The sequence below is a fragment of the Sphingomonas hankookensis genome (assembly GCF_022664465.1).
In the GTDB taxonomy this organism is placed as follows: Bacteria; Pseudomonadota; Alphaproteobacteria; order Sphingomonadales; family Sphingomonadaceae; genus Sphingomonas; species Sphingomonas hankookensis.
Genome location: NZ_JAKREV010000007.1, coordinates 56,158 through 111,325, shown reverse-complemented (window position 1 = coordinate 111,325; position 55,168 = coordinate 56,158). Strand labels below are relative to the sequence as shown.

57 protein-coding genes and 2 tRNA genes (1 of these 59 cut by a window edge) are annotated in these 55,168 nt (G+C 67.9%); 29 read left to right on the top strand and 30 right to left on the bottom strand.

The genetic code is table 11. The features are described 5' to 3' along the window. Positions 1 to 185: 185 nt before the first annotated feature. Complete coding sequence (locus tag MF610_RS16765; protein ID WP_242201368.1) at positions 186 to 380, bottom strand: hypothetical protein; 195 nt, start codon at positions 378 to 380, stop codon at positions 186 to 188. A gap of 23 nt (positions 381 to 403) precedes the next feature. Then, the gene (gene tgt / locus MF610_RS16760; RefSeq protein ID WP_380870588.1) at positions 404 to 1,537 is read right to left on the bottom strand and encodes a tRNA guanosine(34) transglycosylase Tgt; all 1,134 of its coding nucleotides are present in this window, start codon (positions 1,535 to 1,537) and stop codon (positions 404 to 406) included. 72 nt (positions 1,538 to 1,609) lie between these two features. Here tgt and MF610_RS16755 point away from each other — a divergent pair, with 72 nt between their 5' ends. Next, a complete protein-coding gene (locus MF610_RS16755; RefSeq protein WP_242201366.1) occupies positions 1,610 to 1,771 on the top strand; it encodes a hypothetical protein in 162 nt (53 codons plus the stop codon). Between the two features lie 141 nt (positions 1,772 to 1,912). Here MF610_RS16755 and MF610_RS16750 read toward each other — a convergent pair whose 3' ends face one another. The 5 genes from MF610_RS16750 to lgt all read right to left on the bottom strand — a co-directional run bounded on the left by MF610_RS16750 (position 1,913) and on the right by lgt (position 6,784). Further along, positions 1,913 to 3,220 (bottom strand): cystathionine gamma-synthase family protein, encoded by a 1,308-nt coding sequence (locus MF610_RS16750; RefSeq protein WP_242201365.1) that lies wholly within the window; start codon positions 3,218 to 3,220, stop codon positions 1,913 to 1,915. A 166-nt stretch (positions 3,221 to 3,386) separates the two neighbouring features. Then, on the bottom strand, positions 3,387 to 4,151 hold the full coding sequence (pgeF, locus tag MF610_RS16745) for a peptidoglycan editing factor PgeF (protein WP_242201364.1): 765 nt from the start codon (positions 4,149 to 4,151) through the stop codon (positions 3,387 to 3,389). Further along, a complete protein-coding gene (locus MF610_RS16740; protein WP_242201363.1) occupies positions 4,148 to 4,657 on the bottom strand; it encodes a GNAT family N-acetyltransferase in 510 nt (169 codons plus the stop codon). The genes pgeF and MF610_RS16740 overlap by 4 nt, the downstream gene beginning before the upstream one ends. After that, positions 4,654 to 5,724, bottom strand: a complete 1,071-nt coding sequence (locus tag MF610_RS16735) for a class I SAM-dependent methyltransferase (protein ID WP_242201362.1) — start codon at positions 5,722 to 5,724, stop codon at positions 4,654 to 4,656. The genes MF610_RS16740 and MF610_RS16735 overlap by 4 nt, the downstream gene beginning before the upstream one ends. 160 nt (positions 5,725 to 5,884) lie before the next feature. Next, positions 5,885 to 6,784 carry a prolipoprotein diacylglyceryl transferase gene (gene lgt, locus MF610_RS16730; protein ID WP_380870581.1) on the bottom strand — a complete coding sequence of 300 codons (900 nt, stop codon included), beginning with the start codon at positions 6,782 to 6,784 and terminating at the stop codon, positions 5,885 to 5,887. Positions 6,785 to 7,062: 278 nt separating this feature from the next. On the opposite strand from lgt, the gene MF610_RS16725 reads away from it, so the two are divergent. From MF610_RS16725 to MF610_RS16710, 4 genes are all read left to right on the top strand, one after another. Further along, positions 7,063 to 9,294 carry a xanthine dehydrogenase family protein molybdopterin-binding subunit gene (locus MF610_RS16725; RefSeq protein ID WP_242201361.1) on the top strand — a complete coding sequence of 744 codons (2,232 nt, stop codon included), beginning with the start codon at positions 7,063 to 7,065 and terminating at the stop codon, positions 9,292 to 9,294. 287 nt (positions 9,295 to 9,581) lie between these two features. Continuing rightward, positions 9,582 to 10,589, top strand: a complete 1,008-nt coding sequence (hemH, locus tag MF610_RS16720; RefSeq protein ID WP_242201360.1) for a ferrochelatase — start codon at positions 9,582 to 9,584, stop codon at positions 10,587 to 10,589. Positions 10,590 to 10,619: 30 nt separating this feature from the next. Continuing rightward, positions 10,620 to 11,342 (top strand): acetoacetyl-CoA reductase, encoded by a 723-nt coding sequence (gene phbB, locus MF610_RS16715; RefSeq protein WP_242201359.1) that lies wholly within the window; start codon positions 10,620 to 10,622, stop codon positions 11,340 to 11,342. A 239-nt stretch (positions 11,343 to 11,581) separates the two neighbouring features. Then, entirely contained in the window at positions 11,582 to 13,165 is a 1,584-nt protein-coding gene (locus tag MF610_RS16710; RefSeq protein ID WP_242201358.1) for a Na+/H+ antiporter, read from the top strand. Between the two features lie 78 nt (positions 13,166 to 13,243). Here the strand turns inward: MF610_RS16710 and MF610_RS16705 are convergent. Continuing rightward, positions 13,244 to 13,318 (bottom strand) — tRNA-Gly (locus MF610_RS16705). Between the two features lie 146 nt (positions 13,319 to 13,464). Here MF610_RS16705 and trxA point away from each other — a divergent pair. Genes trxA through MF610_RS16680 form a run of 5 tightly spaced genes read left to right on the top strand, consistent with a single transcriptional unit; the run spans position 13,465 to position 16,061 of the window. Then, positions 13,465 to 14,373: a thioredoxin gene (trxA, locus tag MF610_RS16700; RefSeq protein WP_380870582.1), complete on the top strand. Its 909-nt coding sequence runs from the start codon at positions 13,465 to 13,467 to the stop codon at positions 14,371 to 14,373. After that, complete coding sequence (locus MF610_RS16695; RefSeq protein ID WP_242201357.1) at positions 14,370 to 14,987, top strand: LON peptidase substrate-binding domain-containing protein; 618 nt, start codon at positions 14,370 to 14,372, stop codon at positions 14,985 to 14,987. The genes trxA and MF610_RS16695 overlap by 4 nt, the downstream gene beginning before the upstream one ends. Further along, positions 14,984 to 15,178, top strand: coding sequence for a Trm112 family protein (locus MF610_RS16690; RefSeq protein ID WP_242201356.1), 195 nt, complete (start codon positions 14,984 to 14,986; stop codon positions 15,176 to 15,178). The genes MF610_RS16695 and MF610_RS16690 overlap by 4 nt, the downstream gene beginning before the upstream one ends. Beyond that, positions 15,175 to 15,588 (top strand): hypothetical protein, encoded by a 414-nt coding sequence (locus MF610_RS16685; protein WP_242201355.1) that lies wholly within the window; start codon positions 15,175 to 15,177, stop codon positions 15,586 to 15,588. Before MF610_RS16690 ends, MF610_RS16685 begins: the two co-directional genes overlap by 4 nt. 8 nt (positions 15,589 to 15,596) lie before the next feature. Beyond that, positions 15,597 to 16,061, top strand: a complete 465-nt coding sequence (locus MF610_RS16680; protein ID WP_242201354.1) for an NUDIX domain-containing protein — start codon at positions 15,597 to 15,599, stop codon at positions 16,059 to 16,061. Positions 16,062 to 16,064: 3 nt separating this feature from the next. On the opposite strand, the gene MF610_RS16675 is transcribed toward MF610_RS16680, so the two are convergent. Together MF610_RS16675 and MF610_RS16670 are read right to left on the bottom strand one after the other, a co-directional pair. Further along, positions 16,065 to 16,568, bottom strand: a complete 504-nt coding sequence (locus tag MF610_RS16675) for an MAPEG family protein (RefSeq protein ID WP_242201353.1) — start codon at positions 16,566 to 16,568, stop codon at positions 16,065 to 16,067. Continuing rightward, positions 16,565 to 17,782: a UbiH/UbiF/VisC/COQ6 family ubiquinone biosynthesis hydroxylase gene (locus MF610_RS16670; protein ID WP_242201352.1), complete on the bottom strand. Its 1,218-nt coding sequence runs from the start codon at positions 17,780 to 17,782 to the stop codon at positions 16,565 to 16,567. Before MF610_RS16670 ends, MF610_RS16675 begins: the two co-directional genes overlap by 4 nt. A gap of 129 nt (positions 17,783 to 17,911) precedes the next feature. Here MF610_RS16670 and MF610_RS16665 point away from each other — a divergent pair, with 129 nt between their 5' ends. The 3 genes from MF610_RS16665 to hrpB all read left to right on the top strand — a co-directional run bounded on the left by MF610_RS16665 (position 17,912) and on the right by hrpB (position 24,020). Then, positions 17,912 to 20,266, top strand: a complete 2,355-nt coding sequence (locus MF610_RS16665; protein WP_242201340.1) for a DNA translocase FtsK — start codon at positions 17,912 to 17,914, stop codon at positions 20,264 to 20,266. Positions 20,267 to 20,644: 378 nt separating this feature from the next. Continuing rightward, positions 20,645 to 21,439 carry an aldo/keto reductase gene (locus MF610_RS16660; protein WP_242201325.1) on the top strand — a complete coding sequence of 265 codons (795 nt, stop codon included), beginning with the start codon at positions 20,645 to 20,647 and terminating at the stop codon, positions 21,437 to 21,439. A gap of 157 nt (positions 21,440 to 21,596) precedes the next feature. Beyond that, positions 21,597 to 24,020 carry an ATP-dependent helicase HrpB gene (hrpB, locus tag MF610_RS16655; RefSeq protein ID WP_242201307.1) on the top strand — a complete coding sequence of 808 codons (2,424 nt, stop codon included), beginning with the start codon at positions 21,597 to 21,599 and terminating at the stop codon, positions 24,018 to 24,020. 234 nt (positions 24,021 to 24,254) lie between these two features. Here hrpB and zapE read toward each other — a convergent pair whose 3' ends face one another. The 5 genes from zapE to MF610_RS16630 form a co-directional block, all read right to left on the bottom strand. Beyond that, entirely contained in the window at positions 24,255 to 25,358 is a 1,104-nt protein-coding gene (gene zapE, locus MF610_RS16650) for a cell division protein ZapE (protein WP_242201302.1), read from the bottom strand. Between the two features lie 190 nt (positions 25,359 to 25,548). Continuing rightward, the gene (locus MF610_RS16645; RefSeq protein ID WP_242201287.1) at positions 25,549 to 26,328 is read right to left on the bottom strand and encodes a succinate dehydrogenase iron-sulfur subunit; all 780 of its coding nucleotides are present in this window, start codon (positions 26,326 to 26,328) and stop codon (positions 25,549 to 25,551) included. Between the two features lie 248 nt (positions 26,329 to 26,576). Next, positions 26,577 to 28,796 (bottom strand): xanthine dehydrogenase family protein molybdopterin-binding subunit, encoded by a 2,220-nt coding sequence (locus MF610_RS16640; RefSeq protein ID WP_242201284.1) that lies wholly within the window; start codon positions 28,794 to 28,796, stop codon positions 26,577 to 26,579. Further along, positions 28,793 to 29,770, bottom strand: coding sequence for an FAD binding domain-containing protein (locus MF610_RS16635; protein WP_242201281.1), 978 nt, complete (start codon positions 29,768 to 29,770; stop codon positions 28,793 to 28,795). The genes MF610_RS16640 and MF610_RS16635 overlap by 4 nt, the downstream gene beginning before the upstream one ends. Continuing rightward, on the bottom strand, positions 29,767 to 30,288 hold the full coding sequence (locus MF610_RS16630; protein ID WP_242201260.1) for a 2Fe-2S iron-sulfur cluster-binding protein: 522 nt from the start codon (positions 30,286 to 30,288) through the stop codon (positions 29,767 to 29,769). The genes MF610_RS16635 and MF610_RS16630 overlap by 4 nt, the downstream gene beginning before the upstream one ends. Positions 30,289 to 30,361: 73 nt before the next feature. Here MF610_RS16630 and MF610_RS16625 point away from each other — a divergent pair, with 73 nt between their 5' ends. Together MF610_RS16625 and MF610_RS16620 are read left to right on the top strand one after the other, a co-directional pair. Then, positions 30,362 to 31,387, top strand: coding sequence for a glycerophosphodiester phosphodiesterase (locus tag MF610_RS16625; protein ID WP_380870583.1), 1,026 nt, complete (start codon positions 30,362 to 30,364; stop codon positions 31,385 to 31,387). A 10-nt stretch (positions 31,388 to 31,397) separates the two neighbouring features. Then, positions 31,398 to 31,637 carry a hypothetical protein gene (locus MF610_RS16620; protein WP_242201258.1) on the top strand — a complete coding sequence of 80 codons (240 nt, stop codon included), beginning with the start codon at positions 31,398 to 31,400 and terminating at the stop codon, positions 31,635 to 31,637. Positions 31,638 to 31,832: 195 nt separating this feature from the next. On the opposite strand, the gene MF610_RS16615 is transcribed toward MF610_RS16620, so the two are convergent. Continuing rightward, positions 31,833 to 32,549: an alpha/beta hydrolase-fold protein gene (locus MF610_RS16615; RefSeq protein WP_242201255.1), complete on the bottom strand. Its 717-nt coding sequence runs from the start codon at positions 32,547 to 32,549 to the stop codon at positions 31,833 to 31,835. After that, a complete protein-coding gene (locus MF610_RS16610) occupies positions 32,540 to 33,193 on the bottom strand; it encodes a TIGR02117 family protein (RefSeq protein WP_242201236.1) in 654 nt (217 codons plus the stop codon). Before MF610_RS16610 ends, MF610_RS16615 begins: the two co-directional genes overlap by 10 nt. A gap of 24 nt (positions 33,194 to 33,217) precedes the next feature. On the opposite strand from MF610_RS16610, the gene phhA reads away from it, so the two are divergent. Continuing rightward, entirely contained in the window at positions 33,218 to 34,084 is an 867-nt protein-coding gene (gene phhA / locus MF610_RS16605; RefSeq protein ID WP_242201233.1) for a phenylalanine 4-monooxygenase, read from the top strand. A gap of 138 nt (positions 34,085 to 34,222) precedes the next feature. Here phhA and MF610_RS16600 read toward each other — a convergent pair whose 3' ends face one another. The 3 genes from MF610_RS16600 to MF610_RS19235 form a co-directional block, all read right to left on the bottom strand. Beyond that, positions 34,223 to 35,152 carry a 50S ribosomal protein L11 methyltransferase gene (locus MF610_RS16600; RefSeq protein WP_242201215.1) on the bottom strand — a complete coding sequence of 310 codons (930 nt, stop codon included), beginning with the start codon at positions 35,150 to 35,152 and terminating at the stop codon, positions 34,223 to 34,225. Continuing rightward, on the bottom strand, positions 35,149 to 35,832 hold the full coding sequence (locus tag MF610_RS16595; RefSeq protein ID WP_242201212.1) for an SDR family NAD(P)-dependent oxidoreductase: 684 nt from the start codon (positions 35,830 to 35,832) through the stop codon (positions 35,149 to 35,151). The genes MF610_RS16600 and MF610_RS16595 overlap by 4 nt, the downstream gene beginning before the upstream one ends. A gap of 371 nt (positions 35,833 to 36,203) precedes the next feature. Continuing rightward, entirely contained in the window at positions 36,204 to 37,556 is a 1,353-nt protein-coding gene (locus tag MF610_RS19235; protein WP_380870584.1) for a methyl-accepting chemotaxis protein, read from the bottom strand. Between the two features lie 238 nt (positions 37,557 to 37,794). Here MF610_RS19235 and sdhC point away from each other — a divergent pair, with 238 nt between their 5' ends. From sdhC to MF610_RS16560, 6 genes are all read left to right on the top strand, one after another. Beyond that, positions 37,795 to 38,199 (top strand): succinate dehydrogenase, cytochrome b556 subunit, encoded by a 405-nt coding sequence (gene sdhC / locus MF610_RS16585; protein ID WP_242201443.1) that lies wholly within the window; start codon positions 37,795 to 37,797, stop codon positions 38,197 to 38,199. Continuing rightward, on the top strand, positions 38,199 to 38,585 hold the full coding sequence (sdhD, locus tag MF610_RS16580; protein WP_242201209.1) for a succinate dehydrogenase, hydrophobic membrane anchor protein: 387 nt from the start codon (positions 38,199 to 38,201) through the stop codon (positions 38,583 to 38,585). The genes sdhC and sdhD overlap by 1 nt, the downstream gene beginning before the upstream one ends. After that, on the top strand, positions 38,585 to 40,402 hold the full coding sequence (gene sdhA / locus MF610_RS16575) for a succinate dehydrogenase flavoprotein subunit (RefSeq protein ID WP_242201193.1): 1,818 nt from the start codon (positions 38,585 to 38,587) through the stop codon (positions 40,400 to 40,402). Before sdhD ends, sdhA begins: the two co-directional genes overlap by 1 nt. Before the next feature lie 517 nt (positions 40,403 to 40,919). Next, entirely contained in the window at positions 40,920 to 41,489 is a 570-nt protein-coding gene (locus MF610_RS16570) for an ATP-dependent Clp protease proteolytic subunit (RefSeq protein ID WP_242201167.1), read from the top strand. A 199-nt stretch (positions 41,490 to 41,688) separates the two neighbouring features. Further along, on the top strand, positions 41,689 to 42,594 hold the full coding sequence (locus tag MF610_RS16565) for an XdhC family protein (RefSeq protein ID WP_242201164.1): 906 nt from the start codon (positions 41,689 to 41,691) through the stop codon (positions 42,592 to 42,594). Continuing rightward, positions 42,584 to 43,228 carry a nucleotidyltransferase family protein gene (locus MF610_RS16560; RefSeq protein ID WP_242201161.1) on the top strand — a complete coding sequence of 215 codons (645 nt, stop codon included), beginning with the start codon at positions 42,584 to 42,586 and terminating at the stop codon, positions 43,226 to 43,228. The genes MF610_RS16565 and MF610_RS16560 overlap by 11 nt, the downstream gene beginning before the upstream one ends. Before the next feature lie 448 nt (positions 43,229 to 43,676). Here the strand turns inward: MF610_RS16560 and MF610_RS16555 are convergent, their stop codons facing one another. The 4 genes from MF610_RS16555 to MF610_RS16540 all read right to left on the bottom strand — a co-directional run bounded on the left by MF610_RS16555 (position 43,677) and on the right by MF610_RS16540 (position 47,382). After that, on the bottom strand, positions 43,677 to 45,056 hold the full coding sequence (locus MF610_RS16555; RefSeq protein ID WP_242201158.1) for a UdgX family uracil-DNA binding protein: 1,380 nt from the start codon (positions 45,054 to 45,056) through the stop codon (positions 43,677 to 43,679). Then, positions 45,056 to 45,532 carry a hemerythrin domain-containing protein gene (locus MF610_RS16550; protein ID WP_242201140.1) on the bottom strand — a complete coding sequence of 159 codons (477 nt, stop codon included), beginning with the start codon at positions 45,530 to 45,532 and terminating at the stop codon, positions 45,056 to 45,058. The genes MF610_RS16555 and MF610_RS16550 overlap by 1 nt, the downstream gene beginning before the upstream one ends. Before the next feature lie 119 nt (positions 45,533 to 45,651). After that, complete coding sequence (locus MF610_RS16545) at positions 45,652 to 46,899, bottom strand: putative DNA modification/repair radical SAM protein (protein WP_242201093.1); 1,248 nt, start codon at positions 46,897 to 46,899, stop codon at positions 45,652 to 45,654. 42 nt (positions 46,900 to 46,941) lie between these two features. Beyond that, the gene (locus MF610_RS16540) at positions 46,942 to 47,382 is read right to left on the bottom strand and encodes a MarR family winged helix-turn-helix transcriptional regulator (protein ID WP_242201090.1); all 441 of its coding nucleotides are present in this window, start codon (positions 47,380 to 47,382) and stop codon (positions 46,942 to 46,944) included. A 99-nt stretch (positions 47,383 to 47,481) separates the two neighbouring features. Here MF610_RS16540 and MF610_RS16535 point away from each other — a divergent pair, with 99 nt between their 5' ends. After that, entirely contained in the window at positions 47,482 to 47,907 is a 426-nt protein-coding gene (locus tag MF610_RS16535; RefSeq protein ID WP_242201077.1) for an organic hydroperoxide resistance protein, read from the top strand. Between the two features lie 201 nt (positions 47,908 to 48,108). Beyond that, positions 48,109 to 49,113 (top strand): LacI family DNA-binding transcriptional regulator, encoded by a 1,005-nt coding sequence (locus tag MF610_RS16530; RefSeq protein WP_242201060.1) that lies wholly within the window; start codon positions 48,109 to 48,111, stop codon positions 49,111 to 49,113. Here MF610_RS16530 and MF610_RS16525 read toward each other — a convergent pair. From MF610_RS16525 to MF610_RS16500, 6 genes are read right to left on the bottom strand one after another with little or no spacing between them, the layout of a single operon-like run. After that, positions 49,100 to 49,783: an ATP12 family chaperone protein gene (locus MF610_RS16525; RefSeq protein ID WP_242201057.1), complete on the bottom strand. Its 684-nt coding sequence runs from the start codon at positions 49,781 to 49,783 to the stop codon at positions 49,100 to 49,102. The genes MF610_RS16530 and MF610_RS16525 overlap by 14 nt on opposite strands. Beyond that, complete coding sequence (locus tag MF610_RS16520) at positions 49,780 to 49,989, bottom strand: hypothetical protein (RefSeq protein WP_242201053.1); 210 nt, start codon at positions 49,987 to 49,989, stop codon at positions 49,780 to 49,782. Before MF610_RS16520 ends, MF610_RS16525 begins: the two co-directional genes overlap by 4 nt. After that, entirely contained in the window at positions 49,986 to 50,645 is a 660-nt protein-coding gene (locus MF610_RS16515; RefSeq protein WP_242201050.1) for an HAD-IA family hydrolase, read from the bottom strand. The genes MF610_RS16520 and MF610_RS16515 overlap by 4 nt, the downstream gene beginning before the upstream one ends. After that, complete coding sequence (locus MF610_RS16510) at positions 50,642 to 51,217, bottom strand: FMN-binding negative transcriptional regulator (RefSeq protein WP_242201048.1); 576 nt, start codon at positions 51,215 to 51,217, stop codon at positions 50,642 to 50,644. Before MF610_RS16510 ends, MF610_RS16515 begins: the two co-directional genes overlap by 4 nt. Then, the gene (locus MF610_RS16505; RefSeq protein ID WP_242201045.1) at positions 51,217 to 52,311 is read right to left on the bottom strand and encodes an RluA family pseudouridine synthase; all 1,095 of its coding nucleotides are present in this window, start codon (positions 52,309 to 52,311) and stop codon (positions 51,217 to 51,219) included. The genes MF610_RS16510 and MF610_RS16505 overlap by 1 nt, the downstream gene beginning before the upstream one ends. After that, positions 52,308 to 52,682: a fluoride efflux transporter FluC gene (locus MF610_RS16500; protein ID WP_242201043.1), complete on the bottom strand. Its 375-nt coding sequence runs from the start codon at positions 52,680 to 52,682 to the stop codon at positions 52,308 to 52,310. The genes MF610_RS16505 and MF610_RS16500 overlap by 4 nt, the downstream gene beginning before the upstream one ends. A gap of 179 nt (positions 52,683 to 52,861) precedes the next feature. Here MF610_RS16500 and MF610_RS16495 point away from each other — a divergent pair, with 179 nt between their 5' ends. From MF610_RS16495 to MF610_RS16475, 5 genes are all read left to right on the top strand, one after another. Beyond that, positions 52,862 to 53,221, top strand: a complete 360-nt coding sequence (locus tag MF610_RS16495) for a hypothetical protein (RefSeq protein WP_242201003.1) — start codon at positions 52,862 to 52,864, stop codon at positions 53,219 to 53,221. A gap of 111 nt (positions 53,222 to 53,332) precedes the next feature. Beyond that, complete coding sequence (gene dapB, locus MF610_RS16490) at positions 53,333 to 54,061, top strand: 4-hydroxy-tetrahydrodipicolinate reductase (RefSeq protein ID WP_242200993.1); 729 nt, start codon at positions 53,333 to 53,335, stop codon at positions 54,059 to 54,061. Beyond that, positions 54,058 to 54,720: an endonuclease III gene (nth, locus tag MF610_RS16485; RefSeq protein ID WP_242200985.1), complete on the top strand. Its 663-nt coding sequence runs from the start codon at positions 54,058 to 54,060 to the stop codon at positions 54,718 to 54,720. Before dapB ends, nth begins: the two co-directional genes overlap by 4 nt. 52 nt (positions 54,721 to 54,772) lie before the next feature. Continuing rightward, positions 54,773 to 54,849 (top strand) — tRNA-Arg (locus MF610_RS16480). Between the two features lie 146 nt (positions 54,850 to 54,995). Beyond that, positions 54,996 to 55,168, top strand: partial view of a TOBE domain-containing protein gene (locus MF610_RS16475; RefSeq protein WP_242200981.1) — the 5' portion only. It continues 34 nt past the right edge of the window; the window shows 173 of its 207 coding nt (coding positions 1-173); its start codon is at positions 54,996 to 54,998; its stop codon lies off the right edge, out of view.

Below are 55,168 nucleotides of genomic sequence, written 5' to 3'. Positions count from 1 at the left end.
GATGGAATGCCGGGAGGTGTGGGCCGCATCGCCCCGAAGTGTCAACGTATCGTCGGTTACGAAGGGGCGATTGACGCTTCGTCACTCCCGCGCAGGCGGGAGCCCATGGACGCTGGCGTCGCTATTCTTGTCGAGCCGTCGGCGGCTATGGATTCCCGCCTGCGCGGGAATGACGAGTAAGGGGGTCAGCCCTTCTTGCGCCCCGAATTGGCGTAGAGCAGCGCGGCGGCCAGCGCGGCCGATCCGATGCCGATGCCGATCGGGACCAGCGGCCACGGCTGGCCCTTCGACGGCTGCTTGGTGTCGGCGGCGGCGTCGGCGACGCGCTTGGCCTCCTTGGCGGCGGCGGCGACTTCGTTCAGTTCGGTCTTGTCGGTCATGATCCTCTCCCTCTTGTCGGGGTTCAATGCTTGGGGGTGGTGTAGCGTGCCCGGAAATCGTCGGCAAAGATCGTAAGCGTATCGTTCGCGATCGCGGCGCGCAGGTCGGCCATCAGCGCCTGATAGAAATACAAATTATGCTCGGTCATCAGCATCGCCCCCAAAATCTCACCGGCGCGGACGAGGTGGTGCAGATAGGCGCGGCTGTGCCCGTGGCAGATCGGGCAGGCGCAGTCGGGATCGACCGGGCCGAGGTCTTCCGCGAACTTGGCGTTGCGGATGTTGATCGGGCCTGAACGGGTGAACGCCTGTCCGGTGCGGCCCGAGCGGGTGGGCAGCACGCAGTCGAACATGTCGATCCCGCGCTCGACCGCGCCGACAATGTCGTCGGGCTTGCCCACGCCCATCAGGTAGCGGGGCTTGTCCACCGGCAATTGCTGCGGCGCATAGTCGAGCACACCGAACATCGCCTCCTGCCCCTCACCGACCGCGAGGCCGCCGACCGCATAGCCGTCGAAGCCGATATCGATCAGTGCGTCGGCCGAACTTTTCCGCAACTGTTCGTCAAGCGCGCCCTGCTGAATGCCGAACAGCGCGGCGCGCGATGCATGGTCCTCGCCCGCATCGAAGCCGGCGCGGCTGCGGCGCGCCCAGCGCATCGAGCGTTCCATCGCCTTGCCCTGCACCTCGCGGGTTGAGGTTGTCGGCACCAGTTCGTCGAACGCCATGACGATATCGGACCCGAGCAGGCGCTGAATTTCCATCGAGCGTTCGGGGCTCATCAGATGACGGGTGCCGTCCAAGTGGCTCTTGAACTCGACCCCGTCCTCCGACCGCTTGGTCAGCTCGGACAGGCTCATCACCTGATAGCCGCCGCTGTCGGTCAGGATCGGGCGGTCCCAGCCCATGAATTTGTGCAGTCCGCCCAGTCGCGCGACGCGCTCGGCACTGGGGCGCAGCATCAGGTGATAGGTGTTGCCGAGCAGGATATCGGCGCCGCTGGCGCGCACGTCCTGCGGCTTCATCGCCTTCACGGTGGCGGCGGTGCCGACCGGCATGAAGGCGGGGGTACGGATTTCCCCGCGCTGCATGGCGATGGTGCCGGTGCGGGCGCGGCCGGAGGTGGCGGTGACGGTGAAGGCGAAACGGGGCGGCATAAGGCGTGGGGTCATGCCGGACCTTGTGCGCGCTGTCGACCGTTGTTGCGGCCTGTGCATGGGAGAGACGACATGGCCGAACCACTCAACCCCGGCGACGACGCGGCGCCCGGCACGCCGGGGACGGGCGAGGATGTGTGCCCGCGTTGTGGCGGGACCGGCACGATCCGGGATGGCGAGTGCGCGAATTGTGGCGGCACGGGCAAGGTGATCGAAGGGATCGGCGGGGCGTAAATCCTCCCCGGCACGGGGAGGGGGACCGTCCGGCGTAGCCGGATGGTGGAGGGGCAAGGCCGCGAACGCAGCGCTTGCGGCCTTGCCCCTCCACCATGCTTCGCATGGTCCCCCTCCCCACGACGTGGGGAGGAGCTTGGTTCAGATTGCTTCCAGCGCCTGTTCGAAATCGGCGATCAGGTCGTCGGCGTCCTCAACGCCGATCGAGATGCGCACCAGATTGTCGGTGATCCCCAGCGCCGCCTTGCGCGCATCGGGGACCGACAGGTGCGTCATCCCCGCCGGATGGCTGGCCAGCGTCTCGGTTCCGCCGAGGCTGACCGCCAGCTTGGCGATGACCAGTGCGTCGAGGAACGCGAACGCTTCGCGCTCGCCGCCCTTGAGGTACAGCGAGAAGGTCGACCCGCCGCCGGTGCAGTGGCGGCGATAGATGTCGGCTTGGCGATCATCCTTCAGGAAGCCGAGATAGCCGACGCGCTCGACCTTCGGATGGTCGCGCAGGAACGCGCAGACCTTCGCCGCATTCTCGCCCGCCCGGCTCATGCGCAGTTCTAGCGTCTCCAGCGAGCGCAGCAGCATCCATGCCGTGTTCGGGTCGCAGATCGTGCCGATGGTGTTGCGCATGGAGCGGATGGTGTTGATGTGCGCCTTCGAGCCAAGCACGCCGCCAGCGACCAAGTCGCTGTGACCGCCGGCATATTTGGTCAGCGAATAGACGACGAGGTCGGCGCCGTGCTGCAGCGGTTGCTGCCAAAGCGGACCCAGAAACGTGTTGTCGATCGCGATCGGCGGCTTTTCTTGCGCATCGCCGAACACCGCGTCGCGGGCAGCGGCGACGGCTTCGATATCGACCAGCGCGTTGGTCGGGTTCGCCGGACTTTCGAGGTAGATCAGCGGCACGCGGCCCTCGGCACAGCGCAGCACCGCTTCGATCTCGTCCTGCGTGGCACCGGCCGGGAAGTCGAGATAGTTGACCCCGAAGCGGCCGAGCACCCGGCCGATCAGCGTTTCGGTCGCGGCATAGAGCGGCCCCGAATGGATGATCGTGTCGCCCGGCTGCACCATCGACAGGAACAGCGTCGCGATCGCCGACATACCGCTGGAAAAGACCAGCGCGTCCTCCGCCGCTTCCCAGACGCCGAGGCGGTCTTCGAGGATTTCCTGGTTCGGGCCGTTGAAGCGCGAATAGACGAGGCCCTCGGCCCCACCGGGACGCTTGCCGGTTACGCCCTCGAAATGACGCTTGCCCGCCGCGGCGTTGGGAAAGACGTAGGTCGAGGTCGCGAAGATCGGGGGCTTGAGCGATCCTTCGGACAGCACCGGGTCATAGCCATGCCCCATCATTAGCGTGGCAGGGCTGAGCCGCCGCCCGCCGACGGTGTCGACCGAGGGCTTGGGACGGCGCCGCAGCGGCACGCCGGTCAGGTCGGCTTCGGTTTCGTCAGTCACGCGAGTCTCTCCTTTTTCGGAGAGGGTAGCGATAGTTACGGGAGAAACCAAATTGCGATGTCAGCACCTCGTGCCCCCGCGTAGGCGGGGGCCCAGGGTCGAGCAGAACAACGGTTGCGCTCGGCGCCCTGGACCCCCGCCTGCGCGGGGGTACGGCAGTGGGATGTTACCCTGCAATCCCGATCACCGACAGCTGCCGCCCGTAATCGGCCTCGCCGCGATGCGTCGCGCGGCGGTAGCTGAAGAAGCGGTCGTCCTGTGCATAGGTGTCCTGCCCCAGCGCCTCGATCCGTCGCACGCCCGCCGCCGCCAGTCGGGCGGCGACATAGGCTTCGAGGTCGAAGCGGGCGTGGCCGGGGCGGTTTTCGGCGAAGAAGCGCTCGTTGGCCGGATCGGTCGCGCAGAAGCGTTCGACCAGCCCCAAATCGACCTCGTAGCTGGCCCGCGCGATGCACGGGCCGATCGCGGCGACGATGCGGTCGGCACGGGCGCCGAGCTTCTCCATCTGCGCGATGGTGGCGTCGGTCACGCCCGCCAGCGCGCCCTTCCATCCGGCGTGCGCCGCACCGACGACGCCGGCCTGTACGTCTGCGAGCAGCACTGGCGCGCAGTCGGCGGTGAGGATGCCGAGCAGGATGTCGGGCCGTTCGGTGACCATCGCATCCCCCTGCGGCCGGTCGCCATCGGGAAAGGCGGTGAGGACGCGGACGACCGAGGCGGAATGGACCTGATACAGCCCGCACAGCGCCGCACCGGGCAGGACCGCTTCGACGGCCCGCGCGCGGTTCTCGACGATGGCGGCGGGATCGTCACCCGATCCGAGGCCGGTGTTGAGGCCGGCGACGACCCCGGTCGACACCCCGCCGCGCCGGCCGAGAAAGCCGTGTGCTACCCCGTCCAGCGCCGTGCTGCGCAGCACCTCGACCGTCATAGCGCCACCCGCATCACGTCATCCTCGTCCCGGTGGTTGCCGACCATGAAGTCGTAGGTGCCGACCCGCACGAACCCATAGCGTTCGTAGAACCGCCGCGCGCGGTGGTTGTCGACGAATACCGACAGGAACAGCTCGTCGGCCCCGGTCGCGCGCGCCTTGGCGAGCATATGCTCCATCAGCGTCGCGGCGATGCCGGTGCCTTGTGCTTGCCTACGGAGATAAAATTGGCGCAGTTCGATGGGCTTGCCGCTCGGTTCGAACGGCAGCGACGGTGGCCCGAGCTTGGCATAGCCGACCGCATCGTTGCCGGCCATCGCCAGCACGACGTGGAAGCGCGGGTCGGTGAGTTCGGTCGTCCATTTCGCCGGCGTGTGGTTGGTGAGGAACGCGGCAAGATCGTCGGCGGCGTAGAGATGGCCGAACGTCTCGACAAAGGTCTGCGCACCGATCGACGCCAGCAGCGCGGCATCGGCGACAGTGGCGTCGCGTAAGCTCGGCGTCATGCGGCGAACCCCGCCGGCACCGGCCAGCCGGGCGCGGTGATCGCGATCGCCTTGAACAGCGTGCCCATCTGCTCGTCCTCGACCAGCCGGTCGCGGTCCGCACGCAGCGCATCGGCGCGGTCCGGACTGCGGGCGGCCAGTGCCTGCGTCCGTGCGTCGATGCCCAGCGCCTGTAGCAGCGCACCCTGATCGACCGGGCCATAGGCGACGGCGTCCTCGGCGCGTGCCGCCTCGATCAACGTGCCGAAATCGACATGCGCGGTCAGGTCCTGTTCGCCGGGATCGTCATAGGGATTGACGAAGCCGTGGCCGCGAACCGCCTGCAACGTGTCGCCCAGCGCCGGGCCGGCATAGCCATAGTCGATGACGATCGCGCAGCCGCCCTGCGCGACGATGCGCTTGGCCAGCTGGCGCAGGATCGCGACGGCGGCGGGGGCGGTTTCGAGCACCGATCCGACGGGCGCATCGCGGAACGTCGGCGGGATGATCGGATCGAAGCCGCGCTGGCCCATCACCGGCAGGAACAGCGTGTCCTGACAGGCGACCAGCCGCTCGCGCCAGCCATCCGCCGTCTTGACCAGCTGGCGTATGGGTAGCGCGTCGAAGAATTCGTTGGCGACGACCAGCAGCGCGCCGTCGTCGGGCAGGCCGACCAGATCGACCGCCCATTCGGCGTGCGGCACGCGCTTCGCCTGTTCGTCGCGCAGCGTCGGGCTGGTCTCGATCAGGTGTACCGGGGGGGTGCAGCCGGCCGAGGCCATCGAGCGCAGCGCATCGGCGGCGAGCGTGCCGCGACCGGGGCCGAACTCGACATAGCGGGCAGGGGGACGCCCGGCGCGGTCCCAGACGTCGGCCAGCCCCAAGCCGACCAGCTCGCCGAACATCTGGCTGATTTCGGGCGCGGTGGTGAAATCGCCGTTCGCGCCCAGCGGGTCGCGCGTCGCGTAATAATGCGCGTTGGCGGCGCCCATGAACTGGGCGAGGCTGATCGGACCGGCGAGGGTGATCGCCCGGGCGAGCCGTTCGGGGAGGGCGGGGCCGGCGGCGGTCACGACGGGTTCGGTCATGCGAAATCCTCCCCACAGGGTGGGGAGGGGGACCGCCGCGCAGCGGTGGTGGAGGGGGTTGGCCGGCTCCACGACAGTTGCGCCTGGGGCGATGCCCCTCCACCCCTCGCTTGCGCGAGCGGTCCCCCTCCCCGCGCAGCGGGGAGGATCTTCGTCATGTTCACGCGACGCTCTCCGACCCCGCGATCGGTTCGACGCGCACTCGGCGGCGCTTCGACGTCACCATCAGGTAGATGCCGATCGCGATCATCGGCAGCGTCAGCCACTGCCCCATGTGCAGGCCCGTCGCCTGCGCGAATTCCACCAGCTGCGCGTCCGGCTCACGCCAGAATTCGATGATGAAGCGCGCGACGCCGAACCCGGCCATGCCGGTGCCGAGCAGGAAGCCCGGCTTGTACCGCGCATCGGTGCGCCAGAAGAGGAAGGCGAGAATCAGGAACAGGATCAGCCCTTCGCCCAGCGCCTCGTACAGCTGGCTGGGATGGCGCGCGGGGTCGAGCCCGCCGGGCACGGTGCGCGGGAAGACGACCGCCCATGGCGCGTCGCTCGGCTTGCCCCACAGCTCGCCGTTCACGAAATTGGCGACGCGGCCGAGGAACTGTCCGATCGGCGCGACGCAGGTGACGTAATCCGCGACGCGTAGCGCGCGCAGGCCATGCTTACGCGCCAGCCACCAGATGCCGAGGATCAGCCCGACCATCCCGCCATGGAACGACATGCCGCCGTCCCACAGCCGCAAAATCTTGATCGGATTGGCGAACATTTCGGGCGCATAGAAGATCGCATAGCCCAGCCGCCCGCCCAGAATGATGCCGAGCGTCGCATAGAAGACGAAATCGTCGGCATGACGTCGCGCCATCGGCGCGCCCGGCTGGTCGAGCAGTTTCAGCAGATACCACCAGCCGGCGAGGATGCCGGTGATGTACGCCAGCGAATACCATTTCAGCTGGAAGAAGCCGAGGTTCAGCGCGACCGGATCGAGGCCGAGATCGACATAGCGGATATGGCCGGCGGCCATGCCGACATCGCCGGTCGCGGCGGCGAGGGTGGATAGGATCAAGGGGGTACGCTCCGGCTGTGTTGCCGTGGGTAATATCGGGGTTGGGGCGGGAGGGGAACAGAAGATGCTCGGCGGGCGGCGCGCGCGAAATCCTCCCCACAGGGTGGGGAGGGGGACCGTCCGCGCAAGCGGATGGGGGAGGGGCGTTGCCTAAGACGCATCGTTTGCGGCTTACCCCTCCACCATGCTGCGCATGGTCCCCCTCCCCACCTTGTGGGGAGGATTTGGAGAAGCGTCACGGCTTTCACCCAACCGCGCCGACGTGATACGGCACTCCCATGGCGTCGTCCTCCACCCCCCGCATCACCCGCCGCAACCTGCTGATCGGCGGTGGAGCCGGGGTCGGGCTGATCGTCGCATGGGGGCTGTGGCCGCGGCGCTACGGCGTCAATCTGGCGGCGGCGGAGGGGGAGACGATCTTCGGCCCCTATCTCAAGATCGGCGCCGATGGACAGGTGACGGTCGCGGTGCCGCAGGCCGAACATGGCCAGGGCGTCTATACCGCGCTGCCCCAAATCGTGGCCGACGAACTGGGCGCCGATTGGCGCACGGTCGCGGTGGAGGCGGCGCCGATCAACCCGCTCTACGCCAACCCGCTGGCCGCCGGCATCCTGTTCGGTGATGCGCTGGCATTGCTGCCGCAGGCGACGCGGGCGGCGCATGCCGAGCGGACCGCGCTGATGCTGACCGCCGGTTCCACCTCGATCCGCCGGTTCGAGGCGCCGTTGCGTGCGGCCGGGGCCGCGGCGCGGGTGTTGCTGTGCAAGGCGGCGGCGTCGGCCTGGGGCGGCGACTGGCGCAGCTGCGGCACCGCCGACGGATTCGTGGTGATGGGCGAGCGCCGCGAACGCTTCGGCGTGCTGGCCGAACGCGCGGCGCGCGAAAGCCTGCCCGGTGGCGAGCTGCCGCTCAGGATGGGCGATGAAAAGCGGCTGGTCGGCACGGTGGTCCCGCGGCTCGATGCGCCGGCCAAGGTCGATGGCAGCGCGACCTTCGCCGCCGATGTGCGCAAGCCCGGCATGCTCTTCGCCTCGATCCGGCAGGGGCCGATCGGCGATACGCGGCTGCTGAGCGTCGACACCGCGGCGGCGGACCGGGTGCCCGGCGTGACGAAGATCGTCCAGACCGACCGCTGGGTCGCGGCGGCGGGCACGACATGGTGGGCGGCCAACCGCGCGGTCGACGCGTTGGCCCCGCGGTTCGAGACGCACGGACTGGTCGACGACGCGGCGATCGCCACCGCGCTCGACGCCGCGCTGGCGGGCGAGGGCGCGCGGGTGCACGAGGCGGGCGATATCGACGCCGCCTTTGCCGGCGCGCGGACGCAGACCGCGACCTACCGCGTCGGCGCCGCGCTGCATGCCGCGATCGAGCCGACCAGTGCGACGGCCGACTGGAGCGACGGTACGCTGACGCTGTGGATGCCGACACAGGCACCGACGCTGGCCCGCGCCGCCGCCGCCCGCGCGATCGGCATCGCCGAGGACCGCGTCGTGCTGCACCCGACGATCGCCGGCGGGTCGTTCGGCGCGAACCTCGACCACCGGGTCGCCGAACAGGCAGCGCTGCTGGCGCACAAGCTGGAACGGCCGGTGCAACTGACCTGGTCGCGCGGCGAGGACTGCCTCGCCGATCGCTACCGTGCGCCCGCCGCGGCGCGGATGACCGCCCGGCTGGGGCGGGGCGGGACGATCGTCGGCTGGCGCGCGCAGGTTGCGGCGCCGCGTACCGGCCGCGATCTGGCGCGGCTGCTGCTCGGCAGCGACGTCGCCGCGTCGCTGGCGATGGCGCTGCCCGGCGACCGGGGCGATGCGATGGCGACCGACGGGGCGGTGCCGGCGTACGGCATCCCCAACCTCGCGGTCGATCACCATCCGGTCGAACTGGGGCTGCCCGCGGGCTGGTGGCGGTCGGGCGCGCACAGCTACACCGCGTTCTTCACCGAATGCTTCCTCGACGAACTGGCAGGCTTTGCGGGGATGGAGGCGCATTCGTTCCGCATCGCGATGCTGGGCGGCGACGTCGCGCTCGCCCGCTGCCTGTCGACGGTGGCGACGATGGGCGGGTGGCAGGGCGGGGTGCCCGGCAGCGCGCAGGGCATCGCCTGCCACCGGATGCGCGGATCGGCGATCGCGTGCATGGCGGAGGCGCATATCGGCGATAACCAGCGGGTGAAGGTCGACCGGCTGGTCGTTGCGGTCGATTGCGGGCGGGTGGTGAACCCCGACCTCGTCCGCCAGCAGATCGAGGGCGGGCTGCTGTTCGGCATGGCCGCCGCGACCGGCGCGTCGACCGGGTTCGAAGCGAATTTGCCCGACGTACGCGGTTTCGGTGGGCTCAACCTGCCGCGGCTGGGCGACAGTCCGGAGATCATGATCGAGCTGGTCGAATCGGATGCCGATCCGGGCGGGGTCAGTGAGCTGGCGGTACCGGTGGTGGCGCCCGCCATCGCCAACGCGCTGCACGCCGCGACGGGGCGGCGGTATCGGTCGCTTCCGTTGCTGGGGTAATTCACGCGAAGGCGCGAAGGCACGAAGAAGGTAGATTTCGCGCAGAGACGCGGAGGCGCGGAGAGGGTGCGCTAGTCGCGCCGTTCCGCGCGTAAGCGCCGTAAATCCATTGGTGAGGCCGGCGCGACGGTCTCCCGATCGCAGGACGGTGCGACATACGCACCCTCTCTGCGCCTCCGCGCCTCCGCGCGAACCAATCCTCCCTGCATCCCTTCGCGTCTTCGCGCCTTCGCGTGAAACCAAATCCCCCTTGCCCCAATCCCGTCATTCGCGCGTTAGCTGCCCCCATGGACCTGCCGTCGAATCACCCCGCCATCCCGAAGCGCCGCGTCGGCGTATTGCTGATGAACCTCGGCACCCCCGACGACCCCAGCCCGCGCGCGGTCAAGCGCTACTTGGCCGAGTTCCTGTCCGACCGCCGCGTCGTGGAAATCCCGCCGATCGCGTGGCAGCCGATCCTGCGCGGCATCGTCCTGAATACCCGCCCGAAAAAGTCGGCGCACGCCTATCAACAGGTGTGGAGCGACAAGGGCTCACCGCTCGCCGCGATCACGCGGGCGCAGTCGGAGGCGATGCAGGGCGCGTTCGGTGAGGACGTCGTGATCGACTGGGCGATGCGCTACGGCAATCCCTCGATCGCCAGCCGCATCGATGCGCTGCGGGCGGAAGGGTGCGACCGCATCCTGCTCGCTCCGCTCTACCCGCAATATTGCGCAGCAACGACCGCGACCGCCAACGACAAGGCGTTCGCGTATCTGGCGAAACAGCGCTGGCAACCGGCAATCCGCACCCTGCCGCCTTATTATGACGACCCTCTCTATATCGACGCGCTCACCACCACGCTGCGCGAGGATCTGGCGAAGCTCGATTTCGCACCCGATGCGATCGTCGCCAGCTTCCACGGCATGCCCAAACGGACGCTCGAACTAGGCGATCCCTATCACTGCCATTGCCAGAAGACCGCGCGGCTGGTGCAGGAGGCGCTCGGCCGGCCGCTGACGATCGCATTCCAGTCGCGTTTCGGCCCCGCCAAGTGGCTGGGGCCGGCGACCGACGAGACGCTGGTCGAGCTGGCGAAGGCCGGCAAGCGCCGCGTCGCGATCTTCGCGCCGGGCTTTTCGGCCGACTGTCTGGAAACGCTGGAGGAACTGGCGATCCGCGGACGGGAGAGCTTCGTGGAAGCGGGCGGCACTGATTTCGCCTATCTCCCGTGCCTGAATGCCGAACCGACAGGCAATAAAATGTTGCGCAACATTATCGCGCGCGAACTTGCGGGCTGGATCGACCCCGCTTAGCAGTAACGGAATTTCATCGGGAGAGAATGCATGGCACGGGTAGCGATCGTCACCGGCGGCACGCGCGGTATCGGCGAGGCGATCAGCCTCGCGCTGAAGGACATGGGCGTCACCGTCGCCGCCAACTATGCCGGCAACGACGAAAAGGCGAAGGCGTTCTCCGACCGTACCGGCATCGCCGCATTCAAGTTCGACGTGGGCGATTTCGAAGCGACGCAGGCGGGCGTCAAGGCGATCGAGGAAGCGATCGGCCCGGTCGACATCGTCGTCAACAACGCCGGCATCACCCGCGACGGTACCCTGCTCAAGATGAGCTACGACATGTGGGACGAGGTGATCCGCACGAACCTCGGCGGGTGCTTCAACCTCGCCAAGGCGACCTTCCCCGGCATGCGAGACCGCAAATGGGGCCGCATCGTCAATATCGGTTCGATCAACGGGCAGGCCGGCCAGTACGGGCAGGTGAACTACGCCGCCGCCAAGTCGGGCATCCATGGTTTCACCAAGGCGCTGGCCCAGGAAGGCGCACGGTTCGGCGTGACCGTCAACGCGATCGCACCGGGCTATATCGACACCGACATGGTCGCGGCGGTCCCGGCCGACGTGCTGGAAAAGATCGTGGCGAAGATTCCGGTCGGACGCCTCGGCCAGGCGAGCGAAATCGCCCGCGGCGTCGCGTTCCTGTGTTCGGAGGAAGGCGGCTTCGTCACCGGATCGACGCTCAGCATCAACGGTGGCCAGCACATGTATTGATCGGGCGGCGGGGAGGTCCCCCGCCGTTTCGCCTGCAGCAGGTGGGCGGGAGCCCGGTCACCACCTGCAATTTCGGCGCCTGCAAGGCGTCACTCCGCGCCGATCCCCACGATCGACGACCGGCCCTTCTTTTGGCCTGATCGCTCGCGACGTTCGCGGCCTGCCGCAGCGCGTCCCTGTTGATCGGGCGTCGGTTTTCCGCTTTGCCCTGTGCCGCACCATGGCGGGGGAGCAGGGGCATGCACGCGGCACAGGGTTTCGAACTCATCATCGCCATGTTCCTGGTCGTGGTTGGGCTGCACTATGTGGCGCAGCGCCTGTCGCTCCCGCCCGCGGCCGCGCTGATCGTCGGGGGTGGTGCGGTCGCCTTCATGCCCGGCCTTCCGGGTATCGCGATCGATCCGGAACTGGTCCTCGTCCTGTTCCTGCCGCCGTTGCTCATGGACGGAGCGTGGTTCACGGCGATCGCGCCTTTTCGCCGGCACATGGCGGGCATCCTGTCGTTAGCCGTGGGGGCGGTCTTCTTCACGACCGTCGTCGTGGCGGTGGTGACCAAGCTGTTGCTGCCAGCGCTCCCTTGGGCGGCGTGCGTCGCGCTCGGTGCGACCCTGTCGCCGCCGGACGCCGTTTCGGCGCGTGCCGTGCTGCAACGGGTGCGGTTGCCGCGGCGGCTCTCGACGCTGCTGGAGGGCGAAAGCCTGCTCAACGACGCTGCCGGGCTGGTCCTGTTCCGGTTCGCCGTCGCCGCCGTGCTGACCGGTACGTTCAACTTGGGGGAAGCGATCGGCAGTTTCTTTTTGCTCGTGCTCGGCGGGATTGCGGTGGGGGCGGCGATCGGCGCGGCGTGGGTGTTGTTGTTGCGTCGGCTGGGCGACGACACGCTGATGATCGCGGCGACGCTGCTGGTGTGCTGGAGCGCGTATATCGCCGGCGAATTGCTGCACGTTTCGGGTGTGATCGCCGTGGTGACTGCGGGCCTGACCTGCGGCTGGTATCAGCACGTCGTGTTCAGCGCGAGCGTGCGCATCCGGGCGCTGGCGTTCTGGCAGGTGCTCGTCTTCCTGCTCGAAGCGGCGGTGTTTACGCTGATCGGCCTGTCGCTACGCGGGCTGCTCGATCGTGTCGGCGATCCGGCGGTCGTGGTCGACCGGATGGCGGGGCCGGTCCTGCTGATCGTGGTCGCGGTCATCGTCGCGCGGTTCCTGTGGATTTTCGGGATCGATGCGCTGCTCGGCGGGTTGCGCCGGTCCGGATGGCGGCGTGCCCAGCCGCTCGGACCGCGTGCCGCCTTCGTCATGAGCTGGGCCGGGATGCGCGGCGTGGTGACGCTCGCCGTGGCGCTGTCGCTGCCCGAGACGATGCCGTCACGCGACTTGATGCTGGTCGCCGCCTTTGCCGTCATCCTCGTCACCGTGCTGGTGCAGGGAACGTCGCTCGGCTGGGTCATTCGCCATGCCCGGCCGGCCGAGGACCCGGGGGCGCTGCCGCCGCTCGACCTGCATGCCGCGGAACATGCGATGTTCCATGCACAGCTTGCGGCCGTCGAACGGGCCGCGCATGACGCGGACGGAGAAGTGATCCACCCTCATCTGCTCAAACGCTATCGCACCCGTGCGACCGTGGGCGAAAATTTCGAAGGCACCGCCGAGGAACGCACCACCGCGATCGAGGCGCACTTCAACGTCATCCTGACCGCGGTCGAGGCCGGTCGCGCGGAACTGGTCCGTCTGCACCGCGTCGGTCGCATCGACGACGAGACGCTCCACGACCTCGAACATGATCTCGATCTGGAGGAACTTGCCGCGATCGCCGCGAAAGGCTGATCCGCCGTCCGCACGATCGGCGGACAAACGAAAAGCGGCCCCGAAGGACCGCGCATACCCCTGATATCGTAGAAAGACTGGAGCGGGCGAAGGGATTCGAACCCTCGACCCCAACCTTGGCAAGGTTGTGCTCTACCCCTGAGCTACGCCCGCTCTGGCGTTCCGAACCGGCGAACCGGCTGGGGTGAGGCGGGCTATTAGCCGGGGGTTTCGGGGGGCGCAACCCCTAAAACTACTCTTTTCTGAAACCGCCGCGATGCCCACATAGGGGCGACGCTTTCAGGATAAGGAATCGCCGCTTGGCCACGCTAGGACTGACCACCCCGGAAAAGGATGCCGTGGAGGCGTTCCGCCGCGATGTCGTCGAACCGTCGATGACCAAACTCGTCGTCATCGATTTTTGGGCGGAATGGTGCGGGCCGTGCAAGGCGCTGACCCCGATTCTCGAAAAGGTGGCCGAGGCCTATGCCGACAAGGGCGTGGTGCTGGCCAAGATCGATACCGACAAGAACCAGTTCATCGCCTCGCAATTCCAGATTCGGTCGATCCCGACGGTCTATGTGATGTTCCAGGGACAGCTGGTCGCCGACCTGACCAGCGCGCGCACCGAAAGCCAGTTGAAGCAGATGATCGACCAGCTGCTGCGCCAGTTGCCGATCGAGGCGGGCGACGCGGCAGGACCGGACATCGAACCGCTGATCGCAATGGGCGAGGAAGCATTGGTGGAAGGGGACGCGGCGCGCGCGCTGTCGATCTTCGACCAGATTGCCGAGATGGCGCCCGACAATGCAGCGGTTGCGGCAGGGCGAGTGCGCGCGCTGATGGCGCTGGGCGAGCATGACGCGGCGCAGGCGGCGCTCGACACCCTGTCCGAGGATGCCGCCAAGCAGCCGGGAATCGAACAGGTCCGCGCGGCGCTGGCGCTGGCGCGCGATGCGCAGCCGGTCGACGATCTGGCGGGGCTGAAGGCCGAGGTCGAGGCGAACCCCGATGATCACGACGCGCGCTTCCGGCTGGCCGGTGGGCAGATGGCGGCGGGCGACCGCGACGGGGCGGCCGAATCGCTGCTGCGGATCGTTGCTACCGACCGGACGTGGAACGACGACGCCGCACGGCAGCAGTTGCTGAAACTGTTTGAGGCGGTCGGTCTGGAAGACCCGTGGGTGTCGCAGCAGCGCCGCAAGCTGTCCGCGATCCTGTTCGGATGAGCGCGCGCGTCTCCGTCTTCCCGTTGGCGGGGGCGCTGCTGTTTCCGAACATGCACTTGCCGCTGCACATCTTTGAGCCGCGGTACCGGGCGATGGTGTCTGACGCCTTGGCGCGCGATCGCCGCATCGGCATGATCCAGCCGCGTCCGGTCGGGGCTGACGGCGACCGGCCGCCGCTGTTCGATATCGGCTGTATCGGGCAGATCGTCGATGTCGAGGCGCATGCCGATGGCCGGTACGAGATCGTGCTGCGCGGGCTGCAGCGCTTCCGGGTGGTGCGTGAGCTGGAGGTGACGACCGCGTTCCGGCAGGTCGAGGCGGAGATGCTGCCGGTCGTCGGCGACACCACGTTGGCGCTGGCGGAGCGAGCGTCGCTGGAGATCGAATCGCGGCGTTTCGCCGATCGGCTGGGCTATGCGGTCGACTGGGAGTCGGTCGGGCGGCTGGATGACGAGAGCCTCGTCAACGGCATTGCGCAGATCGCGCCGTTCGATGTGGCCGCCAAGCAGGCGCTGCTCGAAGTCGACGCTTTGTCGGACCGCGCGGAACTGATCGTACAGCTCATGCAATTCTTCGGCAGGCATGGCGATGACGAAGAGGCGACGCTGCAATGACACAGGAGCAGGCAGGGACCGGCGAGGCGATCGACCCGTGGTTGTTGTCGATCCTCGTCTGCCCGGTGACGCGCACCCCGCTCATCCATGACGCGCAGGCGGGCGAGCTGATTTCGGAGGCTGCCGGCCTCGCCTTTCCGATCCGCCGCGGCGTGCCGGTGCTGCTGGTCGACGCGGCGCGCCCGTTGTGAGCGGCGACCTGAGCGGCAAGTGGAGCGGGATCTTCAACTATCCGCACACCAACCCGCCGACCGCGTTCGAGGCGGATATCGCCGATCTGGGCGGGTCGATCGTCGGCACGATCCACGAACCCGACCTGTATTCGGTCCCGCCGGGCGCGCTGATCGCCGCGGCGATCGATGGGCATCGCGACGGTGCCAAGGTGGCGTTCAGCAAATTCTACGACGATCGCGACACGGACGGCTATGGCGACATGGTCGTCTATGCCGGGGTGTTGAGCGAGGATGGCTGCGAGATCAGCGGGCGGTGGGACATTCCCGGCGTGTGGTCGGGCAGCTTCCTGATGATCCGCCCGGCCAGCGAACCCGTCGCGGCCGATGCGGAGGCGGAAGTCGCGAAGGACGGTCCGCTGCCGGGGTAGGGGGACGCATGGCGCTGCATCACCGGTTGCTGGGGAAGGCGATGCGGCTGGCGTGGCGCATCGCCCGGCCGCGCACCATCGGCGTGCGCGTGGTGCTGATCGATCCCGCCGGGCGCGTCGCGCTGGTGCGGCATACCTATATCGATGGCTGGTACCTGCCCGGCGGCGGGGTGAAGAAGCGTGAGGGGGTGTCCGACGCAGTGGTCCGTGAACTGGCGGAGGAACTGGCGGTCACGCAAGCGCGCGTCGAGCGGGTGCTGGGCGTCTATCACAACCGGCGCGAGGGCAAGGACGACCATGTGATCGTCTATATCGCGCGCGCCGCGAACGACACGCTGCGTGGGGCCGATACGCTGGAGGTGGCCGAAGTCGGCTGGTTCGCCCCCGACGCACTGCCACCGGGAACGACGCCGGCGACGACGCGGCGGATCGAGGAATGGCGGCGGGGGGATACGGGCAGCGGCGACTGGTAGCCGTCAGCCGCGAAGGGCGAGGACCGGTGCGGCCAGCAGCGCCAGCACCGTCGGATAGAAGGTCAGCGCAAAGCCGAACGCGCGGGCGGCGGCACCGCGGCGATACCCTGCCCAGAAGCCGACCCGCCCGACCGAGAAACACAGCGCCAGCACCGCCACCGGCAGCACCGATCGATCGGTCGCCAGCATGAGCGCGCCATAGGCGATCGCCGCCAGCACCGTCTGTTCGAGGGTATTCTGCGCGACGGCCCGCCCCTGCGCCACCGCCGGATCGGCATCGCCGCCATCGATCGAGCGCGTCGAAAAGAACCGCAGCCGCGCCACGTTGCCGATCGCCGCGGCGCTCCATAGCCCCGGCACGACCAGCGCCACCGCCAGCACGCGCAGTCGGTCGGGCAACGCATGCCCCGGATCATACCAGCCCGCCGCGGTTAGCGCGCCGATGCCCGTTACCGCCGCTGCCACCATCCCGCGCGCCACGCCGCGCTGGACGGTGGACAGGGTCACGCGGTCACGCCCTGCAACAGTTTCGGCAGCTTGCCTGTCTCTCCGCGCGCCTCGGCCATGAACGCGGCTTTCAGCGGCGGGATCGAATCGACCGCCGACAGCCCGAAGCGCCGTACCGCACTGGCCGTCTTGCCCGGAATGCCGAACAGGCGCGTCAGCCCGTCGGTCGCCAGCGCCACCGCGAAGGTATCGAGTCCGCGCCACCGCTGATACCGCTCCAGCAGATAGGGGTCGCCCAGATCGAGCCCGGTGCGCTTGCCCTCGACCAGCACCTCGGTCAGCGCCGCGACGTCGCGCAGGCCGAGGTTCAGCCCCTGTCCGGCGATCGGATGGATGCCGTGCGCGGCATCGCCGACCAGCACCAGCCGATCGGCGGTGATCGTCGCGGCATGGTGGAAGCCGAGCGGATAGCTCGACCGCGCCGACAGGTTGGACAGCTTGCCCAGAAACCCGCCCATCTTCTTCGATGCTTCGGCAAGGAACGCGCGGTCGGACAGCTTCAGCATCCCCGGTCGGTCCTTGGCATCGACCGTCCACACGATCGCCGAACGGTGGCCGTGATCGTCGTCGTTCAGCGGCAGGATCGCGAAGGGCCCGGCAGGGTAGAAGATTTCGTACGCGATGTTTTCGTGCGGTTCGGCGTGGCCCAGCGTGGTGATGATCGCGGCATGATCGTAGCTCCACCGCGCGACGCGGATGCCCGCCGCCTCGCGAGTCGGCGAATTGCGCCCTTCGGCGGCGATCAGCAGCGGCGCGGTGAGCGTATCGCCGCCTGCCGTCGTCACCGTCACGCCATGTGCTTCGCGCCGCAGGTCGATCGCCCGGTCCTGGTAGCGCAGGTCGATGTTGGGCGATGCGACTGCAGCGTCGTAGATCGCCTGCCGCAGCCGCTTGTTCTCGTACATCACGCCGACCGGATCGTCGGCGGCGTCGGGAATGAAGTCGAGCTTCCCGGGTTCCAGTCCGTCGGTCGCGCGGATCGCGGCGATCGGGCAGCCCTCGTCGCCTAAGCCCGGCGCGATGCCGATCGCCTCGAACATGCGGTGCGTCGCGCTGGCGATCGCCGAGGCGCGCCCGTCGAACCCCGGGGCCAGCGTCACCGCGGGATCGGCCGGATCGAGGATGATCGAGGTCAGGCCATGCACGCCCAGCGCCACGCCCAGCGTGCTGCCGACCAGCCCGCCGCCCAGGATGATGACGTCCGCTTGTGCCATGAAGTCTCCATCCGTGAATGCGTTTCGTCCTTCGCGACTTAGGCTCTCGTGCATCCCACCGCAACGCCGCCTTGACGACCATGCCTGCCGCGGCGCACATCGGATTCGTATCGAACAAGGGTGGAACGAATGGCGACCAACGCGCAGCCGATGTTGTGGCGCGACGCGATGAAGGCGGGTGCGAAGCGCAGCGGCGCGATGATCGGGGCGACGGTCCTGTTCCTCGGCATCGTCCTGATCGCGGTCGCATTGCTCAGCTATTCACCCGCCGATCCGTCGTTCAGCACCGCCGCGGGCGGGCCGGTCGCCAACAAGCTGGGCGCGCCGGGCGCGCTGCTGGCCGATGCGCTGCTGACCGTGTTCGGCGTGGCGGTGGCGATGCTGTTGCCGCTGGGACTGATCGTCAGCGTCCGGTTGTGGCGCGACGTGCCCGTGGGGCCATGGCCGCGGATGGTGCGCGACTGCCTGATCGGCGTGCTTGCCATGGGCACCACGCTGGCGTTCGTGTCGGGCGAGGCGATCCTGACGCTGCCCGCCGGCTATGGCGGGGTGATCGGGTGGAGCATCGCGGCGGCGGTACAGGGGCTGATCCACCTGATTGGCGTGCCCGTCGCCGAACTGTGGACGATTCGCGTCGTGGCGCTCGCCACCGGGCTGTTCGGCGTATGGCGCTGGGCCAAGGGGCTGACGATCGAGATTCCCGACGGCACCTTCCGCATGCCGAAGTTCGAACGCCGCGTCCGCGCCGATGCCGACGATGGCGACGCCTATGACGACGAGCTGCCGTTCGATCCCGCACCGCGCCTGCCGCTGGCCGGTATGGAGGACGAGGACGACGCCCTCGCCCGGCCGCAGCCGCGCCGCGTCGCCCAGGCCGACGACCGCGCGCCACCGGTCATCGCCGACCGCGCCGCCTCGCCCGCACTTGCCAGCGCGCCGCGCCCGGCGAGCAGCGAGGGGCGCGACAATTTCGCGCTGCCGTCGATCGACCTGCTGACCCCGCCGCCCGAATCGACCGGGCCGGGCATCGACAAGGCGGCGCTGGAGCGCAATTCGCGTCTGCTCGAAAGCGTGCTCGACGATTTCAACGTGAAGGGGCAGGTGGTGAAGGTCGCCCCCGGCCCGGTCGTCACCATGTACGAACTGGAGCCCGAACCCGGCATCCGCGCCAGCCGCGTGATCCAGCTGGCCGACGATATCGCGCGCAACATGTCGGCGATCTCCGCCCGCGTCGCGACGATCCCCGGCCGCACCGTGATCGGTATCGAACTGCCCAACCAGCGGCGCGAGACGGTCAGCCTGCACGAACTGATGGCCAGCCAGGCGTTCGCCGACCAGAATGCGCAGCTCCCCATCGTGCTGGGCAAGAATATCGCGGGCGATCCGGTCGTCGCCGATCTGGCGCCGATGCCGCATCTGCTGGTCGCAGGGACCACCGGATCGGGCAAATCGGTCGGGCTGAACTGCATGATCCTGTCGCTGCTCTACCGGCTGACCCCGGACCAGTGCCGCATGATCATGATCGATCCGAAGATGCTCGAACTCAGCATGTATCGCGGCATCCCGCACCTACTGGCCGACGTCGTGACCGACCCGCCCAAGGCGGTGCGCGCGCTGAAATGGGCGGTCGAGCAGATGGAGGACCGCTATCGCATGATGGCGTCGATCAACGTCCGCAGCCTCGCCAGCTTCAACGACAAGGTCCGCGCCGCGATGGCGAAGGGCCAGAAGCTCGGCCGCAAGGTGCAGACCGGCTACGACGCCGATACCGGCACGCCGATCTATGAGGAAGAGACGCTCGACCTGTCGCCGCTGCCGCAGATCGTGGTGATCGTCGACGAACTCGCCGACCTGATGATGACGGCGGGCAAGGAGGTCGAATTCCTGATCCAGCGTCTCGCGCAAAAGGCGCGCGCGGCGGGCATCCACCTGATCATGGCGACGCAGCGCCCCTCGGTCGACGTCATCACCGGTGTGATCAAGGCGAACCTGCCGACGCGCATCAGCTTCCACGTCACGTCCAAGATCGATTCGCGCACCATCCTGGGCGAACAGGGCGCGGAACAGCTGCTGGGCCGCGGCGACATGCTCTACATGCCCGGCGGCAAGGCGCTGGCGCGTGTCCACGGGCCGTTCGTCAGCGATGACGAGGTGCAGGCGGTCGCCGATTTCTGGCGGTCGCAGGGGGCGCCCGACTATATCGACGCGGTGGTCAACGAGCCGGAGGGCGATGCCGGCTTCAGCCTCGACGGGGCGCCGACCGGCGACGATTCGCCAGAGGAACAGACCTTCCGCCAGGCATGCCAGCTGGTGGCGGAGAGCCAGAAGGCGTCGACCAGCTGGCTCCAGCGCCAGTTGCGCGTCGGGTATAATTCGGCGGCGCGGCTGATCGAGCGGATGGAAAAGGAAGGCTTGGTATCGCGGCCGGACCATGTCGGGCGGCGCGAGGTGCTGATGGATTCGGACGGGCGGCCGACGGGGTAGGGAGCTCCTCCGCCTCCTCTCTATCCCCTTTTCATCCTCCCGTTTGCTTCGAGCGCAGGTTCGAGCCTGTCGAGAACCGAAGTCGAGAAGGGGTTGCCCCAAGCGGGGAGTTCTCGACTGCCGCTTCTCGACAAGCTCGAAGCTGCTTGAACCGAACGGAATTTTGGGATGGGTTTGTACTAAATCCGTTCGCCCTGAGTAGCCGCTGAGCCAGTCGAAGCGGCGTATCGAAGGACCGTTCGTGGCAGGTGCTTCGGTACGGGTCTTCGACTTCGCTCAGCCCCTACTCAGCACGAACGGCCTGCGGGGTAGGCAGGCAGGGAACACCACCGCACCCCCATCGCTTCATCCCAAAACGCCAACCGCACGGACACCCTCATGACCGACCTGACCCTCAACGACGGCCGCACCATCCCCGCGCTCGGCTTCGGCACCTACAAGGTCCCTCCGCAAGATTCCGCCCGCCTGTCGCGCGAGGCGCTGGACGCCGGCTATCGCCTGATCGACACCGCCGCCTTCTACGCTAACGAAGCCGGCGTCGGCGAAGCGACCGCCGACGCGCAAGCGTTCGTCACCACCAAGCTGTGGCGCGACGACATGGGCTATGACGGCGCGCTCAAGGCGTTCGACGCCAGCGCCGCGAAGCTGCCGCGGATCGACCTGTTCCTGATCCACTGGCCGATGCCGTCGCAGGATCGCTATGTCGATACGTGGAAGGCGCTGGTGCGGCTGTGCGAGGAGGGACGGGTCGCGTCGATCGGCGTGTCGAATTTTTCGCCCGACCATCTGGACCGGATCGTCGATGCGACCGGCGTGGTGCCCGCGCTCAACCAGATCGAGCTGCATCCGACCTTCCAGCAGCGTGCCGCCCGTGCCGCGCATGAACGGCTCGGCATCGTCACGCAAAGCTGGTCGCCGCTCGGGCAGGGGACGCTACTGACCGACCCGACCATATCGGCGATCGCGCAAGAGGCCGGTGCGACCCCGGCGCAGGTGATCCTGGCGTGGCACCTGCAGGCCGGGCTGGGCGTGATCCCGAAGGCGTCGTCGCGCGCGCGGATCGAGGAGAATCTTGCCGCGCAGTCGGTGAAGCTGACACCCGACCAGATCGCCAAGCTCGACGCGATGGACCGCGAGGACGGTCGCTTGGGACCCCACCCCGACACCCTCTAACATCCTCTCTGGCACGAGGAGGGGGACCGTCGCGAAGCGATGGTGGAGGGGGGTGTCCGCAGTCGCAACCGTGGCGTTGCGCGGCGATCCCCCTCCACCCCTCGCTGGCGCGAGCGGTCCCCCTCCCCGCAAGCGGGGAGGATTGCTAAGGGAAACCATGCTCCCCATCCACGCCGTCCTGCCCGACCTGCTTCAGACGCTGCGCGACCGCACCTCCGCCGTCCTCGTCGCGCCGCCGGGTGCGGGCAAGACCACTGCGGTCGCGCCAGCGCTGCTCGCCGAACCGTGGGTCACCGGCGAGGTCCTGCTCCTGTCCCCCCGCCGCATCGCCGCGCGTGCTGCCGCAGAGCGCATGGCCGCCACCGCCGGCGAACCGGTCGGTCAGACCTTCGGCTACGCCACCCGCATGGACAGCAAGCGATCCGCCGCGACGCGGGTCACGGTGATGACCGAGGGCATCTTCGTTGCCCGCATCCAGGCCGATCCCGAACTGGCCGGCGTATCGGCGGTGCTGTTCGACGAGGTCCACGAACGCAGCCTCGACAGCGATTTCGGCCTCGCCCTCGCACTCGACGCACAGGCGGCGCTGCGGCCCGATCTGCGCGTCCTCGCCATGTCGGCGACGCTGGATGGCGAACGCTTCGCCGCGCTGATGGACGACGCCCCGGTGATCGAAAGCGAGGGGCGGTCCTATCCGCTCGACCTGCGCCATATCGGCCGTAACGCCGAGGCGCGGATCGAGGATTCGGTCGCCGCCGCGATCCGCCGCGCGCTGACCGAAGCCGAGGGCGGTATTCTCGCCTTCCTCCCCGGCGTCGCCGAGATCGAGCGCACCGCCGAACGGATCGCGGTCCCCGACGGCGCGATACTGCACCGGTTGCACGGCACGCTGCTGCCGGGCGAACAGCGCGCCGCGATCGCGCCCGATCCCGATGGCCGGCGCAAGATCGTGCTGGCGACCAGCATCGCCGAAACCTCGCTGACCCTCGACGGCATTCGCATCGTTGTCGATTCCGGCCTCGCCCGCCGCCCGCGTTACGACCGTGCGGCAGGGATGACCCGACTGACCACCGAACGCGCGTCGCAGGCGGCAGTCACCCAACGGGCGGGCCGTGCGGCAAGGCAGGGGCCGGGCGTGGCCTATCGCCTGTGGGAGGCCGCCGCGACCGCCGGTCTGCCGCGCTTCGATCCGGCCGAAATCCTCGAGGCCGACCTGTCGGCGCTGGTGCTGGAATGCGGCAAATGGGGGGTGAGCGACCCGACGACGCTGCGCTGGCTCGACCCGCCACCCGCCGCCGCGATCGAGGAGGCGCGCGCGCGCCTCGCGACCTTGGACGCGATCGATGCCGATGGCCGGCCGACGCCGCACGGCCTCGCCATCGCCGCGCTGCCGCTCAATCCCCGCCTCGCCCATATGCTGATCCGCGCAGGCGAGCAGGGGTTCGCCGGGGCGGCGGCGGAGGTCGCGGTGCTGCTGGGCGAGCGGGGGCTGGGTGGCAACGACACCGATCTCGACCAGCGCCGCCGTCGCTGGCGTACCGAACGCGGGCAACGCGCCGATGCGTCGCGGCGCCTCGCCGACCGCTGGCGCAAGCTGGTAAAGGGCCGCGACGATCCGCCCGCCGATGCCCTTGCCCGCAGCGTCGCGCTCGCTTTTCCCGACCGCATCGCCAAACGCCGCGACGCCAGCGGCGAACGCTGGGCGTCGGTCGGTGGGCGCGGGTTCACGCTGGAGGCGGCGGCGCTCGGTTCGGCCGAATGGCTGGCGGTCGCCGATACGCAGGGGCAGGCGGCAGGCGCACGCATCCTGTCGGCGGTGGCGATCGATCAGGCGACGGTCGAGCAACTGTTCGGCGACCGGATCGAAACGCGGCGCAGCGTCAGCTTCGATCCCGCGACACGCGGCGTCATCGCCCTGCGCGAACGCCGGTTGGGCGCGATCCGTCTGTCGTCCGGCCCCGATGCCGCCGCCTCGCCGCAGGAAATCGTCGCCGCGCTGACCGAGGGCGTGCGCCGCGACCTGTCGCTGCTGCCATGGGAGGGCGCGGAGACGCTCCGCCGTCGCTCGGCCTATGTCGCGGCGATGCTGGGGAAGGACGATCCGCTGGGCAATGCGGCGCTGACCGCGACGATCGACGACTGGTTGCCGCCATTGCTGGCGGGCAAACGCCGGCTGGAGGCGGCGACCGGGCTGCACGACGCGCTCGAGCAGCTCGCCGGCTGGGACTGGATGCAGCAGGTCCGCCGCCTCGCGCCCGCGCGGTTCGAAAGCCCGGCAGGGTCGAGCCATGCGATCGACTATGCCGCCGAAGGGGGCCCGCGCGTCGAGTTGCGCGTGCAGGCGCTGTTCGGGCTCGCGACCCATCCGATGGTCGCCGGGCAACCGCTGACGCTGAGCCTGACCTCGCCCGCCGGCCGCCCGATCCAGACGACGCGCGACCTGCCGGGGTTCTGGGCCGGATCGTGGCGCGACGTGTCGAAGGAGATGCGCGGCCGCTATCCGCGCCATCCGTGGCCGGACGACCCCGCGGCGGCATCGGCGACGCTCCGGACGAAGAAGGCGGATGCGCGGCGGGGGTAATTAAGCACTCCCGTTTGGTTCGAGCAGCTTCGAGCGAAGTCGAGAAGCGTCTGTCGAGAACTGGGTCGTTTGGGGCAACCCCTTCTCGACTACGGTTCTCGACAAGCTCGAACCTGCGCTCGAAGCAAACGGAAGGGGCGGGGGGGTTGGCGGAAGGGGCGAGGCAGAGGCGGAAGGGGTGAGGAGCGAGGCGGAAGGGGCCAGCGGGTAGAGTGGTAGAAGGAGGGGCGGGCGCTACCCCTCGCCATGCCCCTTGGCCAGATAGTCCTCCGACCGCATCTCTTCCAACCGGCTGATCGTCCGGTCGAATTCGAAGCGCCCATCCCCGGTCGGATACAACTCGCCCGGCTGCGCATCGGCCGCCGCCAGCAGCTTCACGCGATACTCGTACAGCGCATCGATCAGCGTCACGAACCGCGCCGCCTCGTTGCGGTTTTCCGGCCCGAGGATTGGAATCCCGACGAGGATCACCGTATGGAACGCCCGCGCGACCGCCAGATAATCGGGCGCGCCGCGCGCCTCGCCGCACAGCCGCTTGAAGCTGAACACCGCGACGCCCTTCAGCGCCTTGGGCACGTGCAGCGTCCGCCCGCCGATATCGAGGTCGCACGACGGCACGTTCGCCGCATCCTCGACCGGATAGTCGGTCAGGCGGAAGAACGCCGCCGATAGCGCTTCGGTCGCCGCCGGGCCGTTCGGCACCAGCCACGTATCGACCTGTCCCAACCGGTCGCGGCGATAATCGGTCGGGCCGTTCAGCGGCAACACGTCGAGGTTCGATTCGAGCAGCGCGATGAACGGGAGGAAGCTGTCGCGCTGCAACCCGTCCTTGTACAGGTCAACCGGCGGCCGGTTCGACGTCGCGACGATCGTCACGCCGTGGGTCATCATCTCGGTAAACAGCCGCGACAGCACCATCGCGTCGGCGGTGTTGTTGATGACCATTTCATCGAACGCGAGCAGCTTCAGGTCCTTGGCCAGCGCCTCGGCGACCGGCGGTACCGGATTGCCCGCTTCCTTCGCGCGTTCGGTGGCGAGGCGGGCATGGACCTCGATCATGAAGGCGTGGAAATGGACGCGGCGTTTGGCCGGATCGGCTACGCAGTCGTAGAACAGGTCCATCAGCATCGATTTTCCGCGCCCGACCCCTCCCCACAGGTAGACGCCGCGCGGCACGGGGGCGTCCTTGCCGGTCAGGCGGGCGAACAGCCCCCGCCTGGGTGGCGCGTCGAGTTCGGCGGCGAGGCGCGACAGCCGCGTCGCGGCGGCGCGCTGTTCCGGGTCGGGGCGGAGTTCGCCGGCCGAGACGAGGCTGTCGTAGCGCTTGAGGACGGTCATGCGACTTCAGCCCTCACCAAATCCAACCCGTTGATACCCATATCCCGTTTGCTTCGAGCGCAGGTTCGAGCTTGTCGAGAACCGAAGTCGAGAAGGCGGTGGTCGCACCAACCGAGTTCTCGACGGACGCTTCTCGACAAGCTCGAACCTGCTCGAACCGAACGGGGAGGAAATAAGAAGGCACGAGCGATCAGATGATCCGCTCGACTTCCATCTTCTTGATCTCGGCGATCGCCTTGGCCGGGTTCAGCCCCTTGGGACACACGTTCGCGCAGTTCATGATCGTGTGGCAGCGATACAGGCGGAACGGATCTTCCAGCTCGTCGAGACGCTCGCCGGTCATTTCGTCACGGCTGTCGGCCAGCCAGCGATACGCCTGCAACAGGATCGCAGGTCCCAGGAACTTGTCGCTGTTCCACCAATAGCTGGGGCACGAGGTCGAGCAGCACGCGCACAGGATGCACTCGTACAGCCCGTCGAGCTTGTTGCGGTCTTCCGGTGACTGAAGCCGTTCCTTGCCGGCCGGCGTCGGGCTGACGGTCTGCAGCCACGGCTTGATCGACGAATATTGTGCGTAGAAATGCGTGAAGTCCGGCACCAGGTCCTTGATCACGTCCATGTGCGGCAGCGGGGTGATCCGGATATCGCCCTTGATATCCTCGATCGCGGTGGTGCAGGCGAGGCCGTTGCGCCCGTCGATGTTCATCGAGCACGACCCGCAAATTCCTTCGCGGCACGACCGGCGGAAGGTGAGCGAGGGGTCCTGCTCCGACTTCATCTTGATCAGCGCGTCGAGCACCATCGGACCGCATTCGTCCAGATCGATCTCGAAATCGTCGTAGCGCGGGTTCTGGCCCGAATCGGGGTCGTAGCGATAGACCTTGAACTTCTTGATCCGGCCCGAGGTCGGCGACTTGTGGGTCGCGCCCTTCTTGACGACGCTGTTCTTGGGCAAACGGAATTCGGCCATGATACTCGCTCGGTTCGGCTTGGGGGCGCCGGAACGCCCGGTTTGCGCGTCAGATACATGACAGGTGGGGATGCCGCAAACGCGAACAAGGTTTTTTGACCCTAAATCCTCCCCGCTGTGCGGGGAGGGGGACCAGCCGCAGGCTGATGGAGGGGGCGGGCCGCACACGGAATCGTTGCGCTGCGAGGCCAACCCCCTCCACCACCGCCTTCGGCGGCGGTCCCCCTCCCCATGCAATGGGGAGGCGCTCAGACCGCCGGCAATCCTTCCAGCAGCTTGTCCAACGTCGCGGGATAATCGCGCACCCGGACCCCGGTCGCATTGTAGATCGCGTTGGTCACCGCCGCCCCGGCACCACCGATACCCAGTTCCCCGATGCCCTTGGCCTGCAGCGGGTTGGCATGGGGATCGCGGTCGTCGAGGAACACGATGTCCATCGGCGGAATGTCGGCATGCGCCGGCACATGATATTCGGCAAGGTCGTGGTTGACGATCCGCCCGTCGCGGTCGTCATGGACCAGTTCCTCGGTCAGCGCGGTGCCGATGCCGAACACGATGCCGCCGATGCACTGCGACCGTGCGGTCTGCCGGTTCAGGATGCGCCCGGCCTCGAACGTCGCATGCCAGCGCGTCACGCGGACCTCGCCGGTCACCGCATGGACCTTCACCTCGCAGAAATGCGCGCCATAGCTCGCCTGCGTGGTTTCCTGTTCCTGCTTGCCCGGTTCGATCGATCCGGTGGCGGTGATCCCGTCGCCGACCAGTTCGCCGATCGCGACGCGGCGGTTGCCGGCGATCGCATGGCCGTCCTTCAGCGTCATCTCATCGGCATCGACGCCCATCGCCTTGGCCAGCTTGTCGCGCAGCGCCTGCGCCGCCAGATAGACCGACGACCCGCTGCTGCCCGCGCCCCAAGAGCCGCCCGATCCGGCGCCCGGCGGGGTGTTGGTATCGCCCAGATGCACCGCGACCCGCTCGACCGGCAGGCCGAGGATTTCGCCCGCGATCTGCGCGAGGATGGTGTAGGTGCCGGTACCGATATCGGTCATGTCGGTTTCGACCAGCGCGCGTCCGTCCGGCCCGATCGACACCTGCGCCTCGCTCGGCTGCAGCATGTTGGTGCGCGTCGTTGCCGCCATGCCCTGCCCGATCAGCCAGTCGCCCTCGCGCCGGCCGCCCGGCGTCCGGTTGCGCTGTTCCCAGCCGAACGCCTTGGCCCCGGCATCGAGACAGCGGGTCAGCGACCGCGTCGAATAGGGCACGTCCTTTTGCGGGTCCTTTGCGGGATCGTTGCGGCGGCGCAGCTCGACCGGATCGATCCCGATCGCTTCGGCCAGTTCGTCCATCGCATTTTCCTGGGCGAGCAGCCCGACCGCTTCGCCCGGCGCGCGCATCGATCCCGACAACGTCCGGTTCAGCTCGACCAGATCGTGCTTGATGATCCGGTTCTCGCCGCCATACAGGAATTGCGTCGCCTGTCCGGCGGGCTCGAAATAGCCCTCGCCCGGCAGGTTCGAACACAGCGTTTCATGCCCGATCCCGGTCAGCCGCCCTTCCGCATCGGCGGCAAGGCGGAAGCGCTGCTGCGTGTTCGACCGGCGCACCGTGGCGTCGAACACCTGCTGGCGGGTCATCACCGTCTTGACCGGCCGCCCGACCGCCTTCGCCGCGATCGCCGTCGCGACGGTGTCGGGCGAGATGCCGAGCTTCGACCCGAAGCCGCCGCCGATATAGCGGGCGACGACGCGCACCTTCGACTGGCGTTCGCCCAGCGATTTGGCCAGCTGCTGCTTGTCCGACGACGGCATCTGGAGCGATCCGTAGAGCGTCAGCCCGTCATCGTCCCACACCGCGATCGAGGCATGCGGCTCCATCGCCGCCGAATTCTGTGACGGGGTGCGCCACACATTGTCGACCGTGAACGCCGCCTCGGCCATTGCCTTCTCCAAATCACCCTGCTGGTGATAGGGCGGCATCGATCCGGGCGGCGGCTTGATCGCGTCGTCGACATGATCGTCGAAGGTATAGACGCCCGCAGTCGGTTCGTAGCGGATCGACACCAGCTGTGCCGCATCGCGCGCCACTTCGAAGCTGTCGGCGACGACGATCGCGACCGGCTCGCCGAAATAGGCGACGTCCTTCACCCCTTGGGTCGGGGCGCCGGTCTCGCCGCCCTGTTGCGGATTGCGGATGAAGGTTTTCAGGTCGACGACGACATCGACCACGCCCGGCAGCGCCTTTGCCCCCTCGGCATCGATCGCGGTGATCGTCCCCGCCGCGAACGGCGCGCGGACGAGGAAGCCATAGGCAAGGTCGGGAAACTCGTATTCGGCCGAATAGGTCGCCTGTCCGGCCACCTTCAGCGGGCCGTCGATCCGCTCGATCCCCTTGCCGATGATTCCTTGGACGCCAGTGTCCAGCAGACTTTCTTCGACCGGTTTGTCCATGCGCAGCGCATTGGTGGTCATGCGGTCAACTCCCTCAGCGTGGCGATCAGCGTGCGACGCGCCAGCGGAATCTTGAAATCGTTGCTGCCGAAACCCCTGGCGTCGCGCAGCAGCAGGTCGGCGGCTTGCGTGAACAGCGCGTCGGACGGCGCCTGTCCGACCAGTGCGTTCTCGACCGCAGTATCGCGCCACGGCATCGGGCCGAGCCCGCCGAAGGCCAGCCGCGCCGACGCGATCTTGCCGCCATCGACCGCGACGATCCCGGCGACCGACACCAGGGCGAAGGCATAGGACGCCCGGTCGCGCACCTTGCGATAGGTCTGTTTGCCCGCTGGCGCCGCCGGCAGTTCGATATGGGTGATCAACTCGCCGGGACGCAGCACATGCTCGACGTCGGGCGTGTCGCCGGGCAGGCGATAGAAGTCGCCGATCGCGATCCGTCGCTTCTCGCCATCGCTGCCCAGCGTCACGATCGTCGCGTCGAGCGCGCGCATCGCCACCGCCATGTCGCTCGGATGCGTCGCGATGCAATGCTCGCTGGTGCCGAGGATGGCGAGGATGCGGTTGAAGCCTTGCTGCGCATCGCAGCCCGACCCCGGCACCCGCTTGTTGCAGCGCGACGCCGTCTCGTAGAAATAATAGCAGCGCGTCCGCTGGAGCAGATTGCCGCCAGTCGACGCCTTGTTGCGCAACTGCCCCGACGCGCCGGCCAGCAGCGCGCGGCTGAGCACTTCGTAGCGCTCCCGGATGATGGGGGAGGCGGCCAGATCGGAATTGGGCACCAGCGCGCCGATCCGCACGCCGCCGCCGTCGACCTCCTCGATATCGTTCAGCGGCAGGCGGCTGATATCGACCAGCCGCGCGGGCGTCTCGACCTGCAGTTTCATCAGGTCGAGCAGGTTGGTCCCGCCGGCGATGAACTTGGTGTCGGCGACCGCGCCTTCGCGCGCCGCGGTTTCGGCGCTGTCGGCCTTGGCATAGTCGAACAGTTTCATTCCGCTGCCTCCGCCCGAACCGGTTCACGCGCGTCGGCGACTTCGCGGATCGCATCGACGATGTTGGGATAAGCCGAACAGCGACAGATATTGCCGCTCATCCGTTCGCGAATTTCCTCGTCGGTGAAGTCGGGATCGTTCAGCGTGGCGCTGACATGGCTGGGCCAGCCCTTCTCGACCTCGTCGAGCATGCCGACCGCCGAACAAATCTGCCCCGGCGTGCAATAGCCGCACTGGAATCCGTCGTGCTTGACGAACGCCGCCTGCAACGGATGCAGCTTGTTGGGCGAACCCAGCCCCTCGATCGTCACGATGTCGTCATCCTGATGCATCACGGCGAGCGTGAGGCAGGCATTGATGCGGCGGCCGTTCACCAGCACGGTGCACGCCCCGCATTGGCCATGGTCGCAGCCCTTCTTGCTGCCGGTGAGCGAGAGATGTTCGCGCAGCAGGTCGAGCAGCGAGGTGCGGATGTCCGCCTCTGCCTGATACGGCTGTCCGTTGATGGTGAATTGCATGGGTCGGCGCTCCGTTGGTCACACGGGCTAACGTTCCCGATCGAAACGGTTTCCTGTTGCGAAGGGATCGCAGATGTTAGGTACGGTAGTGCTGGCAATGCTGGGGATGGGTGCGATGACCGAAGAACGACCGCTCGATCCGACGCCGATCGTGATCGCGCATCGCGGTGCCAGCGGATCGCGCCCCGAACACACGCTCGCCGCGTACGAACTGGCGATCGAACAGGGGGCGGATTTCATCGAACCCGACCTCGTGCTGACCAAGGATAACGTGTTCGTGGCGCGGCACGAGAACGAGATTTCGGGCACGACCGACGTCGCGGCGCATCCGGAATTCGCCGCGCGGCGCACGACGAAGACGATCGACGGACAACAGGTCACCGGCTGGTTCACCGAGGATTTCACGCTGGCCGAGCTGCGCACGCTGCGTGCGAAGGAACGCCTGCCGCAGCTGCGCCCCGGCAATACCGCCTATGACGGACAGCAGCCGATCCCGACGCTGGCCGAGGTGGTCGCGCTCGCCAAGCGCGCCACCGCCGCGACCGGGCGCACCATCGGCATCTATCCCGAAACCAAGCACCCGACCTGGTTCGCGTCGATCGGCCACCCGATGGAGGCACGCCTCGTCGCCGAGCTGCGCACCGCCGGCTGGGACAGCGCAAAGGCACCGGTGTTCATCCAGTCGTTCGAGGTGAACAACCTCAAGGCGCTGAAGAAGCTGACCACCATCCGCCTGATCCAGCTGATGGACGGGCAGGGCGGCCCGGCCGACCGCGCGGTCGACAGCTATGCGATGATGGCGACGCCCGCCGGATTGAAGGCGGTCGCGACCTATGCGTTCGGGATCGGCCCGAACAAGACGATGGTCGGCGCCGGCAAGCCGCTGGTCCATGCCGCCCATGCTGCGGGCCTGCGCGTCCACCCGTGGACCTACCGCGCCGAAAACGTCTTCCTGCCCGAGGCGTATCGCGTGCCCGGCGGTCCGGAGGTGCATGGCCGCGTGGGGCAGGAGATCGCCGACGCCGTCGCCGCGGGTGTCGATGGTTTCTTCACCGATTTCCCGCTAATCGGGGCGCAGATACGCGACAAACCCTATTGAGGATAAGCAGATGCGACTGGCGTGGGCGATATTGGCGGTGGCGCCGCTGACCGGGGGCTGTGTCAGCACCGTCTGGAACGTGGCCACCGCCCCGGTCCGCGCCGGCGCGCAGGTGGTCGACTGGACCACCACCAGCCAGTCCGAAGCCGACCGCAACTACGGCCGCAAGATGCGCAAGAAGGAAGCCCGCGAAGGCCGCGAACTGCGCAAGGAAGAGGCGCGGCGGCGGGAACAGCGCGACGACGATTGAGGACTGATCCCTGATCGTCACCCCGCTTCCACACACGTCACCCCAGCGCAGGCTGGGGTCTCAAGCGGCTCCTGCCGTGGGCAATAACCGGGAGACCCCAGCCTTCGCTGGGGTGACGTAAGGGGTCAGGGACCGGGGTGACGGGTGTGGCTGGGGGGATATGATCCGGCGCGGCCAGCGGCAGGCGTCCGTCCTTCACCGATTCCCCGCCAGCGCCTCCGCTACCGCGCGCAGCACCACCAGCCGCGTCTGCACGCCATAATGGCTGCTCACCACCTCGACCGACCGGCACCCCGGTTCGCCCACCACATGGCAGCCGAGCCCGTTGACCAGCCCGTCGCTGGCGCTCCAGATCGCGGTGGCGGGGACGGGCAGGGGGCGGCGCACTTCCTCGGCCAGCGCCAGCACGGCGGGATCGTCGACCGACTCGCCGCTGATCCATTCGTACAGCCGCCACACATGGGTCGACCGCGCCGGCCCGGCATAGGGGCTGGCGACCGTCACCACTTGTTCGACCAGGTCGGGGCGGCGATGCGCGGCAAGGCGCGCCATGATCCCGCCCAGGCTGACCCCGACCAGCGCCACCGGCCGCCCGGTGGCTTGCGCGATCGCATCGATCCGGTCGAACAGCGTGGTCCCGTCCGCGCCGATGCTGCGCTGCCCGAAATTGCGTCCCAGCGCCCATCCGCGCGCATCATGGCCGAGCGTGCGCAGGTAGCGCGCCATGATCGTGTTCGACCGGTCGCCGTTGAACAATCCGGGCAGCAGCATCACCGGCTCGCCCGTCGCGCGCGGTGCCCCGTCCAGTGCCGCCCGCCAGCGAAACGGCACTCCGGCCAGCGCCAGCGCGGCGCGCGGCGTCTCGATCACGAACCGTCCGATCGGCGGCGGGGGCAGGGGGTTCACAGCCACGACGTCACCGTCACCGGGAACGGCGTCCACCGCCCCATCGGCACGCCCGCCGCGCGCAGCATCCGCCCGGTCCACGCGTTGCACGTCTCGACCGCGCTATAGCGCCCGCGCGCAACGTAAAAGGCGTCGTACGGCCCATAGCCATGCACCGGCGCTCCGTCCGCAAAACTCGCCCGGATCGCGGCGACCAGCCGGCGATACTGGTCCGGGGTCAGCATCACCGGATACACGCCCGGCTCGCCGACCGGCTCCGGCAGATGCCCGACATGCAGCGCCACCGCATCGCTGCCGATCGCCGCAGCGGCGATTGTGGCGGGCTTCACGTCGCCCCAGGTCGGCGTACCGATATAGAAGGCGCGGTCGCCCCAGCCGATCGACAGCCAGCCATGGCCGGCGTAGCGCGGGTCGGCGATATCCCGTGCCCGTACCAGATCGTCGAACCCCATGCCGGCGACATGCTTGGGCAGGACGATGCCGGTATGGATGCCGTTATCCTCGACATAGATGCGGATGCCCGCGGCCGGCGGCGCCTGTCCGCCCGCCGGGATCGCCCCGCCGACCAGCCCCGCGAACAGGTACAGCAGCGCGATCAGCGCCACCGCCCCCAGCGTACCCGCACTTCGGCGCAGCCATTTCCGTCGCATCGTTTCCCATGCTACTATCTCGCCATGGCAAGCGAAACCCATGTACTCGACCGCCCGCCCGAGGGCGCCAATGCCGACTGGACGATTCCGCAGGGCTGGGACGCCTATAGCGCGCAAGACCATGCGACGTGGGACACGCTGTACGCGCGACAGATGAAACTGCTGCCGGGCCGCGCGTCGGACGCGTTCCTGCGCGGGCTCGATGCGTTGAAGCTGTCCGAATCGGGCATCCCCGATTTCGAGGAACTGTCGGATCGGCTGGAGGCGCTGACCGGATGGCGCGTGGTGGCGGTGCCGGGGCTGGTGCCCGACGACGTGTTCTTCACCCACATGGCCAATCGCCGCTTCGTCGCCGGCAACTTCATCCGCCGCCCCGACCAGCTCGATTACCTCCAGGAGCCCGACGTCTTCCACGACGTGTTCGGCCATGTCCCGATGCTCGCCGACCCGGTGTTCGCCGATTACCTCGCGGCGTACGGTCGCGGTGGCCTGCGCGCGCTCGAACTCGGCTCGCTCAAACAGCTGGCGCGGCTTTATTGGTACACGGTCGAATTCGGGCTGGTGCAGGAACCGGAGGGCTTGCGCATCTACGGCGCGGGCATCGTGTCGAGTGCGTCGGAAACCCGCTTTTCGCTGGATGACCCAAGCCCCAACCGGATCATGCTCGATCTGGCACGGGTGATGCGGACCGATTATCGCATCGACGATTTCCAGCAGACCTATTTCGTCATCCCCAGCTTCGACGAACTGCTGCGCCTGACCGTCGAAACCGACTTCGCACCGGTGTACGACGCGATCCGCGAGGAACGCGAGATCGCGGTGGACGCAGTGCTGCCGGAGGACGAGGTCGTCACCGAAGGCACGCAGGCCTACGCGAGTTCAAAGGCGTAAAGATCCTCCCCGGCACGGGGAGGGGGACCAGCGAAGCTGGTGGAGGGGGCTGTCGGCATACGGAACCGTTGCGTTGCGTGGCGGCCCCCCTCCACCACCGCTTCGCGGCGGTCCCCCTCCCCGCAGAGCGGGGAGGAATTACAAATCCAAAGCCCACCCGTCGCGACCCTTGGGATCGATCGGCCCGGTCGGCACGAACCGTTCGGCCCCCGCCGCCATCCGCAGCACGCTCCAATCGCCCCGCCGGTCGACCTCTTCCAACGTACAGCCGCACGCCGCATAGGCCGCGACCACCTCAGCCCGCTGCGTCTCCAGCAACCCGGCCAGCACGATCGTCGCTCCCGGCGCAGCGATCGCCGCCACCTCGGGCGCCATCGACATCAGCGGCCCGGCAAGGATGTTGGCGATCAACAGGTCATAAGGCGCCGCCGCCGTGATCGCGTCCGACAGCGCACCATCGGCGACCACCAGCTCGACCCGATCCACCGCATTCGTCCGCGCATTGTCGGCGGTGACGTCGATCGCCACCGGATCGATATCGGTCGCGATCACCCGCGCCGCCGGCCACAGTTCGCGCGCGGCGAACGCCAACAAGCCGGTCCCGGTCCCCAGATCGATGACGTTGCCGAAATCCGTCGCGCCCAGCCGGTCGAGCATCGCCAGGCACCCGCTGGTCGTCTCGTGATGCCCGGTCCCGAACGCACGGCCGGCATCGATCCGGAACGCCCGCGCCCCCGCCGGCACCGCGTCGAGCGCCCCGACATGGACATAGAAGCGCCCGACATGCAGCGGCTCCAGCCCCGCCTGGCTCATCGTCACCCAATCCTCGTCGCCCAGCGCCTCGATGGCAGGGGCGTGGCCCGCCGCACTCGGCACCAGCGCCGCGATCGCCGCGATCGCCCCCGCATCGGGCTCGCGCTCGAAATAGGCGTCGAGCCGCCACGTCTCGGTATCGTCCTCGACCGTCTCGGTCGTCATCAGCACCGGCGCGGGATCGATCCCGAAATCGGCGGCATCGATCGCCTCGGCCTCGGCCCGGGTGCAGGGGAGGGTCAGTTTCCAGCTCATCGCACGTAACTCGCGCCATTGATGTCCAGCACCGCGCCGGTCATCGATTCGGGCGCCTCCGTGGCACAGAAGGCGGCGACCGTCGCCACTTCGTCGACCTGCGCTACCCGACCGAGCGGGATATCGGCCTGCGCCGTCGCTGGCCCGGCGGCATCGGCCATCGCCGTCGCGACGAACCCCGGACAGATCGCGAAGGCCAGGATGCCGTCGGCGGCATAGGCGCGCGCGATCGTCTTGGTCATCGCGACCATGCCTGCCTTCGACGCGGCATAATGCCAGTGCGCGGGACTGTCGCCCCGATGCGCCGCGCGGCTGGCGATGTTGACGATCCGCCCCGGTCGACCGCTCGCCTGCCAGTGCAGCACCGCCAGCCGGCTGAGTTCAGCGGCGGCGGTCAGGTTGATGCGCAGCGTCCGCTCCCACCCGGCAACCCATTCGTCATGCGGCAGCGACAGGTCGTGTGCCTCGAACACCCCGGCATTGTTGATCAGCACGTCGATCCGCCCGTCCAGCCGGTCGAGCGCGCGCGTCCACAGATCGGCCGGGGCGGCGGGATCGGCGAAGTCGGCGGCGAGGTCGCCACGCGTCGCCTGCACGGCAAGCTGGTGAGGTTCGCGCAGCCGGTCGGCAATCGCCGCCCCGATCCCGCGCGATCCCCCGGTCAGGAGAATATGGGCCATGCCCGCGTGTAGGCGGGGGCGTGGCAGGGGGCAACGGGGCGACCAGCCGTCTTCGTCACCCGGGGCTTGATCCGGGGTGACGGGTGAAAAGGTAATTGCCGTCGGACCACAACAACCACCCGCGCCACATCCGTCATCCCAGCGAAGGCTGGGATCTTCCGGGACTTACGCGCCGCGCCATCCGCGAAAGACCTCAGCCTCCGCTGGGGTGACGACCGGATCGCAGGTCGCAACGCCCCCATCATCGTCATCCCGCGCAGGCGGGGACCCATATACGCTGCCGCCAGCGGACCGAGCCGAACCACCTGCGTCTATGGATTCCCGCCTCCGCGGGAATAACGAAGCGTAAGGGCATTGCGCGGCGCGAAAGCTTACGCCGCGACCTTCCCCACGAAATCCACCGCGCTGGTCTTGAGCGCGCCCAGTTCCCCGTCGAGCGAGGTGAACCCGTTGCCGACCCGGTCGATTTCCGACGCCACCATTTCAGTGTCCTCGCGGATCGCGGCGATGGTCGACGACATCGAATCGGCGGCCAGCGCGGTTTCGTCGACCGCGGCGGTGATCGCGGTGACGGTCTGCGCCTGCACCTCCATCGCGCTGCGGATGCGGTTGGCGCTTTCCTGTACTTCGGTGACGGTCGCGCGGATCGACGCGTTGGTTTCGACCGTCGATCGCGTCGCCGCCTGGATCGCGGCGATCTTGGCGGCAATGTCGTCGGTTGCGCGCGCGGTCTGGCTGGCGAGGCTCTTCACCTCCTGCGCCACCACCGCGAAGCCGCGGCCGGCGTCGCCAGCGCGCGCCGCCTCGATCGTGGCGTTCAGCGCCAGCAAATTGGTCTGTCCGGCGATATCGCGGATCAGGCCCAGGATCGATTCGATCGACTTGGCATGGTCCGACAGTGCTTCCGACATGCCGACCGCGGTACCGGCCTGTTCCGATGCGCGCGTCGCGATCTCGGCGGCGGCTTCCACTTCCATGCGGGCATCCTCGATCGCGCGGATCAGTCCGGCCGACGTCGCTGCCGCCTCGCGCATCGCGACCGCCGACTGTTCGGCGGCGGCGGCGACTTCGGACGCCTTGCCCAGCATGCCGCGGACATTGGCCGACGACCGGCTGGCATGGACGCGCAACGTGTCGCTCTCGCGGCTCGCGCGTTCGACGGTGGTACCGATATTGTCGCGGAATTCATGCGCCAGCGCGTCGCGCGACGCCTGCAGGTCATACGCCATATAGGCGCTGTACAGCGCGACATAGACGTCGTTTTCCAGCGCGCGGGTCCGCAGCAGCAGCATCGTGCAAGTCCGCAGGCCGGGTTCGTCGTCGGCCAGTTCGCGTTGCAGCACTTCCATCGTCTTGCGGCCGCAGGCGTCGATGATCGCCAGCACCGCGGTCAGCGACGACCCGCTCGAAAACGCGCGTGCGACCGTGCGTTCCACCGACTGCACCCATGCGAGGCCGGAAAGATTGGTGAAGTGGTTGCGCAGATAGGCGGCACCCAGTTCGATGACGCGTTCGACATCGGCGGCTACGACGTTGCGCCCGCCGATGCGTTCGGAATGGGGCAGGATCGTCGACGCGATTTCGCGCACATGCGGTTCGATCACGGTCCACAGTTCGCGCGCCTGGGCGATCTCGCGATCCGAAAAGTCGAACATCCGCAACCGCATGGCCAGATCGATGGTCGGGCTGACGCTTTCGGCCGCAGGAAGCTGTTTCGTGTTCACCGGTATCCCCCATGTCGATTCGGCGGGCGTGCCGCGGTGGCCGCTCGTCGTCCCGTCTGTTCGGCAAAATAGGAAGAAAGGCGTTAACAGTCGGTTGACCACGGACCCGGCGGCATCGCCCTTTCGTGCGAGCGGACTTGCATCGGCGGGGCGGGTGCGTAGATAGGCCACAATCGCTGGAAATCCGCACCCGCCCGACGTGGTTGCACGCGCTGCTTGAGGAACGTCCGACTTGGCCATGGTCCGCCCCAAATCCCGCCCCGTATCGCCCCATCTCCAGATCTGGCGCTGGGGGCCGAACATGCTGGTGTCGATCCTCCACCGCGCGACCGGTGTCGCCATGGGCACGGTCGGCCTTGCGCTGTTCGTGTGGTGGCTGGCAGCACTGTCGGGTGGCGCGGAAAGCTATGCGCGCTTCCTGTCATGGTTCACCGGGCCGTTCGCGCCGGTAGGCTATCTGGTCGGTATCGGGCTCAGCTTCGCGCTGTTCCAGCATATCGGCAACGGCATCCGCCATTTCTTCATGGATATCGGCGCCAATTTCGAACTGAAGGGCAACCGGCAGAGCGCGATTGCGACGATCGTGTTCGCCGCCTGCGCGACTGCCGCGCTGTGGGCCTGGCTGCTGGTGGGGAAGCACTGATGGGTAACGGAACCAGCATCGGCCGCGTCCGCGGCCTGGGGTCGGCCAAGGCCGGCGCGCATCATTTCTGGCATCAACGGCTGACGGCGGTCTCGAACCTCGTCCTGATGCTGTGGTTCGTGCTCTCGCTCGCGCTGCTGCCGGCCTATGACTACGACACCATGTTCGCCTGGGTGTCGTCGGCATGGGGCGCGGTGCCGCTGATCCTGCTCGCCACCTCGGTCTTCTACCATGCCAAGATGGGCCTGCAGACCGTGATCGAGGATTACCAGCATGACGAAACGCGCGTCGTCGCGCTGATCGCGCTGAACCTCGTCTATGGCGCGGGCTGGCTGTTCGCCGCCTTCTCGATCCTCCGCATCGCTTTCACCGGGACGCCCGCATAATGGCCACCGACGCTTACAAGATCATCGACCACACGTATGACGCGATCGTCGTGGGGGCAGGTGGCTCGGGCCTGCGCGCCACCATGGGCATCGCCGAAGCCGGTTTGAAGACCGCCTGCATCACCAAGGTATTCCCGACCCGGTCGCACACCGTCGCGGCACAGGGCGGCATCGCGGCCTCGCTCGGCAACAACTCGCCCGACCACTGGTCGTGGCACATGTACGACACGGTCAAGGGCTCCGACTGGCTCGGCGACCAGGACGCGATCGAATACATGGTTCGCGAAGCCCCCGCGGCGGTCATCGAGCTGGAACATGCCGGCGTGCCGTTCAGCCGGAACGAGGACGGGACGATCTACCAGCGTCCGTTCGGCGGCCATATGCAGAATATGGGCGAAGGCCCCCCGGTGCAGCGCACCTGTGCCGCCGCCGACCGTACCGGCCACGCCATGCTCCACGCGCTGTACCAGCAGTCGCTGAAGTACGACGCCGACTTCTTCATCGAATATTTCGCGCTCGACCTGATCATGGAGGACACGTCCGAGGGCAAGGTCTGCCGCGGCGTGATCGCGCTGTGCATGGAAGACGGGTCGATCCACCGCTTCCGCGCCCATTCGGTGGTGCTGGCGACCGGCGGCTATGGCCGTTGCTATTTCTCCGCGACCTCGGCGCATAGCTGCACCGGCGACGGCGGCGGCATGGTGCTGCGTGCCGGCCTGCCGCTGCAGGACATGGAATTCGTGCAGTTCCACCCGACCGGCATCTACGGCGCGGGCGTGCTCATCACCGAGGGTGCGCGCGGCGAGGGCGGCTACCTCACCAACAAGGACGGCGAGCGGTTCATGGAACGCTACGCCCCCTCGGCCAAGGATCTCGCCTCGCGCGACGTCGTCAGCCGCTCGATGGCGATGGAAATGCGCGAAGGGCGCGGCGTCGGCAAGGACGGCGACCATATCTTCCTGCACCTCGACCATATCGATCCCAAGGTGCTGGCCGAACGCCTGCCGGGCATCACCGAAACCGGCAAGATCTTTGCCGGCGTCGACCTGACCCGCCAGCCGCTGCCGGTGACCCCGACCGTCCATTACAATATGGGCGGCATTCCCTGTAATTATCACGGCGAAGTCGTCACGATTAAGGACGGTAACCCGGACGCGGTCGTGCCTGGCCTGTTCGCGGTCGGCGAAGCGGCCTGCGTGTCGGTCCACGGCGCCAACCGCCTCGGCTCCAACTCGCTGATCGATCTGGTCGTGTTCGGCCGTGCGACCGGCCTGCGCCTCAAGGAAACCTTGAAGCCCAACACCCCGCACAAGCCGCTGCCCGAGGGCTCGGCCGACCTGGCGCTTGCCCGTCTCGACAAGTTCCGCAACGCGAGCGGCGGCAAGCCGACCGCGCAGATCCGCCTCGACATGCAGAAGACGATGCAGAAGCATTGTGCCGTGTTCCGCGACGACGCGCTGCTGAACGAAGGCGTGACGATGATGGACGACATCTATCGGTCGTTCGCCGACGTGAACGTCACCGACCGGTCGCTGATCTGGAACACCGATCTGGTCGAGACGCTCGAACTCGACAATCTGCTGGCACAGGCGATGGTCACCATCCGCTCGGCCCAGAACCGCAAGGAAAGCCGCGGCGCGCACGTGAACGAGGATTTTCCCGATCGCGACGACGCCAACTGGATGAAGCATACCATCGCGACGTTCGACGGCTGGGGCGGCAAGCTCGGCACCACCGCGATCGATTATCGCCCGGTGCACGACTACACCCTCACCGACGAGATCGAGTACATCAAGCCGAAGAAGCGGGTGTATTGAGTTCGTTGGTTCTGGTTCGCAAAAGGGCGATCGGCTTGGCAGCCGGTCGCCCTTTTTGTTTCACGCGAAGGCGCGAAGAGAGTGGTTCGCGCGAAGGCGGAGAGGACGCAACGAAGAAAGTGGTTCGCGCAGAACCGCGGAGACGCGGAGGGTTCCGCAAGGGCAGCGGTCGCGACCTGGCACCAGCCGCCCCGCACACGTCGCCCCGGACTTGATCCGGGGCCGCGCTTCTTCTCCTGCCTTGGCAAGCAAGCGGAGCCCCGAATCAAGTCCGGGGTGACAATGGGAAGGTCCCGCATCTCGCGCCAGCGAGCCTCCCCCAATTCCTTCCCACGAACCCCAACGCCGCAACGCCCCGGCCAACTCGCCAACAGCGAAACCCCTCCGCGTCTCCGCGTCTCCGCGCGAACCCCTAATCTCCTTCGCGCCTTCGCGTGAATCATTCGCAGCGAAAACCGGAACCAACCCCACCCGCTCCCGGTTACCGCCGCCGACCACGCCAGAGGGAACGCCCGCCATGCCCGACACCAACGTCAACGACTATCCGCTGCTCGCCCGCCCGCACGTCCATCTCGCCGGCCCGGTCGACCATGCGATGTACGAGAGCTTCCGCAACCAGGTCTTGGGCGCCCCCGCCGACGGCCCGCTGGTCGTGTCGATCTCGACGCTGGGCGGCGATCCCGAAGTCGCCCGCGCAATGGGTGACGATATCCGCCTGCTGCGCGATTACACCGGCCGTGAGGCGCTGTTCCTCGGCAAGGTCGCGGTCTATTCCGCCGGTTCGACCTTCATGTCGGCCTTCCCGGTCGACAAGCGCTTCCTGACCAAGGGCACGCGCCTGATGCTGCACGAGCGGCAGATGACCAGCACCATCGAACTGTCCGGCCCGCTCAAGATGCTGGTCGCGACGCTCAAGGCCAAGCTGCACGAGATCGAGACCTCGGTCGAGATCGAAGAAGAGGGCTTCCGCGCGATCGTCGCAGGATCGCAGGTCCCGTTCGAGGAACTGGTGCAGAAGGCCCCGGCCAACTGGTATATCGGTGCCGAGGAAGCGAAGGCACGCGGGCTGGTGCTGGACGTGATCTGACGGTCCGCTCCCTTGCCCGAACCGTACCCCCGCGCAGGCGAGGGTCCAGAGTCCAAAGCGCGACGTTGGTTTCTGCAACTCTGGACCCCCACCTGCGCGGGGGTACGGTATGTTCGTGGCAACGGGCCCTTGCCACGCGCCGGTCCACACCGCACCTATTGTGGCGAACCTAGCCAAATTCCCCCATCATCGGAACATCATGGCCGACAATGACTCCGTTCTGACCGCCGCCCGCGACTGGGCCGGTGCGCCGCTTGCACTCGCCACCGTCACCTCGACCTGGGGGTCAGCCCCACGACCGCGCGGCAGCCACATGCTGGTCCACGAAGACGGCCGGTTCGAAGGATCGGTATCGGGCGGCTGCGTCGAAAGCGACATCCTCGCCACCGCGGCGGAGGTCATCGCCGGTGCCCCCTTCGCCGTAAAACGCTACGGCGTGGCCGACGCCGCGGCATGGGAGGTCGGCCTGCCCTGCGGCGGCGAGATCGAGGTGATGGTCCAGCGCGTCGACCGCGATCAGTTCGACCCCGCGCTGTTCGACGCGATCGACGCTGCCCGCATGGACGGACAGGCGCTGACCCTCACTACCGACCTCGCCACCGGCCGGACGGAGGCGAGCGAAGGCGACGGCTTCGTCAACCGCTACGACCCGCCGCGCCGGCTGCTGATCGTCGGCGCGGTGCAGATCGCGCAGGGGCTGGCCGGCATGGCGCGCGAACTGGGCATCGCCACCACCTTGATCGACCCGCGCGCGCGTTTTCTGACCGAAGAGCGCTTCCCCGGCGTCACCCTCGACGATCGCTGGCCGGACGAGGCGTTGCAGGCGCTCAAACCCGACGCCGCCACCGCCGTCGTGACGCTGAGCCACGATATCAAGATCGACGACCCCGCGCTGATCGAAGCGCTGAAGACTCCCGCCGCCTATATCGGCGCGCTCGGATCGCGGCGCAGCCATGCCGCGCGGCTCGAACGCCTGTCCGCCGCCGGGGCGCAGGGGCTGGAGCGGATCGACGGTCCGGTCGGCCTCGACATCGGGGCGATCGGCCCGTCCGAAATCGCGCTGTCGATCGCGGCGGCAATGGTGAGGAACTTCCATGCGCGCTGAAGATGCCGTCCTGATCCTGCTGGCGGCGGGTCGTTCGCAGCGCTTCGGCGATGCCGACAAGCTGGCGCAGGAATTCCTGCACAAGCCGGTCGCCTATCATGTCGTGACCGCATTGGAGGCGATCCCGTTCCTCGGCCGCGTCGCGGTGATCGACGGGACGACGCTCGACTTCGCCTCGCGCGGGTTCGACGTGATCGTCAACGAAGTGCCGGCAGACGGCATGTCGCGCTCGGTCCAATTGGGCCTGCGCGCAGCACGGGCCAAGGGCGCGAAGGGTGTGGTGATCGCGCTCGCCGACATGCCGCGCATCACCGCCGCCCATGTCTACCGCCTGCTCGACACCGCCCGCGACGATGCCGACGCCGTGGTGGCATCGAGCGACGGGACCAAGCCCTGTCCGCCGGCGGTATTCGGCGCGGGCCGCTTCGACTTCCTCGAATCGCTGGAGGGCGATGCCGGCGCCCGCGACCTCGTCCGCGCCGGCCGTCACGTCGTGACCGCACCGGCGGAGTTGATCGACATCGACACCCCCGAAGACCTCGACCGCCTGCGCGCCATCGCCGAAGCGCCTGAACAGCACGACGCGATCACCTTGCCGCGACCCGAACCCTGGTGGCATCCGCGGCCGGAATGATTTTCCTACAGGGGGCGGGTTGGGTTAGCGTCTAGGAAATATTGGTTCACGCGAAGGCGCGAAGGCGCGGAGAAGAAGAAAGGATTTGATCGCGCAGAGGCGCAAAGGACGTAGAGAGGTTGCGCTCGCCGCGTAGCGGCTCTCTCTTTCTGGGAGGCAGCAAGCGAAAAGGCTGCACCAGACAGGCCGACGTCACCCGTTCCACAACCCTCAGCGTCCTCTGCGCCTCTGCGCGAAAACACTCTTCTTCTACTCCGCGCCTTCGCGTGAAAACGATCTTTCTACCGTAAGCCCCACACGTCGCCCCAGCGAAGGCTGGGGCCTCTAGCGGCTCCTGTCCCGCGCCATCATCGGGGAATGCCCGCCTTCGCTGGCATGACGTGTGGTTCAAAGGGAAAGCCACATGCGAACGAAACCGTGGCGAGTGTGAACTTAGTGAACTTTGGCCTCACGCCATCGCCGCCTGCGCCCCCCTCAAATCCTCGACGAACCGTGCAAACTCTTCATCTGCCTGGGTTTTATCCGGCAACCGGAGCAAATAGCTCGGATGCACCGTGATCCACGCGGCGCTGCCGTCGCTCAGCGTCAGCACCCGCCCGCGCTCGCGCGAGATCGTCACCGTCTTGCCTGTCAGCGACCGCGCTGCCGTCGCCCCCAGCGCCACCGTCATCCGCGGGCGCAGGATGCCGCGTTCCTGCTCGATCCACCAGCGGCACGCATCGATCTCGCCCACGCCCGGCTTGGCATGGATGCGCCGTTTCCCGCGCGGTTCGAACTTGAAATGCTTGACCGCGTTGGTGACATAGACCCGCGACCGGTCGATCCCGGCTTGCTCCATCGCCCGGTCGAATACCTGCCCCGCCGGCCCCACGAACGGCCGCCCGGCCAGATCCTCCTGATCGCCCGGCTGTTCGCCGACCACCATCATCGCCGCATCGACCGGTCCCTCGCCGAACACCGTCTGCGTCGCTGGCTTCCACAACGGGCAGCGCTGGCACCCCGCCGCCTCCTCGCGCAGGGCGGCCCACGCCACCTCGCTGTTGCCGCCCGGAGCTGCCCGCGCCGTCTCGATCATCGCCGCCTCACGTGCCTGCGCCCCCGCGATCAGCGCCGGGACCAGCGCGGTTTCGGGCATGTTCTTCCAATATTTGCGCGGCATTTCCCTCAGCATCGCGCCCTTCTTCAACCGCGCCGGATTGAAGATCGATGCGTAATAGGTCTTCCAGACTTCCTCGACCGGATCGCCATCGGGCGCATCGGCCTTGGCCGCCGCCGGCCCCTCGGTCAGCGTCTCGCCGTCCCAGTGCATCGACACCTCGGGCGTCAGGATCGACCAGTGCATGCTGGCGAACCGGTCGACGAAGAACCGCGCATTGTGCCGCACGATATGATGTTCGGGTTCGAACCACGCGACGAAGCGGGTGGTATCGTCCTCCTCGACCTCGCGAAAGCGCAGGAACGCGCGCATCTTGTGGATGTCGCGCCGCACCCCCTTGGCCATCTCCTCCAGCCGCCGCAGCGCCGGATCGGCCTTGTCGTCGATCAACCGCGGTTCGGCGATCAGGCGGGTGAGCATGGCATAGAGCAGCGCGAACCGCTCGGGATCGGCATGCATCGCCACGGTCCGCGCCAGATCGATGAACGGACGCGGCACGCGGGGAGGCGGCGCATTGCCGTCGACGATCGCCTCGTCGCCGAACAGGTCGGTGGGCAGATCACCGACCTGCCACACCACGTCCGCCGGGGACACGCGCTGCGCGGCGAGGCTGCGGGCGGCATCGCGCCACCCGTCGAAATCATCCGCCGCCGCCAGCGCCGCGACCCGCATCAGTCGCGATCGTCGCCCGCTTCCGAGGATTCCGCGATTTCCAGTTCCTTGGGCTTGCGGTCCTCGAACACCTTGGCGATGCGCGCTTCCTCATCGTCGCTCAGTTCCTCGGCGGCGGCAGGAAACATCTCTTCCTCTTCCTCGTCGATATGATGTTCGTAGCGGTGGCGCATCTCGGCGAAGCGCTCGTTCCACTCGTTGCTGCCTGCGTCCAGCTTGGCGATCTCGCCCAGATAGTCGTCGATCTCCTTATGCTCGGACACCGAATGCCGCGCCTCGTCGCGCAGGTCGGGATTGGCGAGCATCGTCGCGTAGAGCGCTTCCTCCTCGGCGGCGGCATGGGCCGACACCTCCACGCGGAATTCCTCGAACAGCGCGGCGCGCTCGTCACCCTTGGCGGAATCGATCCGCTGGAGCAGATCGCGGTGGCGGTCGTGATCGGCCTTCAGGTCGGCATAGATGCGGGCGTCGGCCATGGCGGTGTTCCTTTGTACGGGGTTCCCCCCAGCAACGGCGGCGAACGGCGGAGGTTTCTCTTGCGAGGGATTTTCACTGCCCCTCGCGTCATCCCGGCGAAGGCCGGGATGACGGAAGGTTAGCCGAACAACTCCATCTGATCCGCCTTCTTCGGCGCCACGACCGGCCGCAACTCCGCCCGGTCCGCCAGCACCACCGGTCGCCAGTCGTCGGCGACGATGAACGGCCGCATCTTGGCGATCGATACCGTCAGCCGCCCGACATCGGCCAGCGCCAGCCGCCGCCAACGCCGCGCGATCAGGATCGCATTGACCGCCTTCACCCCCAGTCCCGGCACGCGCAGCAGCATCTCGCGCGGGGCGCGGTTCACGTCGACCGGAAAGCGGTCGCGGAACTTCAACGCCCACGCCAGCTTGGGATCGATGTCGAGCGGCAGCATTCCCGTCGCATCGTCCGCCGCCGCGCGCACTTCGTCGGGGCGATAGTCGTAGAAGCGCATCAGCCAGTCCGACTGGTACAGCCGGTGCTCGCGCATCAGCGGCGGGCGTTGCAGCGGCAGCACCGCCGACGCCTCGGGGATCGGACTGAACGCCGAATAATAGACCCGACGCAGGCCGAACCGGTCATAAAGGGTCGCCGCCTTGCCGACGATATCGCTGTCGGTCGCGGCATCAGCGCCGACGATCATCTGAGTCGATTGCCCCGCCGGCGCGAACTTCGGCGCGGATTTGTAGCGTTTGCGCGCATCGCGCCCGTCCGCGATCGCATGGGCGACGTCCTTCATCGCCCCCTCGATCTGCGGCGCCGACTTTTCGGGTGCCAGCCGCTTCAGGCCGCCGGTCGTCGGCAGCTCGACATTGATCGACACGCGATCGGCATAGACCCCGGCCAGATGCACCAGCTCGGGATCGGCATCGGGAATGGTCTTCAGGTGGATATAGCCGCGAAAGTCGTGATCCTCCCGCAGCGATCGCGCGACCTCGACGATCTGCTCCATCGTATAGTTCGACGATCCGATGATTCCCGACGAGAGGAACAGGCCCTCGATATAATTGCGGCGATAGAAGCTCAGCGTCAGCGCCACGACCTCCTGCGCGGTAAAGCGCGCCCGGCGGACGTTCGACGACTTGCGGTTGATGCAATAATGGCAGTCGAAAATGCAGCTGTTCGTCAGCAATATCTTCAGCAGCGAGATACAGCGACCATCCGGCGCATAGGCATGGCAGATACCCATCCCCTCGGTCGATCCGATCCCCTTGCCATCGCGTGAATTGCGCTTGGCGGTGCCCGACGACGCGCACGATGCGTCATATTTGGCGGCATCGGCCAGGATCGCCAGTTTCTGCCGGGTGTCGAGTTGCGCCATCCGTTCAATATATGTTCTAACGCCACCGCCACCAAGGGGTAATCAGTCCAATGCGTTAGTCAGCGCCTTGCGCAGCGCGGTGACTTCCGCATTCAACGCGACCAGCCGTTCCGGCGCCATGCCGCTGCGCGCGACGACGGTCGGGGCAAGGCACCCGCTCTCCGCCCAACGCTCCCGCCCGGCCTTGGTCAGGCGGACCCGTACCTGCCGCTCGTCGTCCGGATTGCGCACCCGCGTCACCAGCCCGGCGGCCTCCATCCGCTTGGCCAGCGGGGTGATGGTGCTCGGCTCCAGCGCCAGCCGATCGGCGATCGCCCCGATGGCCATGCCGTCCTCGCTCTCGCTCAGCGTCAGCAGCACGAGGAACTGCGGATAGGTGATCCCCATCCGGTCGAGCATCGGCTTGTACGTTCGATTGATCGCGATCGTCGCCGCATAGAGCGAGAAGCACAGCTGGTCGTCGAGGGGCAGGGGCTGGGTCATCCGCCCGACATAGCATGAAAGGTTGTCGCGATAAATAATGCTGGACAGTCCCGCACCGGCACCCTAAATATTTATCGCGATAAACAAATGGAGCATCCCATGTCAGTCGACGTCAAGTACAGCACCACTGCCACCGCTACCGGCGGTCGCGAAGGCCATGCCCGTAGCGAGGACGGGCGCGTCGACATCAAGCTGTCGACCCCGCGCGAACTGGGCGGCGCCGGTGGCGATGGCAGCAATCCGGAACAGCTGTTCGCGGCCGGCTATGCCGCCTGCTTCATCGGGGCGATGAAGGTCGCCGGCCAGCAGCTGGGGATCAAGGTGCCCAACGACGTCGCGGTGACCGCGACCGTCGGCATCGGTCCGCGCGCGCTGGGCGGGTTCGGCATCACCGCCGACCTGAAGGTATCGGTGCCTGGCGTTGATCCGCAACAGGCGCAGGCGCTGGTCGATACCGCGCACGGCATCTGTCCCTATTCGAACGCGACGCGCGGCAATGTCGATGTCGGCCTGACGCTTGCCTGATCGTTCGCTCGCCTGACCGTTCGACAGCGGCGGCCGGCATCACCTATACCTTGCGGGGGCGAGAAGGAGAGGCCGGTTGCTGACGATCCAGACGATGCGGTGGTTCGCGCCCTCGGACGCCGCATCGCCGAACCATGACGGGGTGGGAACGGCCGAGGCAGTTCCCGCCCCGCATGCCATGTCCCGGCCGGGGCCTGGCCGATGACCACCATCGCCGACGTCGCGGCGCGTGCCGGGGTGTCGATCCGCACCGTGTCGCGCGTGCTCAACCGGTCGCCGCTGGTCAATGCCGCCACGCGCGAGCAGGTGGAGGCGGTCGTCGCCGCGTTGCAGTTCCGGCCCAGCGCGCGGGCGCGGGGACTGGCGACCGGGCGGTCGTTCCTGCTCGGGCTGGCGCATAACGACCGCAACGCGCTGGTGCTCGATCCGCTACAGCGCGGGATCGTCGGCGCGGCGGCGGCGCGCGGCTATGAACTGGTGGTGCATCCGGTCGCGCCGGGTGACGGCGACCCGGTGGCCGACGTACTCGATTTCGCCGGCCGGTCGCGGGTCGACGGCATGGTGGTCGTGCCGCCGGTGTCGGGCATCGCAGGCGTGGCCGGGGCGCTGGCCGCGATGGGCGTGCCGGCGGTCGCGCTCTCCTCCGTTCCGCTCGCCGGCTATGGCGCGGTGCTGGTGTCCGACGAACAGGGCGCGGCACGGGCGGTTGCCGACCATCTCGTCGCGCTCGGCCATCGCCGGATCGCCCTGCTGTCCGGCCCGGCCGATGCCCCCTCCGCCCGTGAGCGCCGCACGGGATTCGTCGCCGGACTGGCCGACCATCGCCTGACCCTCACGCACGAAGCGGAAGGCGATTACGGCTTCGACAGCGGCGTGGCGGCGGCGACCCGGCTGTTGCAGGCCGACCCGCGCCCGACCGCGATCTTCGCCGGCAACGACGTGATGGCGGCGGCGGTGCTGAAGGTCGCGGCGTCGCTGACGATCGACGTGCCGGGCGACCTGTCGGTCGTCGGCTTCGACGGCAGCATTCTGGCGCGGATGCTCACCCCCGCGCTGACCACGGTACACCGTCCGATCGCCGAGATGGCGGCGGTGATCACGACCCACCTGATCGACCGGATCGAAGGCGGGGCGGACGATGCGCCGCTGACCGCGACGCTGTCGCTGTCGATCGGCGGGTCGTGCGGCCCGGTCAGGCGCGGATAAGGTCGAGGAAGCGGATCGCCGCGTGATACTCGCCTGCGCGGGCGGCACGGGTTTCGGCGGCCAGCACGTCCTCGCCCCATTGTTCGATCTGCCAGTCCTCGTCGACATGCGCCGCCGCCCATGCGCCATCCGCATCGATCGCCCGTTCGACGACCGCGAGGCCCAGCAGCAGCGATCCGGTCAGCCCGACGATCGGCGACAGCGGCGCCAGCTCCCATGGCGACAGCGCTACCGTCGCCTCGCGCAGCCGGGCCAGCGTGCGCGGTGGCTGTTCGACCGGCATGACGCCATCGGTCACGACGAAGTCGACGCCGTAGCGTTCGCGCGCCCAGCCGAGCACCTTGTCCCATGCCGCCGCCTGCCGGTCCGCCAACGGTCCCGGCTCGGCGCGGTAGCAGAGCAGGTCGCTGCCGCCATAGACCGCAAGTCCCCCGGCGAAGGCGTGCGGCTCGGGCGCGATCCGCTCGATCGCGGCGTTGGCAAGGCCCGTCAGCGGCATCGTGCGCGGATCGACCGTTTCCCCAACCGTACGCCATTCGTCGGCAATCCCCTCCGCCAGTGCCGCGAACGGCACCACCAGCGGCAATCGTCCGGGCGTCCGCACCGGCCGTCCGTCGAGCGCGATGCCGCCCTCCGCCGTGACCGCGACCTCGCGCCAGAACCGCTTCACTGGCTGCGCCATTTGGCCAGCAGCCCGCGCGGTACGACCGCCATCGCATATAGCGCCGACAATACGATCGCGACGCCCAGTACGCGCATCGTGGTGTCCTGCGCGCGCGCCACCAGGATGACGCCGAACACCGCGCCGCACGCGGTGACGATGCGGATCGCGACCAATATCATCCAGCGGTTACGGGCAAGCGCGTCGTCGGTCATGACTGCTCCAGCAGGACAGGGAGGGTGGCGGCATCGTCGCACAGCCGATCCGCGCCGGCAGCGACCAGTTCGTCGGGACCATGATAACCCCAGGTGACGCCGATCGCCTGCGTTCCCGCCGCAACCGCCATCGCCATGTCGAACCCGGTATCGCCGATCATGACGGTGCGATCGGCATGGATGCCGGCTTCGCCCATCGCGGCGAACAGCATCGCCGGATGCGGCTTGGACGGATGCCGGTCGGCGGTCTGCAGCGTCACGAAATGCTGCGTCAGCCCGTGATGCGTCAGCAACAGCGACAGGCCACGATCCGACTTGCCGGTCGCGATGCCCAGCCTCCATCCATGGTCGAGCAGCGCGGTGAGCGCGTCGACGATGCCGGGGAACAGCGGTTCCTCCGCCAGCCGCCCGTCGCTGCGCATCGCCCGGAAATGGCGCTTATACCCTTCTGCCACCGCCTCGTGCAGCACGGCCGTGCTGCCCGGCACCAGCGACGCCACCGCCTGCGGCAGGCTCAGCCCCACGATCCGTCGCACGTCGCGCGGATCGGGATCGGGCAGGCCGGCATCGGCAAAGGCCAGCGCCATGGCGAGGCAGATATTCGCCTGCCCGTCGGCCAGCGTCCCGTCGCAATCGAACACGGCAAGGCGGGTCATGGCACCCGCATCCATGCCGCCAACGGATGATCGCCCAGCCGATCGGCAACGCGCGCGCGAACCTCCGCCGGCTTGTTCTGGTTCAGCTTGGCTGTCCCGCGCCATGCGGTCGGCACCAGTTCGAAGGCGATGATGGCGTTCATCATCGCCTCCGCCTTTTTCGGGTTCATCTGTTCCATCGACCATAGCGGTTCGGATTCGAAGGTCGCGGTGAGCGTGTCGAGCTGGTCACGCAGTGCGGCACGGTCGAGCGCACGGACCTTGCCCTCGACCTCGACCGACACATAATTCCACGTCGGCACCTCGTCCGGTCCCGCCGCATACCATCCGGGCGGGATATAGGCATGCGGCCCCTGCACGACGAACAACGCGCTGGCCCCGTCCAGATGGGGCGTCACCGCGTTGCCGCGCGCGATATGGAAGCGCAAAATACCGTCCGCGTCCGCCACCGCCGGCACCTGCGCCACGCGCGGGCCATCGGGGGTGGTCACGAACAGCTGGCCGAATCCTTCATCGGCCACGAACGCCCGCGCCGCGTTCTCCTCCATCCGAAACGCCGCATTCGGATGCATCAGTCGCGACTGCCCCGCGACCGCCGTTCGCCGCGGCGCTCCTTGCGATAGTTCTTGGCATGCGCCTTGGCTTTCGCCTTCAGGTCGGCCTTCGTCACCGGCGGCGGGGTGTCGTCGATCATCGCGTTGCCAAGGCTCATGTCGAAGCCCAGCAGGTCGATGCTCTCCGCGAAATGCGGCGGCAGCTCGGCGGTCACATCGACCTGTCCGCCATCGGGATGGTCGATGCGGATGCGCCGCGCGTGCAGGTGCATCTTGCGGCTGACCCCGCCGGTCAGGAACGCGGCCTGCCCGCCATATTTGCCGTCGCCGACGATCGGATGCCCGATCGCCGACATGTGCACACGCAACTGGTGGGTGCGCCCGGTAAAGGGTTGCAGTTCGACCCAGGCGGCGCGGTTGCCGACGCGTTCGATCACGCGGTAGCGCGACCGGGCCGGCTGGCCTTCCGCTTCGTCGACATGCATCTTCTCGCCGCCGGTACCCGGCTGCTTGGCGATCGGCAGGTCGATGATGCCGTCCGAAATGTCGGGGATGCCGACGACCAGCGCCCAATAGACCTTCTTGGCGGTGCGCCCCGAAAACGACTTGGCGAAGAACGCCGCTGCCCGCGCAGTACGCGCGATCAGCAGCGCGCCCGACGTATCCTTGTCCAGCCGGTGGACCAGCTTCGGCCGACTCTCGCCATCGAACTGCAGTGCGTCGAGCAGCCCGTCGACATGGTCGTGGGTCTTGGTCCCGCCCTGCGTGGCGAGGCCCGGCGGCTTGTTCAGCACGATCGCCTGCTTGTCGCGGTGGATCACCAGCGACTGTGCGAACTCGGTCTGTTCGGCCGACAGCGGCGCGCGCTCCGCCTTGGGCTTGGGTTGCGCCACGATCGCTGATTCGGGCGGCGGCACGCGCAAGACCTGACCGGCGGACAGCCGCGCGCCGGGCTGCGCCCGCCCGCCATCGATGCGGAGCTGCCCGGTGCGCGCCCAGCGCGATACGATGTTGAAGCTGGTATCGGGCAGATGCCGCTTGAACCAGCGGTCCAGCCGGATGCCGTCGTCGTCGGCCCCGACCGTGAATTGCCGGACGTCGTTGTCGCTCATGCCGCTCCCCGCGTCAGTTGTAGTCCGACGAACAGCGCCGCGGCCGCGCCGATCACCGATACCAGTGCATAGCCGATCGCGCTCGCAATAGCGCCGCGTTCGACCATCGTGATCATGTCGAGCGAGAAGGCGGAGAAGGTGGTGAACCCGCCCAGCACCCCGACGCCCAGCGCAAGGCGCAGCGGCTCGCTGCCGCCCTCACGCGCCAGCACGCCGACCAGCAGCCCCATCGCCAGCCCGCCGATCAGGTTGACGCCCAGCGTCCCCCACGGATAGCCGGGGCCGAAGCTCGCGAGCGCCCACCGCCCGAACAGATGCCGCAGGCCCGCGCCGACAGCGCCCCCGGCCATGACGATGAATAGATTTCCCATGATCGCCTGTCGCCTAGCCGATTGTGGCGCGCGATGAAACTGCCGTGCGTTGCCGTCGCTCCGCTCCGCTCCGCCGTCGGCGACCGGGCGGTCGGACGGGGCGGGTCACGGCGTTTCGCGCTCATGGATGACGCCTGCCCCCTTGCTGCTCGCCTTCCCGATCGTTACTATATGTTGCGATGCACAACGATGCCGTAACCGACTCCGCACCCGATCCCTCGACCGAGGAAGAACGCGCGTCCTTGAGCGATATCATCCGCTTTGCCCTGATGCAGCGGATATGCCTGTCGGTGCGCTACAACAACATGGACATGATCCTCGCGCCGCACATGCTGTGGACCAAGCATGGCGACCTGCATGTCGATGCGGTGACGGTCGAACGCGCGGGCAGCGCGCCAAAGATCTTCAAGGTCGGCACGTTCAAGCTCGCCGGCCTCGGCAATGTCGCGCTCACTTCGCGCACCTTCGTGCCGCAGGTCGAATTCGACCCCGCCGATCCGAAATATGCCGAGGCACCGGTCGCGTCGGTCCAACGCTGAACCAACGGCACTCCACCGCCACAATCGCTTGCACATCCCCGCCGCCGGGCCCATGGACGGGCACGAGCCGGGGGCGCGTCGGGCGGTCCGGAACTAGTCGGGCGAGGATCAGTGACCAGCATCGGTATCTTCGGCTGGCAGGGCCGGATGGGGCGCGCGATCGAGCTTGAGATCGAACGGGTCGGCGAAACGCTGGCCGGCGGCGTCGATCAGGGCGGCAACCCCGCGGACCTCGCCGGGCGCGCCGACGTACTCGTCGATTTCTCGTCGCCTGCTGCGCTCGAGGGCAATCTCGCCGCCGCGCGCGCCGCGGCGACGCCGATCGTCATCGGTACCACCGGCCTCAACGACCGCCATCACGCGATGATCGATGCAGCGGCGGCGGACGTCGCGGTGCTGCAGACCGGCAATACCTCGCTCGGCATCGCGCTGCTGTCGCGGCTGGTGCGCGATGCGGCGCGGCGGCTCGGCCCCGACTGGGATATCGAGATCGTCGAGAGCCACCACCGGCTGAAGGTCGACGCGCCCTCGGGTACCGCACTGATGCTGGGCGATGCCGCGGCGGAAGGGCTGGGGACGACGCTGTCCGACAGCGGCGTGATCGGCCGCGCCGGGCTGGTCGGTGCGCGGGCAGGGGGGACGATCGGTTTCGCCTCGCTGCGCGGCGGCACCGTCGTCGGCGATCACCAAGTGGTGTTTGCGGGGGAGGGCGAGCGGATCGAACTCGGCCACCGCGCCGACGATCGCGCGCTCTTCGCCCGCGGCGCGGTGCGCGCCGCGCTGTGGCTGGCGAGCGCGCCGGCAGGCCGCTACACGATGGATGCGGTGCTCGGCGTTTGAAGAAGGCGGACGTCTTCGAATTCTTCCGGCGGCTGGCGGAGGAAAATCCCCACCCGGAAACCGAACTCGAATCGGTCAACGACTATACGCTGCTCGTCGCGGTCGTGCTGTCGGCGCAGGCGACCGATGCCGGCGTGAACAAGGCCACGCGCACGCTCTTCGCCACCGTCGACACGCCCGAAAAGATGGTCGCGCTCGGCTTGGACGGCCTCAAGCACCACATTCGCACCATTGGCCTGTTCAACAACAAGGCCAAAAACGTCATCGCCCTGTCCGAAGCGCTGATCGCCGAGCATGGTGGGCAGGTGCCTGCCGATCGTGCCGCGCTGGAAACGCTGCCGGGTGTTGGGCGCAAGACCGCGAACGTCGTGATGAACGTCGCGTTCGGCGCGGAGACCTTCGCGGTCGACACCCACATCTTCCGCGTCGGCAACCGCACCGGGCTGGCGCGTGGCAAGACCCCGAATGCGGTCGAAGCGGTGCTGGAGCGTGTCGTGCCTCAACCGTTTCGCCTGCATGCGCATCACTGGCTGATCCTGCACGGCCGCTACATCTGCAAGGCGCGCCGCCCCGAATGCTGGCGCTGTCCCGTCCCCGATCTGTGCGCCTTCCGACCGAAAACCCCGGCCCCGGCGCAAAAGGATGCACCGGCCGACTGAAACGGCTGGCAATGCCGCGCGACCTTTGCTAGGCCCGTGCCTCCACGGCCAAGCACCCGTAGCTCAGCTGGATAGAGCGCTGCCCTCCGAAGGCAGAGGCCAGGGGTTCGAATCCCTTCGGGTGCGCCATTTTCGTTCAGCGCTGGTACTGACGCGGCCGGCATCTCGTGTCGTTCTGCGTCGACGCGCCGACCCACAATGCATGGCGATCGTTCCCGGATGCAGGTATAAGCGGCCACGCGTCCGTCCGGGCGCGCATGCCCTGAGGAGCGGTGATGAAGCTGAGCGCGCGCAACCAGATTTCCGGGACGATCGTGGCGATCACGCCGGGGGCCGTGAACGGTTCGATCAAGGTCGATATCGGCAGCGGGAATATCGTCACCGCCAACATCACCGAAGAATCCATCCACGAACTGGGCCTCGCCAAAGGCGATACGGTGACCGTCAT

Coding starts and splice junctions, on each gene's coding strand:
- MF610_RS16765 (WP_242201368.1), bottom strand. CDS start 380: ATGACCGACAAGACCGAACTGAACGAAGTCGCCGCCGCCGCCAAGGAG.
- tgt (WP_380870588.1), bottom strand. CDS start 1,537: ATGCCGCCCCGTTTCGCCTTCACCGTCACCGCCACCTCCGGCCGCGCC.
- MF610_RS16755 (WP_242201366.1), top strand. CDS start 1,610: ATGGCCGAACCACTCAACCCCGGCGACGACGCGGCGCCCGGCACGCCG.
- pgeF (WP_242201364.1), bottom strand. CDS start 4,151: ATGACGGTCGAGGTGCTGCGCAGCACGGCGCTGGACGGGGTAGCACAC.
- MF610_RS16740 (WP_242201363.1), bottom strand. CDS start 4,657: ATGACGCCGAGCTTACGCGACGCCACTGTCGCCGATGCCGCGCTGCTG.
- MF610_RS16735 (WP_242201362.1), bottom strand. CDS start 5,724: ATGACCGAACCCGTCGTGACCGCCGCCGGCCCCGCCCTCCCCGAACGG.
- MF610_RS16725 (WP_242201361.1), top strand. CDS start 7,063: ATGGCGTCGTCCTCCACCCCCCGCATCACCCGCCGCAACCTGCTGATC.
- hemH (WP_242201360.1), top strand. CDS start 9,582: ATGGACCTGCCGTCGAATCACCCCGCCATCCCGAAGCGCCGCGTCGGC.
- phbB (WP_242201359.1), top strand. CDS start 10,620: ATGGCACGGGTAGCGATCGTCACCGGCGGCACGCGCGGTATCGGCGAG.
- MF610_RS16710 (WP_242201358.1), top strand. CDS start 11,582: ATGCACGCGGCACAGGGTTTCGAACTCATCATCGCCATGTTCCTGGTC.
- MF610_RS16695 (WP_242201357.1), top strand. CDS start 14,370: ATGAGCGCGCGCGTCTCCGTCTTCCCGTTGGCGGGGGCGCTGCTGTTT.
- MF610_RS16690 (WP_242201356.1), top strand. CDS start 14,984: ATGACACAGGAGCAGGCAGGGACCGGCGAGGCGATCGACCCGTGGTTG.
- MF610_RS16680 (WP_242201354.1), top strand. CDS start 15,597: ATGGCGCTGCATCACCGGTTGCTGGGGAAGGCGATGCGGCTGGCGTGG.
- MF610_RS16670 (WP_242201352.1), bottom strand. CDS start 17,782: ATGGCACAAGCGGACGTCATCATCCTGGGCGGCGGGCTGGTCGGCAGC.
- MF610_RS16665 (WP_242201340.1), top strand. CDS start 17,912: ATGGCGACCAACGCGCAGCCGATGTTGTGGCGCGACGCGATGAAGGCG.
- MF610_RS16660 (WP_242201325.1), top strand. CDS start 20,645: ATGACCGACCTGACCCTCAACGACGGCCGCACCATCCCCGCGCTCGGC.
- hrpB (WP_242201307.1), top strand. CDS start 21,597: ATGCTCCCCATCCACGCCGTCCTGCCCGACCTGCTTCAGACGCTGCGC.
- zapE (WP_242201302.1), bottom strand. CDS start 25,358: ATGACCGTCCTCAAGCGCTACGACAGCCTCGTCTCGGCCGGCGAACTC.
- MF610_RS16645 (WP_242201287.1), bottom strand. CDS start 26,328: ATGGCCGAATTCCGTTTGCCCAAGAACAGCGTCGTCAAGAAGGGCGCG.
- MF610_RS16640 (WP_242201284.1), bottom strand. CDS start 28,796: ATGACCACCAATGCGCTGCGCATGGACAAACCGGTCGAAGAAAGTCTG.
- MF610_RS16635 (WP_242201281.1), bottom strand. CDS start 29,770: ATGAAACTGTTCGACTATGCCAAGGCCGACAGCGCCGAAACCGCGGCG.
- MF610_RS16630 (WP_242201260.1), bottom strand. CDS start 30,288: ATGCAATTCACCATCAACGGACAGCCGTATCAGGCAGAGGCGGACATC.
- MF610_RS16625 (WP_380870583.1), top strand. CDS start 30,362: ATGTTAGGTACGGTAGTGCTGGCAATGCTGGGGATGGGTGCGATGACC.
- MF610_RS16620 (WP_242201258.1), top strand. CDS start 31,398: ATGCGACTGGCGTGGGCGATATTGGCGGTGGCGCCGCTGACCGGGGGC.
- MF610_RS16610 (WP_242201236.1), bottom strand. CDS start 33,193: ATGCGACGGAAATGGCTGCGCCGAAGTGCGGGTACGCTGGGGGCGGTG.
- phhA (WP_242201233.1), top strand. CDS start 33,218: ATGGCAAGCGAAACCCATGTACTCGACCGCCCGCCCGAGGGCGCCAAT.
- MF610_RS16600 (WP_242201215.1), bottom strand. CDS start 35,152: ATGAGCTGGAAACTGACCCTCCCCTGCACCCGGGCCGAGGCCGAGGCG.
- MF610_RS16595 (WP_242201212.1), bottom strand. CDS start 35,832: ATGGCCCATATTCTCCTGACCGGGGGATCGCGCGGGATCGGGGCGGCG.
- sdhC (WP_242201443.1), top strand. CDS start 37,795: ATGGTCCGCCCCAAATCCCGCCCCGTATCGCCCCATCTCCAGATCTGG.
- sdhD (WP_242201209.1), top strand. CDS start 38,199: ATGGGTAACGGAACCAGCATCGGCCGCGTCCGCGGCCTGGGGTCGGCC.
- sdhA (WP_242201193.1), top strand. CDS start 38,585: ATGGCCACCGACGCTTACAAGATCATCGACCACACGTATGACGCGATC.
- MF610_RS16570 (WP_242201167.1), top strand. CDS start 40,920: ATGCCCGACACCAACGTCAACGACTATCCGCTGCTCGCCCGCCCGCAC.
- MF610_RS16565 (WP_242201164.1), top strand. CDS start 41,689: ATGGCCGACAATGACTCCGTTCTGACCGCCGCCCGCGACTGGGCCGGT.
- MF610_RS16560 (WP_242201161.1), top strand. CDS start 42,584: ATGCGCGCTGAAGATGCCGTCCTGATCCTGCTGGCGGCGGGTCGTTCG.
- MF610_RS16555 (WP_242201158.1), bottom strand. CDS start 45,056: ATGCGGGTCGCGGCGCTGGCGGCGGCGGATGATTTCGACGGGTGGCGC.
- MF610_RS16550 (WP_242201140.1), bottom strand. CDS start 45,532: ATGGCCGACGCCCGCATCTATGCCGACCTGAAGGCCGATCACGACCGC.
- MF610_RS16545 (WP_242201093.1), bottom strand. CDS start 46,899: ATGGCGCAACTCGACACCCGGCAGAAACTGGCGATCCTGGCCGATGCC.
- MF610_RS16540 (WP_242201090.1), bottom strand. CDS start 47,382: ATGACCCAGCCCCTGCCCCTCGACGACCAGCTGTGCTTCTCGCTCTAT.
- MF610_RS16535 (WP_242201077.1), top strand. CDS start 47,482: ATGTCAGTCGACGTCAAGTACAGCACCACTGCCACCGCTACCGGCGGT.
- MF610_RS16530 (WP_242201060.1), top strand. CDS start 48,109: ATGACCACCATCGCCGACGTCGCGGCGCGTGCCGGGGTGTCGATCCGC.
- MF610_RS16520 (WP_242201053.1), bottom strand. CDS start 49,989: ATGACCGACGACGCGCTTGCCCGTAACCGCTGGATGATATTGGTCGCG.
- MF610_RS16515 (WP_242201050.1), bottom strand. CDS start 50,645: ATGACCCGCCTTGCCGTGTTCGATTGCGACGGGACGCTGGCCGACGGG.
- MF610_RS16510 (WP_242201048.1), bottom strand. CDS start 51,217: ATGCATCCGAATGCGGCGTTTCGGATGGAGGAGAACGCGGCGCGGGCG.
- MF610_RS16505 (WP_242201045.1), bottom strand. CDS start 52,311: ATGAGCGACAACGACGTCCGGCAATTCACGGTCGGGGCCGACGACGAC.
- MF610_RS16500 (WP_242201043.1), bottom strand. CDS start 52,682: ATGGGAAATCTATTCATCGTCATGGCCGGGGGCGCTGTCGGCGCGGGC.
- MF610_RS16495 (WP_242201003.1), top strand. CDS start 52,862: ATGCACAACGATGCCGTAACCGACTCCGCACCCGATCCCTCGACCGAG.